The sequence below is a fragment of the Vibrio sp. AIC-3 genome (assembly GCF_013114515.1).
Lineage (GTDB): Bacteria > Pseudomonadota > Gammaproteobacteria > Enterobacterales > Vibrionaceae > Vibrio > Vibrio crassostreae_C.
The window spans coordinates 1-57,671 of sequence record NZ_VTXG01000021.1; the positions used below are offsets into that span (position 1 = coordinate 1).

Sequence of the window (57,671 nt, forward strand, 5' to 3'; positions counted from 1 at the left end):
TCGCAAGCTTTTTGAAGTCAGTGTTATTAAGGCTATCCATGGCTAAATTTCACAATAATTCATCAATCTTAATTAGATCACATTTTTACTTTAATTGGTATTAGTTCGCTAACTGATTAATTAGAAAGCTTAGCCTCGACTTGCCCAAGTGCGCGTTGGTACATAAACCAAGCACATGTACCGGCAAGTACATTACCTACCATGGCTCCCCAGAATAGACCTTCAATGCCAGCAAACTGCGAGCCAACCCATAGGCAAGGTAAGAAGAAAGCGAACAGGCGCAGTGCTGATATCGTTAAGGCAGTATAAGACTTACCAAGCGCATTCGAGATAGAAACCATCAGCATACAGATACCCAACGGCCCTAAACTGATAGGAACGATAAGTAAGTGGTAGTTCAAAATGGTCGAGACTTCGTCTTCGCTGGTCATGAGATTTGCCAACCCGCCAGAGAACACCCAAGTTACCAGTGCGATCACCAATTGGAATCCTAATACAAACATCACGGCAATCTTCACAAGACTACGTATGTTCCCTAGGTTCTTTTCTCCCAACATTCGGCCAATCATAGGTGGCATCGACATAGTCAGAGCAAGCACTGCAACAATCGAAAAGAACTCAAAACGTGAACCTAGCGCCCAAGCTGCAACGGCTGCTGTGCCGTAGCCTGCAAGCAGTTTGGTGGCGAGCATCGAAGAGACTGGTGGCAGTAGCTGACTGATCATCGCAGGCCCCATGATGTTTCCTATAGAACGAATACTCTTGCCGATATCAAGATCGTGCCAGTCGAATGTCATCCAATGCTTCTTAGTTACCTTAGGAGCAACGATAAAGATACCCGCACCGAACGCCAAGATGGTCGCAATCGCGGCTCCGTTGATGCCCATGTCGAGCGTGAATATGAAAATCGGGTCCAATATCAAGTTGATGATGCTGGTCGCGATCATCATCGAACCGGGCAGCATGGTATTACCATTGGCACGACACACACTGTAGAAAAAGTAGAGCAGTGCGCCTGTCCAAGAGCTTACCAGCCAATAGATCCAGTAATAATCAATGATCGGCAGTACCGTCGGTGGTGCATCGAGGAGTTGTAAAATAGGACCACGCAACAGATAGATGATGACCGAGAACAGCGCGACACTCACACTGCCCATCGCAACGACTAATCCGCCGAGCTGTTTGGCATAGCGTATCTCGTTAGCCCCAATAGCTCTCGCGATCACAGCCGTTGTCGCGATGCCTAGTCCGACTTGAATCCCGATAATGATCATTTGAATTGGTAGCGTGAAGCCTTGAACCGCGAGCGGCAGTACGCCTAACTGGCCAATAAAAGCACTGTCTACAAGTTGGAAGCTCATCAGGGAGAGCACCCCAAACAGCATTGGCCATGTCATTGTATAGAGTTGTCGGCCAAGAGAAGGCGAGGGAGTTGCGGTCGTAGAATTCATAACACTCTTATCAGTCTTGAAGGTAGGTTTGTCGTAGTGACAATCCACTCAATGAAGAATTGCGTAAAGGATAACGTAACGTTAGCTCGATACCAATAAATGTCATTAAATCTATCGATATTACCTTTGCACAGTTTCATCGGTATGTGAGCATTGTGCAATGCAACTTTATGCGTTCGCTTATTGAAATTTAAGGTGTCGTATCTTGTTTCTGAGTTTTATATTAGCGGATTGGGTCTAAAGGTTTTCCATTCGACTATTTCTAATGTTTCGCTTTATCCCGATAACTTGGTGGCGTGACTCCAACCCAACCTTTGAATGCACGATTGAAATTACTCAAGTCGCTGTAACCCACTTGCCAACTGATGTCTTGAACAGAAAGGTTGGTCTCTTCAAGTAGCTGTTTTGCTTTAGCTTCCCGAACTTGTTCTTTGGCTTGTTTAAAGAGAATGTTTTTGCTCTTCAGGTTTCTCTGCAGCGTTCGTTTTGTCATGCCGAGCATGGTCGCAAACCACTCAATATTGAACCAAGGTAGAGTCGCATAGGTGTCTATTAATATCTCGACAGCGTGATGCCAATCTTGGGTACTATTTCGTTCTGAAATGGCACGATAATCATCGGGCAGCGGAATCGAGAACGCACCGTATTGCTCTTCAAACTGAATATCAGAATCAAAGAAATGCTTAGGTAATTTACGTGCGCTGTTGTGCTTAGAGACCAACTTGGCGTGTGATGGTTGCCAGCGACTGTCAATGAACTTACGGCATAGGCTAATCACGGTCAGGGCGCGAAACCATTCTGCTTGTTCAAAACCTGAGGTCGATGGGTGATAGCAACTTCGATGACACAGCCACCACAATCCATCGCTTTTTTCCGTCCATATGGTGACGTGATTACTTAAGGTCGATATTTCAGTAATCAAGCAGCGTACCGCTTGCTCGAGAGAAGTGCATTGTTCAATTTTTCGGTCTAGCTCAGGTGACAATTGCTCTAGAGAGGCCTTACGTCCAACCTCAATCCCTATCGAATAGCCAAACTTACGCTCAAGGCCATGAATGAAGCGAATCACGTCTTGTGTAGGAAGCCATTGATTGGATTGTGTCAGTTCAATGGGTAGACCGCACGCAACGGCGACGGTGCGCCAATCCAGTCTATGTTTGTCACAATACTGAATATATGGAGCAATGTTACTGGTCGAAGTGAGCAGTATGCTGGTGGTGTTCGATGATGCTTTCATTGTTTTGTGCCTACCATTAAATGTCATCAAGTGACCTAATTAAGTGTAGCGCATCTCCCTATACTTTTCCTAACCCAAACAGGAGAACAATTATGAAACTTAAACACATTGCCGTTCTAGTATCGTTAGCGACCCCATCATCATTTGCTCTTGCAGCAAACCCAGTTGAAGAAGCTCTGAAAGTTGAAGGTGCTCAAGTTACCTTGACCGTGAAAGAGGCGAGCACAGCATTTACCCCAAGTTTTACTGACTCAGCTCGTGAGTTATTCAATAACTTTCATTGGCAGATGGGCGGCGACCACAGCGTTTACTACAACATGCACATGAGTGAGTTTCTACCAACGGCACTGGCGGCTCCAAACGAAGAGTACAAGCCTTTAGTCAAAAATATCGACCCACGACTCGCTGCACTGAAAGTTGATACTGAAAGCAAAGGTCAGTTGACAATGGATGAGTACTTGGCGGATGAACAGTTCCGTACCCAAGGCTTTATGTTGATTCACAAAGGGGAGATCGTTTACGAAGCTTACCCAGGTATGAAGCCGACAGATACGCACGTTTGGGCATCTACAGCAAAAACGACGGTTGGCACAGTGATCGCAATGTTAGTGGAAGAGGGCAAAGTCGACCCTGAAAAAGAGATCGCTGAGTATGTTTCTGAATTGAAAGGAACGAACTGGGATGGCATCACAGTACACCAAGTTCTGAACATGTCGACCGCGCTAGACAATGAAGAGACATTAGAGTCTATCTTGAACCCAGACTCTGATGTGGTGCGTTTCTTTGCGGCATCGTTTAACTCACCTCGTGCAAAAACGGGTGAAATGGAAACTTGGATGGAAGTGGCTCAAGGTGCACAGAAACTGGAAGGTGAAAAAGCCGGTGACCATTTCCGTTACGCATCTATCAACACCATGGTGCTGACTAAGTTAGTTGAAAACGTTGAGAACAAAACTTGGACTCAAGTATTCGAAGATCGTGTTTGGTCAAAAGTGCACGCACGTCAACCAATGCAATTCAACTTGACGCCAGATGGCATGGCGATCGCGGTTGGCTTGGTTTCATCAACGGTAGAAGACATGGCTCGCTGGGGAACACTATTTACACCTAGCTGGAAAGCGGTGGCTGATGAGCCAGTGGTGTCACAAGCTGTGATTGATCGTATCCGCAACGGCGGTGATCCAAAAGCATTCGTAGGTACTAGCAAAGAGAGCAGTTCACTGCACGCATACAACGAAAAAGCAGACTACAACGCATACCAATTTGATTTCATTTTCAATGACGGTGCAATGTCGAAAAGTGGCAACCTAGGCCAATTTATTTACATCGATCCTGCACGTGACTTTGTGGGTGTGATGTTCTCAACCAACCCATACCACTCAGGTTTTGGTGAGAATAAAGGCCCTGCACTAATGCGTTCGGCAGCAAAACTACTTGCTGACAAGTAATCTATTTATTACCTAACAGGATGTTCCAGGCTTCAAGGAGGAAGCAAACGACTTTCGAGAGATATAATGAAAAAGTTTGCTCTATTAATCCCGTTGAGTTTAGGTCTAGCCCTTCCTGCACATGCCGATTCAGATTCCGAACGTGTTATCGATCCTGCTGATGTCACTAAAGTTTATACTCAAGCTGCATTGATGCTGAATGGTAGTTCAGATATCCAATTTCAAGGGCAAGTTTCTGGCGGTTTAGAAAACGGTCAGCAGTTTGCCCTACTGACCGAAGGGACGTTTGTCGATGAAAGCAACACAGCGCTTCGCGATCCAGACAAATTCGGTACAGAGTACAGCAACTCTAGAATTCAGTACTTCCACGTCTTTGAAACGGGGACGAAAGCTACGCCTAAAGTGGGTCTTTCATTAGATTATATTAATACGCGCAACAGTATTAAAAATGACTTATTGTCGGTTGGCGGTGTTGTTGCGATTAATCCAGCTTATACCGGTGGATTCCTGGTATTTCCAAGAGCAGGACTGATGACTGGTAGTATGGAAATCCCTGGCGTCACTTCATCTAAAGATGATTTAACGGGGTACTCGCTTGGTTTGATTACCGCGAAGCATCTCGGTGACTCTGGCGCTTATGTGTCTTTGGTTCCTGAGTGGCAAGATCTTTCTGGTGATGATATCGACATGCAAAACTTCTCATTTAAAACATCGTTAAATGTGCCGATGAACACTGCAAGAACTTGGTGGTTGAATACGCGCTATGACATTACCAAAGCGGATGTTGATGTGAAAGGTGTGTCAATGCCGAATGGTTGGCAAACCGAAGCTTGGGTTGGTGTGAGATACTACTTCTAGCGCTCTAGCCAGCTAATTTGGAAAGAACCTAAAAAAGCCAGTCAACGCGACTGGCTTTTGTCGTTAAGGTACCGCGTGAAGCGTTACTTATTTACTTATTTACTTATTTACTAGCAACGTTACCTAGCTTCAACCACGTATCGATAACCGTATCTGGGTTTAGTGAAACAGAGCTGATGCCTTGTTCCATTAACCACTCGGCTAGGTCGTCATGGTCAGATGGGCCTTGGCCACAAATACCTACGTACTTACCCGCTTTCGCCGCTGCATCGATAGCCATTTTCAGCATCGCTTTAACTGCAGGATTGCGCTCGTCGAAGAGGTGTGCCACATCGCCTGAATCTCGATCTAGGCCAAGTGTCAGCTGTGTCATGTCGTTAGAACCGATAGAGAAGCCATCGAAGTACTTCAAGAACTCATCAGCCAATATCGCATTCGATGGTAGCTCACACATCATGATGACTTTCAGACCTTGGTCGCCACGACGCAGGTTAAATTTAGCCAGAATGTCGATAACCGATGCCGCTTCGCTTGGAGTACGAACGAATGGGATCATGATTTCAACGTTCTTAAGGCCCATTTCGTTGCGAACGCGTTTGATCGCTTGAGTTTCTAGCTCGAAACAGTCTTCGAATACTGGTGAGATGTAACGAGATGCACCACGGAAGCCAAGCATTGGGTTCTCTTCATGCGGTTCAAACGTTTTACCGCCGACTAGGTTGCTGTACTCGTTCGACTTAAAGTCAGACATACGTACGATCACACGCTTAGGCCAGAATGCAGAAGCGATAGTCGCGATGCCTTCTGTTAATTTGCTTACGTAGAAATCGATAGGATCTTTGTAGCCACGAATACGTTCGTTGATTTCCGCTTTTAGCTCATCCGTTTGTGCATCGAAGTTAAGCAGCGCTTTAGGGTGAATACCGATCATCTTGTTGATGATGAATTCTAGACGAGCAAGGCCAACACCTTCGTTCGGGATTTGTGCAAAGTCGAAGGCACGATCTGGGTTACCCACGTTCATCATTACTTTGGTTGGTAGCATTGGTAGCTCATCAACCTCAGAACGTTTGATTTCAAAATCGAGTTCGCCGTTGTAAACGTAGCCTGTTTCGCCTTCTGAACATGACACTGTCACGGTATCGCCATCGTTTAGGCTGCTTGTTGCTGTACCACAACCAACAATCGCTGGGATACCAAGCTCGCGAGCAATGATCGCAGCGTGACAAGTACGGCCACCACGGTTAGTCACAATCGCAGACGCTTTCTTCATCACAGGTTCCCAGTCTGGGTCTGTCATGTCAGTTACCAGCACGTCGCCTTCTTGAACCAGTGACATTTGGTCTAGAGAATCAACCAAGCGAACAGGGCCAGAGCCGATACGCTGACCGATAGCGCGGCCTTCAACCAAGACATCCGCCTTATTGTTTAGCTCGTAACGCTCGATAACGTTTTGATCGCTTTGAGAACATACGGTTTCTGGGCGAGCCTGAACGATGTAAAGCTTGCCGTCGATGCCATCTTTCGCCCACTCAATGTCCATTGGACGTTGGTAGTGCTTCTCGATGATCATCGCTTGTTTTGCTAGCTCTTTGATCTCTTCATCGTTGAGTGAGAACTCGTTACGCTCTTGAGTGTCGGTGTCGATGATATCGACTTGCTTGCCGATTTCTTGATTGGTCGAGTAGATCATCTTGATCAACTTAGAACCAAACGTCTTTTTAACGATTGGGTAGTGACCCGCTTCTAACATTGGCTTGTGAACGTAGAACTCGTCTGGGTTCACTGCGCCCTGTACAACCATTTCACCCAAGCCCCAAGAAGAGGTGATGAATACCACTTGGTCGAAGCCAGACTCAGTATCAAGCGTGAACATCACACCTGAAGAGGCTTTGTCTGAGCGAACCATGCGCTGGATACCCGCAGACAATGAAATGCCACGGTGGTCAAAGCCTTGGTGTACACGGTAAGAGATAGCGCGGTCGTTAAACAGTGACGCGTAAACGTGCTTGGTTGCTTCGAGTACCGCGTCGATGCCTTTCACGTTAAGGAAGGTTTCTTGCTGGCCTGCGAATGAAGCATCTGGAAGGTCTTCTGCGGTTGCAGATGAACGCACAGCTACAGACAATTCTTCGTTGTCTTCGATTAGCTCGCGGTAGTTATCACGGATGTCTTGCTCTAGTGATTCTGGGAAGGGTGCATCTAGAACCCATTGTCGAATCGTTGCACCTGTCTTACGCAGGGCGTCAACGTCTTCAACATCAAGTTCATCAAGTAGTTGGTGAATGCGCTCATCAAGACCTTTGTAATCAAGAAAGTCGTTAAACGCATAAGAGGTGGTAGCAAAACCATTAGGTACAGAAACACCAGCATTGGACAGGTTAGAAACCATCTCGCCCAGTGAGGCGTTCTTACCGCCGACTTTGTCGACATCTTCCATGGATAGGCCATTGAACCATAGGGTATTATTTTGCATTTATTTCTCCAGAAACATAGCAAGCATTGTAGGGATTTAAAGGCAAACGATTACGTGTCAGTTTAAAAAAATGTAAATTATTTTCTAAAGCTGTGGGGGACGTAATAGTCAGCAGGGTTTTATTATCTATATTATGGTTACCATCCTACTCAAAATAATTTTAAACATTAAATAAAAAATGCAAATTGATATTCAAAGTCGTGATGTATTCTATGTTTCTGATGGAACGGCCATAACATGTGAGACTTTAGGGCATGTTGTTCTAGGTCAATTCCCTTTTAAAGCCAATGAAAAAACCTTTCCGTTTGTGGAAAGTGAGGACAAACTTTCTGATTTATTAAAAGAGATTGAAATTTCGTATCGTGATACCGGATTAGAACCGCTAGTGTTCTTTTCGATTGTGATACCTGATATCAAAACCAAATTGCTAGAAGCGCCCGCGCACTGTTATGACGTGTTAGAGAGCATCGTGCAGAAAGTACAGGATGACATTCAGATGGCGCCTGTTCCTAAGTTGCAGCGCTCACGCAGTGTAAACAAGGACTCGGTGAAGTATTTCGACCGTATTGCTGCGATTGAGTACACGCTCGCGCATGATGATGGCATCACGCTAAAAGGGCTGGAAGAAGCCGACATCATCTTGTTGGGTGTTTCTCGAAGTGGCAAAACACCAACAAGTTTGTATATGGCGATGCAGTTTGGCTTACGCGTAGCAAACTACCCATTTATCCACGATGACTTGGCACGCTTAAAGCTGTTGCCAGAGTTTGAGATTTACCGACATAAGCTGTTTGGTTTGACCATTGATGCAGAAAGGCTCACTGAAATTCGTGAGAACCGCTTAGCAGGCAGCGAATACGCCAGTGACTCACAATGTTTGTATGAATTGCAAACGGTAGAGGCGATGTTCCGTCGAGAAGCGATACCTTACATCAACACCTCTTCACTATCGGTTGAAGAAATTTCGACACGAATCTTGGAGCGAACAGGTTTGAGAAGGCGTCTGCTGTAAGACAAAGCCTTAGAGAAATAGAATGGCCAGATAAAAGAAAATCGAAGCTCGCAGTTTACACCTGAGAGCTTCGATTTTTTGTTTGTGCTCGTTGTAGTCGCTTGCGAGTCAGAGCTTGTTTTCTTAATCGAGATAGCTTTCTAGCGGAGTAAAGACAGCTTTAGCGTTTCACTTTTCTTTTCTAACCAGCGTTCAAGTGCTGGTGGCCATGTGATGTTTGGTTCTACGCAAAAGCCACGAAGCATCGAGAAATACACCGCTTGATCGACTAGAGGCAGTGATGACTCACCATTCTCTAGATCCAGTAAGAGTTCGGCATCTTTCAGTAATGGGTTAATCAGTTGAACGAACTGAGGCGTCTTTTCTAACAGTTCTTCAAAGTTAAAACCTTCGGTCTCTTTACTGGCACGCCAAGCTTCTTTGGCTCCAGCAGAGCGATATTCAGCCAAGTCGAGGTTCCACCAACGTGGGCGTCCAATCTGTTGAGTAAGAGGGAATGCGCGAGTTTGGAACACAGTCACTTGCTCAGATGGCACACGCTGCTCATCGCTTGATTTCAAGTCCATGAAGTACGCGATGATATCTAGGCTCTCTGCCATGATAGAGCCATCGTCTTTTTGTAAGACGGGTACCATCTTTTTACCGATCAGATCGATAAGGGTTTGGGCATCATCATAATCGACAGAAATAAGCTCAATATTCAAGCCTAGCGATTGAGCAATGTAGGAGACTCTTGCACAGAAAGGGCAGTGATCGTAAATGTAAAGCTTCATAGCTTCCCTCATTCGGGTCATTCTTAGTATAAGATGATGCTAATGTACCAGAAACTTTCGCAGACAATAAGCCTTTGTTAACAAGAACTATTCACTGCGATTAAGCGCACGGGAATATCAAGAGAACGATGAGAATAAGCACCTAGTGTAGAAACTCGTTGCCTAATTCTATTGTCAGTTGAGTGCGGTTTTATTGTAACGAGTAAGCTAATGAGAAAGCTAGTGGGTAAATGACGGGCATAAAAAAGGCTCTGGCTGCTTACTCTAATGCAGAAGAGTGAAGTCAGCCAAAGCCTCAATTTTGTTACCTTTAGTAGAGTGACTACTAAAAGGGCAGAGTGGTTAAACTATGCTTTTTTAAGATCTTGCGCTGGGTAAGTAAGCGTCATTGCGCCTTCTACCGTTGTAACGTGAACGTAGCCGCCACCAGCACTTAGGCCTGTTACTACCATTTCACCTAGTTCAACACCTTTTGTTGCTACAACGCGATCATCAACTGAAAACACTTTACACACCTTCAATAAATTAAATAAATACGATAGATATCGAACGCGGATTTAAACAGATGGGACCTCAATCAACTAATCCGGTTATTTGTCGTAAAGATTAAATTCAGTTATGTATAAATAATTATGTATTAAAAATCAGTTTGTTAACTTACGCTGTGACGTTATTTATCCGCTGGATACACTACACCAACTTGTTGGCGCATCTCTGTAATTAACTTCGCAACCGTTAAAGCGCGCAGTTGGGCCTGCGCTTGTGTTGCGTTGTCGCCAGCAATGCAGCTAGCAAAGGCCTGCGCTTCGTAACTCATGGAGTTTTCGCTTTGTGCTTGAGTAAGGTTTTCTACCGTGCCATCGCGGTAGCGGATCTTAACGTCAGTACATTCAGCGATGTGATCGATGATGATCGCCCCTAATTCACCTTGGATCTCGCTTGGCGCATAAGAGTCGCTGACTTTGGAGTGCGCAAGGGTCACATCAAACTCAGGGTATTGGAAGATCGCACAGCCATGAGCATCGACACCTGAATCAAGTAGCTTTGCAGAAGCCTGTGCGTTTTCAGGTTTGCCAAATAGCGCGACTGTCGCGGCAACACAGTAAAAGCCAATATCGACCAATGAGCCGTTAGAAAAAGCTGGGTTGAAGGTATTTGGGTTCTCGCCGTTTAGGTATTTTTGGTAGCGCGATGAATACTGGCAGTAGTTGATGTGTGCTTTATGTACCTTGCCAATCTTTTCTAACCCAAGTTGAACTTGCTTAAAGTTCGGTAGGAATTGAGATTTATACGCCTCAAACAGCACCACACCGTTTTTCTCAGCGACTTCGAACATGCGTGTTGCTTCATCAATATTTGATGCAACCGGCTTTTCACAGATAACATGCTTGCCGTGTTCCATCATGAAGATAGATTGCTCGCAATGCAGTGAGTTAGGGGAAGCGATGTACACGGCTTCTACAGTGTTGTCATTGGCCAATGCGTCGAGTGAGTCATACGTGGTTTCCACGTCAAATTCTTGGGCGAACTGTGCCGCGCTGTCTAGATTTCGAGAGTAAACCGCAGCAAGTTGCATCGATTGAAATTCGTGCGCAGCTTGAACAAACTTTTGTGTAATCCAATTGGTTCCAATTACAGCAAACTTAATCATATAGGTATCCAGTCGTTAGTATATTGATTCTGCAGAGATAGTAGCACTCAACGGCTGGCAATGTGCCTGAGATTTACGGAACAATTTCCCTAAACATAGTGCCTAATATTAATGTTCAGCCTTCACAGAGCGTCTGAGTTGACCAGTGTAACGGTGCACAACTAAGCCATTTTTGCTAAGGTGTTATTGAATTCAAACAAGGTGATGATATGCAAATCCGGACGGCCAAGGTAACCGATATTAACGCGATCTTAGCGCTCTCTGAGCAGATAAACCGTCAACATCATCTTGGTGCGCCTATGGTATTTGCACCAGCGTCACAAGGCTTGGCCGACAGTGAAGAGTATTGGTTAGGTTTGATGCTTGACCCACTTGGCGCTTTCTTGGTTGCAGTAGACGACAAGCAAGTCGTTGGCTTTTTAGCGGGTAAGGTAACGCAGAACAAAGGCGTCAGTTTTATTCAGCCGCACAAGGTGGCAAGGGTCAATACGATTGTGGTGAACGATCAGGTTCAGAGCAAAGGTGCTGGTCGAGCGTTAATGAAGTCTTTTAATCAATGGGCGCAGGCGAGAGGAGCGATAGAACTTAGGTTGGAGGTAATGGAGTTTAACCAACAAGCTCAGGGTTTCTATGAGTCGTTAGGAATGGAAACTCAGTCACGAACCATGTCCATGCGTTTTGAGGAGATCTAAAGGTGCGTCTGTTTCTGCCTTTATCACTGTGTTTACTGTTTGTGGCTTCGAACGCGAATGCTGAGCAAGTCGTGGTCGAGAAAATAGTCTCTGACGCGACCGCTATCGAAACCATCGTATTCGAGTCTGCACCGGCTCATTCTCAACGTGTCTCAACGTCTTCATCTAACTCAACCTCTTCCACGAGCTCAAACTCCGAGCATGTGATTATTGTGGATGATGTTCTTAACAGTAGCCCTGATGAAAAGGTAGCTCAGTTTTCTCAAGGGTCATCGAAACGTCCACCTCAAAGTTCCTCTCGACAGTTTTACAACGTACCGGATAGCGCATCTGAGATAGATTCGCTGTCGCAAGTGGTTACGTTAGTTAAAGTCGATAAATCGAAACGTAGGATGTATCTGCTAAAAGGTGAAGAGGTGATTCAGGAGTTTCGTATTGCGCTAGGCAAACAACCGAAAGGGCATAAACGCTTTGAAGGGGACAACCGAACGCCGGAAGGGGAATACCAGCTCGATTATGTGATGGAAGAGTCGGACTTTTATCGCTCAGTACATATTAACTATCCGCAACCTTCGGATATGCAATGGGCAGAGCAAAATGATGTAGATCCTGGAGGAAACATCAAAATCCATGGCATCAAAAACGGCGAGCGTCGTTCGCCGAGCTTTATTCAAAGTTTTGATTGGACGGATGGCTGTATCGCGTTAACCAATCAAGATATGGATGAGTTTCTCCAACTTGTAAAAATGGGTACCCCTATCCATATCGAATGGTAGTCATTGGTACCCAGTTTTCTTAATCACTTTCCGCAGTCAATTAGCGCAATCAATTAGCGCAATCAATTCGCGAAACCAATTCGCGAAACCAATTCGCGAAACCAATTCGTAAAAGCAACGTCCAAAATTAAACGCTAAAGCCGTTACAGTAAGACTCGACCTGCACTGAATATTGCAATCACAATCAGCAATGCAATGGTGACTGGCTTAAACTTCGCTCCACCAAATCTTTCGAACAGTTTAGAACCCACATAACCGCCAAACATGCTGCTTGGTAGAAGCGCGAGAGTCAGCCAAACTACATCGCGGTCGACTAACCCAGCGATAGATGCCGAAACAAACGCAGTGGAATCAGCCAATACAAAGAAGGCTATCAGGCCTGCTCTGGCAATGTGCGGAGCGACTGGGCTTGCTAATGCATGAGTGCCAATTGGAGGCCCTGACATCGAAGCCGCGCCGTTCATTACACCCGCAAGGCTTCCTAGAATATAGGGAGTAAATCTAGGTTCGCTTTTGTAATGGAAACCTTTGTAGATCATAAGTGCAGACGCAAAAATGAAGGCACTGATGATCAAGATGATCGTGTCTTGGCTAACGGATTTAAGCAGAAGTAAGCCGACTGGTGTGAAGGCAAAACAAGGGATAAATACCTTTAAAACCCAGCGCCAGTTAACATGCTTTCGAACTTTAGGCAGTAATTGAACATTGCCTAGGAGATCGATCAACATGAAGACGGGAACCAGTTCGATAACAGGCTCGAATAACGCACTTAATGGCAATGCCACTAAGGTGAAACCGAAACCTGAGAAGCCACGAACAATAGCGGCGAAAATGAAGATTGCACCCAAAATTGGGAAGGTTGGACTAAAAATGAGATCCATAAATTAAGTAACCAATGAAGCTGTCTGTATAGAGCGAGCTAATGAAACCAAGTGAGTAGCGGAATGTACTCCTACTCACTTGTGTTTGCTACCTAATTTTAAGGTTTCCCGAGAGTTAATTTTAAAGTCTCTCGGGGTTGTTTTTGCGGTATTTGTTTGGTCAATTTATAGAGGTAAATTGATTCGGAAAATCAGTGAATACGGCATCTACTTTTGAGATGAATTTGAAGTGAGACGGATCGTTTACTGTGTAGCACCAAGTTTGAATGTTTGCTTCACTCAGTGTATCAAGATCGCTCTGATTCACATGCTCGTAGTTCATGTGACAACTGAACACTTTAACCTCGTCAATCAACATCAAGTCGGCTTGAGTCAGTTGCTCGGTGATCAGACCTACGCGGTATCTCGGCAGGTGACGAGCCATTTCAGAAACGACTTGATGGCTGAAACTTGAAAGCAGCACTCTGTCGGTGTCTAGATTTGAACGAATCAACTCGGTATGCAGCAAATCAACGACATGAGGCGCTTGATGTCGACTGTCGACTTTGATCTCTAAGTTCACGCTGAGATCATGCTGTTCAGCAAGCGCGAGCAACTCTTCCAACGTCAATATTCTTTCACCAGCGAACTGCTCAGACTTCCAACTGCCAAAATCGAGCTGACGCAGTTCTGCAAGGGTGTGTTCGTCGACACGACCCTTGCCATCGCTGCAGCGCTCAAGGGTGTGGTCGTGACAAACCACAAGTTGATCATCCTGAGTTGGCTGAATATCTACTTCAATCCATTTCAAGCCGAGTTTAGCGGCTTGTTCAATGCTTGCTTTGGTATTTTCTGGGTGAGTACCTGCTACACCCCGATGACCTACGATGATAGACGACATAATTAATCCTTCTTAAAGACGCACCGTAAAAACGCATTAAATATCAGTGTACTCGATTAATCGAGAGCCGTCGTTATGCTTGTCGTCTCTTCGCGTGACTCTTGTGAAGTAAAGTTATTCGGCTGAATACGCTTCCCACGACTGTCAAAAATATGCAGGTTGGATTTATTAATGCTTACTCCGAGCGGCAGTACTTGGCATAGTGTCGTTTCTGGCGTGACGGCGATAAAGGGTTGGTCGTTCACCAGGCCATGAACCAATTGATTCGGCCCCAATGGCTCAACCACACTGATACGCAGTTCGAGAGGCAAGGTGTTCATTTTTAATTCGGCACAAACCTCAGAGTGTTCTGGGCGAATACCAAGTGTGATGGCTGTATTTTTTACGTGGGCGTATTCGGGCAAGTACATTTGTTGGTCGCCAATCTCAAGGTAGCCGTCGTCGAGTGTTGCTGGTAAGAAATTCATCGCTGGGCTGCCAATAAAGCTTGCCACAAAGGTGCTGGCAGGCTGGTGGTAGACTTCTCTTGGTGTGCCGACTTGTTCTATTTGGCCTTTGTTGAGAACCACGATTCTATCTGCCAGTGTCATGGCTTCGACTTGGTCATGAGTCACGTAAACACTGGTTACGCCTAGCTCGCGTTGTAGCTTTTTGATTTCTAACCTCATGTGAGCGCGCAATGAGGCATCTAGGTTAGACAAAGGCTCGTCAAACAGGAACAGTTGAGGGTCGCGTACAATCGCTCGTCCCATAGCAACGCGCTGGCGCTGACCACCCGAAAGCTTGGCTGGCTTGCGATCTAGGTATTCTTCGATCTTTAGTGTCTTGGCGACTTTCTCAATCTTCTCTTCAATTACGTGTTGGCTGACACCTCGGTTCTTTAAACCATAAGCGAGGTTTTTGTATACCGTCATGTGAGGGTAGAGTGCGTAATTTTGAAAGACCATTGCGATATCTCGTTGAGCTGGCTTTTCGTTATCAACACGGCGGCCACTTAAGTGAATCTCTCCGCCAGAGATACTGTCCAGCCCCGCTATTGAACGTAGGATAGAAGACTTGCCGCAACCCGATGGGCCAACCAACACAAGAAATTCACCCTTTTCGATATCAAGCGAGACATCTTTCACTGCACGATGACCGTTCTCATAAGTCTTTACCAAGTTTTTGATGCCTAACATGGTAGGTGCTTTGTGCGTATGGTTGTGAGTGGCTTGGGTGTGCCCTAACGTTTGTTTTAACTTTGGCATCGGGGTGTCCTCTGTATTTTTGTGGATAGCTTGGTGAGAATGCAGGTGAGACATCTTGTACTCAGCGAGTGATTGAATGCGGTTATCGTTCATTTGATTTTTGTCGTTATTATTTTTCACTTTCTACTAGCCCTTTTACAAACCAACGTTGAAATACAACCACCACTAAAACGGGTGGCAACATAGCTAAAATCACCATGGCAAAAACATAGTCGTAGCGCGGTAAACTGGTTTCATTGATGTTGTTGAGTACTTGTTTGATGCCCATCACGATGGTGTTGTAGCCTTCGTCCGTGGTCATCATGATTGGCCACAGATATTGGTTCCAACCCACCACAAACATGATGATGAAGATTGCGGCAATCATGGTTTTAGACAGTGGCAATAAGATGTCGACAAAGAATCGAAATGGACCTGCGTTATCTAGCTGAGCGGCTTCTAACAATTCATCGGGGATGGTTTTGAAGAACTGCCTAAAAAAGAACGTCGCGGTGGCTGAGGCGATCAAAGGCAGAATTAAACCTGTGTAGCTATTAAGAAGCCCAAGCCCAGCGACAACCTCATAGGAAGGGATAATGCGCACTTCTAATGGCAGCAAAAGCGTCACGAAGATCAACCAGAACCAAGCTGTAGCATAAGGCAGTCTGAAGTAGACCAAAGCATACGCAGCCATCATCGAAATGATGATCTTACCGATCGCAAAACCTAGCCCCATGATCATCGAGTTGGCGATCATTTTGCTGGCGGTGACTTCGCCACTGAAGCCCATGCTTTTGTTCCAAGCTTCGCTATAAATGGCCGTAAAGTTATCGCCTGGTACCCATTGCAGGCCTTCGCTGACAATGGTGTTCGGGTTATGCGTCGAGCTGGCGAAGATTAGCCAGATAGGGACCAACATGAACAGCATCCCAGCAATTAGAATTAGGTGGTCATAGACCTTATTACTTTTCATAAATAACTCCTGTCGCGTTAAAACCTAGCTGTGGTGGGCTAGTAGTGAACACGCTTTTCTACAACGCGAAACTGGATAAATGTAAGAGTGAGCACTAATAGCAACAACACAACTGACTGCGCAGAGCTGCCGCCTAAATCTGCGCCAACAAACCCGTCTCGATACACCTTGTACACCAACGACGTTGTGCCGCCACCCGGGCCGCCATTGGTCATGGTGTCGATCACGCCAAAGGTTTCAAAGAACGAGTAGGTGAGGTTGATGACCAGAAGAAAGAAGCCTGTAGGTGCGAGTAGCGGGAAAGTAATGGTCCAGAAACGTTTTGAGTCGCTGACGCAATCGAGCATCGCCGCTTCTTTTACGGCGTAAGAGATCGATTGAAGCCCAGCCAGAAAGTAGATGAAATTCACCGAAACCTGTTTCCAAACCGAAACCAAAATCAGAGCAAACGTGGCATCTAAAGGGTCGGTTTGGAAGCTAAAGTCCCAACCTATAACCGCAAATATCTCGGTAAACACGCCAATGTGTGGGTTAAACAAGAAAGCACCGATTACGCCTGCAATCGCAGGAGCAACCGCGTAAACCCAAGTAAGAGTGACCTTGTAAGCGCCTTGTCCGTGAATGATGTTGTCGGCTTTAACCGCGAGCAGCAGCGCTAAGGCAAGCGATAAGAAAGAGACCACGATTGCGAACATTAATGTGAAGCCAATCGAGTTCAGATACTCGCTCGATTCGAATAGCATCTGATAGTTTTCGAACCACACGAAGATGGAAGAGGTGCCCCAAGGGTCTTCTAGCATGAAGGACAGGTAAACAGCCTTTGCCGCAGGGTAGATAAAGAAAACCGCAATGATGAGTATCTGAGGCGCCAAAAATAGGTAAGGCAGCGGAGAGTGAAAGAATTGCTGACGTCGTTCCACAGGGTAATCCCCAAAAATTAGTGACTGTTATCACTGTTAGTTACGGTGAGCACTAGCGCTATAGCAAAGGAATGCATCCAGTTGAGTTGTAGTTTTTGGAGCAAGAAATGGCGCTAGTGAAGAATCTCCTCACTCCTTGCCATTACGTTTTTAATGACGTAGTGACAAGTGGTGAGGAGCAATGAACGGCTTTGGTTTGTTAAGCCTTTAGCTCAGTAATCTGCTTTGGTTAAAAAGCCAAATTAGTTCATCGTACGAGCGAAGCGTTTCAGCAGTTTGCTGCTCTCATCTTCGACTTTATCTAGGCTATTCTCGACGCTAGAGCGGTCAGCGAAGATATTGTCGAACTCACGATGCATCACTTCACGAATTTGAGGGTAGTAACCTAAGCGGTAGCCCTTAGTCCATTCGCCCGATTTTAGGCTTAGCTGCTTAACGCCCACTTCTGCATCTGGTTGTTCGTTGTAGTAGCCAGACTCTTTCGCTAGCTCATAGGCAGCCGTTGTTACAGGTACATAACCAGTGGTTTTGTGCCAGTAGACTTGAGTTTCAGGCTTAGTCAGGTAATCAAAGAACGCTGCGACACCTTTGTCTTGTTGTTGGTCATGGCCATTGAGTGCAAACAGAGCTGCGCCGCCAATGAAGGTTAAGCCTGCGTCTGGGTTAACCGATTTCCAGTATGGAAGGTATGTGGTGCCGAGTTCGAAAGGTACGCGGTTACGTAAGCCACCGAATGAGCCTGAAGAACCCATCCACATCGCCACTTCTTGGCGCTCGAAAGGGGTTTGGTTTGCATCCCAGTCGCTGCCGTAATACTTGTAGTAACCTAGATCTGACCACTCTTTCATCTTGCTAACGTGCATCATCATGTCTTTGGTGTTGAACATGATCTTAGTGGACAAGCCATCGTAGCCGTTGTTTTGATCTGCGACTGGCAGGTTGTGGCGAGACTTAAAGTTCTCGAACATGATCCACGGCGTCAGAGATTGAGAAAACGCGATGTGTCCTTCAGCCTTCAGTTTCTTAGCGACCACTTCTAGTTCTTCATAAGTTTTAGGCGCGTCTGCACCCACTTCCGCGAGAAGATCTTTGTTGTAGTAAAGAACCGGTGTCGAACTGTTGAAAGGCATACCAACCATCTTGCCTTGGTTGTCGGCATAGAAGTTACGAACGCCCGCTAGGTAGTCGTTTGAATTAAAGTTGTAACCCGACTCAACCAGAATATCCTGTACCGGTTTCGCGACGTCTTTCGCGTTCATGATGGTTGCTGCGCCTGCATCGAAGACTTGCAGAATATTGGGTGCTTCACCTGCTCGGTATGCCGCGATACCGGCTGTTAAGGTCTCTGTGTATGAACCTTTGTAGATTGGCGTGATCTCGTAATCATCTTGTGACGCATTAAAGTCGGTCGCAATTTTGTTTACTGTTTCTCCAAGCTGGCCGCCCATTGCGTGCCACCAAGTGACTTGAGTCGTTGCGAACGCTGGCATTGCCGCTGTCGCAGAAAGAACGCCTGCCAAAATTAGCTTATTCATCTTCTTTTCCTTTTGGATGAAATCGATGTAGAGGTATTGAATTAGAGTATTAACGAGACGGTAGGGGTGTCGTTTGAAGCTATCTTGAACAGGCCATATTTCACTTACGTGGCTAAACCGTTTCAGTGATATGAAAGATTCGTTTCGATTTTATTTAAGAGAAAAGTTATTGATGGTTTTGATGTTGAACATGTTCGGTTTTTAAGGCGTTTTATTGGACAACTGTTGTTCAATAAAAAAGCCTCTCGATGGAGAGGCTTAGAAGAAGGTTCGATGTGGATACAGATTTAGTGCGCGATGTCCAATTGGTTGTCTTTCACACCGTTAATGCGAAACCAACCCGCGATACTGAATCGCTCTGTGTTTGTCGGCAGAACCTCGTGTGGGAATTGTTCAGACAAGAATACCAACAGTCGACCAACCTTTGGTGGAATGGTCGCGATGTGGTTGTCTTTTAGATCGTAAACCACGAGCTCTCCTGCGTCTTCCTTAGACCATTCGTCATTCATGTAGAACACGGTGGTCAGGCGGCGGTTTTCATTGCCTTTGAAGCAGTCTAAGTGCTTCTGGTAAAAATCACCTTTTTCGTATTTCGCAAAGTGCGCTTCGTATTCGAACAGACCTAAAAAGAACGCTTGGTTTGCCTCTAAACGAATTTGTTCCATTTTGTCTAGGAACAGAGATGCTGGTTCGCCCATATCACGGCGTACCCACTGAATTTTGTCACTACGAATCGTTGCTTCTCGTGCTACGTCATCGTTACGGCCGATCCTAGCCTTTTTCCAGTTCTCTGGAATGCAATCCCTCAATGCCACCACTTCTTCGTGAGTTAAGAAGTCATCCCAAACAAAGTAACCTTGGGTAGAAAGAGCATCGATCAATTGGTTCATGTATAGCACTCAGACAATAAATTAGAGGCGCATATATAGTCCGAATAACTTAGGTCACCAAATCACATGTTTTGTCGTTACGATAAATGTCTTTCGTTTGCTCGTAGAAATAGAGAAGGGGTTCTTCAGAAAGGAAAGTGAGCCAGTATAAAAGGCTCACTTTCGTTTGATTATCGGCCGGTCGTTCCTGTCGCCAGTGCTTTGATTTTTACGACTTCGAATGGTCTGATGCCAGTATCTTTGCCGTTATTTAAAGCTGCGGTTCGGTTCAGCTGATTGACAGTTACATAAACATAACCATCAGGACCAAATGACATGCCATCAGGCCAAGTTTGGTTCTCTGACAGCGTCGCAATAATTCGGTACCCTTTTGGTGTGGACACACCAATTGCATTGTTCTCAATATCCGTAACATAAACGTTCTGAGCACTGTCTACAGTAATACCATCTGAATAAGGTTTGTCTGCGTATCTTTTAATATTGTCTGCGACAGTCTTTCCATCGTTATCGAACTCACTCGCTTTCACTCGATAAATAGTGCGTCCGTTGACAGCTCCGAAATAGACCCATTCGTAAGATGGATCGATCGTGATTGGGTTTAACGCAAAACCAGTTTTACTGTCGGCCTTCATAGATGGGTGGTTTTCTGCCACTCGAACCGCTTCTCCCGTCTTTAGGTCGACCGTTACAAAGGCTGGAATGGCTTCACTTTTTAGATCGTTCTGGGTCATATCAGCAATGATAATACGTTGTCTTTTTTGGTCTAGAGCAAAGTCTTGTAGGAAGCTTGTCGGTTTTAGAACAGAGGCGGGTATTTTTATCGTTTTTACTAATGCTTCATTGCGAGTATCCCAGCCCGTTATTGTATGAGTTGCCAGATCGAGAATCCACGCGACTCCGTTATCATCGGTACGAATGGCAATGACAGCCTTAAATTGAGAGTTTTCACCTTGTGCATATTTCATCGTCGGGTATGGCGTTTGATTTCCAGCCACGCTTAACTCGATGACTTTAGTCGTTGGATGATCGAGCGGATGAACGCTTAACAATAAACGCCCATCTGGTGTAACCGAAGGGTTACCTGGGCGTTCAGTCATGGTCGCGACCACGGTAGCTTGTTTTGGAGTGATCTTTGCCTCTGCATGTGCATAAGTAGACAAAATTGCGCTCGCTAGTACGGTGTAGATTATTGATTTTTTCATTTTCTTTCCCTTGATAATTTACGCAAATGTTACCAATGGGTTAACAATCATCAACAGCCTTGTATTTGTCACACTTTCAAAATAAATTTGATAATTAGCTTTAACCTATTCATATCAGTGCGTATTGAAAATCAGTTAAATTGAATTTAGTTCTTAAAAATCATAATGATGAAGGGGTTGTAATATTGTGATTACCTTTTTCGAGTAACAGGTTCATCTTTTTGTTATCAGTGTCAGTAATTTTGAACTCACAAAACCACATTTCGTTGATCTTTGCTATATTCTGGTTAGACCACTTGTTGCTGAACTGTTAATTTGTTCTGAACGGCAGGAATAACGAATAGGAATACGGTTTTGCAACTTCATACCATCAAAGGCTATATCCAAGACATGTATCTCGTAGAGTACCCTGACAGGTTGTTGTTACTTGATGGTGCGTGCCGAGCGGATATTCCCCACCTTAAAGTTTTCATTGAAGATGATCTTGGCCGTGAATTTAGCGACCTACACACAGTGGTTGTGACGCACATGCATCCAGATCACGCAGGAGCAGCACACAAACTCAGAAAGCTCACGAATTGTAATTTGGTTGCAGCAAATCGAGATAAGGATTGGTACCACGGCATCGATGGCATAGTGATGCATTTGACCGATTTGGCATTAGCACGGTGGATGGCGAACCGATTGGGCAAGCCCAAAGCAAACCTATGGTATTCAAGAAAGCTGAAGCCGGACTACAAGCTGTCGGATGGTGATAGCATTCCTGGCTTTGATGATTGGTTGGTTCTTGAAACACCGGGCCATACCGACCGTGATCTCTCGGTCTATTGCCCATCACACAGCGTGGCTTATGTTGCCGATTTAATGGTCGAGGTTAAGAAGAAGCTGATTCCGCCGTTTCCTATCTTTCACCCTAATAAGTATCGAGCGTCTGTATCGCGCATTTATGACATGCAGCTCGATACCTTGCTGGTGGCGCATGGTGGGCAAGTCGATTTCAGTCAGAAGGCTTTTGAACACCTGCTGATGAGTGCCCCAAGAAGGCCTGTTACACATTGGCGAGTGACGAAAATCAAAACCAAGAAATTACTTTTATCGATTGGGCGATTTGGTTTTCAATCTCATGGTAAATCGAAGAAATAGATCAGAAGTCTGAATGCAAAGTCGTGTATTCAGAGCTGAAAGTAGAAATAGAAAAATAGATAGCAATAAGGCCAGTCATGAGACTGGCCTTATATCGTTGTGAGTAGCTTTAGTTATAACCTGTGGAGCGGTTACGATGACTCGGATTAGTGAGTCAGCAGGAATTCACCCGCAGGGTCAACAATCACTTTGTCACTCATGCCTTGACGTCCAAGCAACATCATGTAAGTCATGTCTTGACGGTTGCTTAGCGTGATATCGATCGGCCATTGTTGGCCACCGATTCTTAGCATGGTTTCAATCACGCAACGGTGTTCAACTTCGCCGTTAGATGATTTAATTTTCTTACTTGTTTTCAGTTTCGCCTTGCAGCGCACCGTCTCTTCTAGGTGATAAACGTCTGGGTGAAGATCGAACTCAACGAAGTTTTCACCATCTGTTTTTACACATAGTAGATTGTCTACGTGTAGAGAAGAGGTTTTAGCCCCTGTATCAACACGTGTATGTAGTCCAGTTATCCCTAACTCTGGTAAGCAAAGTGCTTCGGTATTCCCTATGATCATTTTATTGTTCATTTTCTTTCCAATCATGAGTTATCGGTATTCAATCAGCCCTTGCCACGAGTACGGTTAGCGTTTGGTTTTGCATTCTTCTCGATGAATTCGAAAATCATGTCTGCTACATCTTTACCCGTTGCTTTCTCGATGCCTTCTAGGCCTGGAGAAGAGTTTACTTCCATTACCACTGGGCCGTTCTTAGATTGTAGAATATCTACACCACATAGGTTTAGTCCCATGATTTTCGCTGCATTGATTGCTGTTGCGCGCTCTTCTTTGGTTAGTTTAACCAGTTGAGCAGTACCGCCACGGTGCAGGTTAGAGCGGAATTCACCCTCACCAGCTTGGCGTTTCATTGCAGCAATTACTTTGTTGCCAACAACAAAACAACGGATGTCTGCGCCATTTGCTTCTTCAATGAACTCTTGAACCAAGATGTTCGCTTTTAGGCCCATGAACGCTTCGATAACGCTTTCTGCTGCTTTGTTTGTTTCAGCTAAAACTACACCGATACCTTGAGTACCTTCAAGTAGCTTGATCACAAGTGGCGCGCCACCTACGTTTTTGATCAGGTCTTGAATTTTGTCTGGGCGGCTAGCGAAACCTGTTTTTGGTAAGCCAATACCTTTACGAGACAACAGTTGTAGTGAGCGCAGTTTGTCGCGAGAGCGACTGATTGCTACTGACTCATTGATACAAAAAGTGCCCATCATTTCGAATTGGCGAACAACCGCAGTTCCGTAAAAGGTAATGGAAGCGCCAATACGTGGAATAACAGCATCGTATTGAGGTAGCTCTTCACCCATGTAGCGAATCTTCGGATTGTTACTCGCGATATCTATATCACAGTGCAACGTGTCGATAACATCGACCTGATGACCACGTGCTTCTCCAGCCTGCTTTAGACGAGCGGTAGAGTATAGATTTTCGTTGCGAGAAAGAATTGCGATACGCATGGCGTTTCCTTAGTTAATACCTGATTGGTAACTGCAAATAAATTAGTTGTTAGCTGAGCTTTCAGTTTTTTCTGAGGCTCCTTGCTTGCTTCGGGGCGAACCTTAAGGCTTTTCGTTCAACTAAGAAAACGAATTAAATTTGTCGAGTCGACAACGGAAATTTATCGATTGTGTGAGCTATTGGTACAGCAGGCTTGAGAGGGGAATTGGAATGGAAAAGCGAGTTGAGACCTAACTCATATTGGGGGTAGGAGCATATTAGGTTGTACCCAACTCGCGTTTACTCGGTGCTAAAAAGTGTACTAATAACGCCAGTTACATAGATCTAAAAGTGTTCGTAGTGCTTCTCTTTCGAGCTTACTGCAGGTGCTTTTTAGCTTGTTAAGATAGTATTTTCTCATGGTCATTACTCTCTCTGGTTAGGCTTTATTTACAACCTATGGTTTGTTGCTGACCCGTTCATTATGGATAATTAAGAGGAACTAAAAAACAGATGGTATTTTTATTGGTTGTTCCTGTTTTGGTCGCATTACACTACTTTTTGATGAATGTGTTTTATAATGAGCTTAATTAGGAAGAGCTATCTTTAAAAGGTTCACTATTTGTCTGATCTAAACATGATGCGTTACTACACGCGGCTAGAATCGTTCGAGCCAAACATTTCTCATTCAGTCACCCTAGCCGAAGTAGCGGATATGCTGTTTACAAGCTTGCGTCACGCTCGAACTTTACTTGGTAAGATGCATCAAGCTGAATGGGTGGTGTGGGAGCCAAAAGTTGGCAGGAATCAACGCTCTAACTTAACACTGCGTTTTAGCAATTCAGAGTTGGCGCAGCATGTTGCAATTAAACTGATAGAGCAGGGCAAGTACGAAAAAGCACTTTCCATATTGGATAATGACCGCGCTGTGTTTGGTTCTTTACTGCAAGAAACTTCCGGCGCGACCATGCGTGAAGGGCTGCTGCACGTTCAATTAACCTATAAGCGTAAGTTTGAGGATTTGTTTCCGCACCATATACACCGCAGTAGCGAACGATTTTTGATCAGACAGGTGTTTAGCTGCCTAGTGACGTGTAATGGTAAAGGTGAGTTAAAGCCTGAACTAGCTCACCATTGGGAATATGACACTGAGCAACTGGTTTGGACTTTCTATCTGCGCCCCGGTCTGACATTTCATGATGGTCAGCCAGTTGATGCCAAGCAGCTGGTTGCTTTGTTTACTGCTTTACAAGCTCTGCCTTTCTATCAAGCTGAGTTAGATCATGTTTCTTCCATCTACAGTGAACAGCCATTGAGGATCAGCTTTCAACTCACCAAAGCAGACACCGGGTTCGCGGGCTTATTGGCTGGCGTTAAGTATTCGATTCAACCTGCTGCGCAAGTTACACGAGAGCCATCGCCATTAAATTCGGTCTCTCATGCTGTGATTGGAACCGGCCCCTTCAAAGTGGTTGAGACCAATAATGAACGAATCAAGCTTGCCGCATTTGAACACTATTATGGTTGCCGCTCGTTAACCGATGAGGTGACTATCTGGCAGTTTGAGGAATCAATGACGGGCACTGCTCGTTTCGATGACAGCCAAATGCACGTATCGCCTTATGGAAATTCTTCTTGTTTCCATCAATTAGGGAAAAGCGATGCGGAATTTGTTTCAGCAGACACAGACGGCCTTCGTAGCCGAGTCGAGGATGGATGCTTGTTTATCCTGTTCAATCAGAACTCAGCGGCTAGCCCACTAAATAATGAGCAGCGCAAATACCTTTCACAACTGACCAACCCACAAGCGATTTTGTCTCAGCTGGAACACAACAAGGGTTTGTTTAGTGTCTCTTTAGCTCAAAATATACTGCCAAGTTGGCAGAAATTGTATCGAACGCCTTCGAAAGAGGCACAACTGCCGGAAAAGATGAGTATTGCGGTTTACGACTATTATGCGTTGTATCGATGTGCGATTTGCGTATCCGATATACTCAAACGATATGGTGTGGAAGTTGAGGTGAACACCTACAGTTTTCGAGAGTTGGCGCAGCTCTCTCAGAGTGGCGAGTTAAAGGAGGACTTGGTGCTGTGTAACTTGAACCTCGATGACAATGCCCCGTCTTCGCTGTTCTCGTGGATGATGAACGACCCTGTTTTGCACTCTGCTTTAGGAGAGATGAACAGCGATTGGCTCAAGCAGCGCTTGGATAGTCATAAAGCATCCGTGGAACTGCCTAATTACTTGGCAGAGCTAGAACCTATCGCGTCTACTCTGATCTCAGATTATTGGTTAGTGCCTATGTTCCATCACTTACAGACCGTTCGTTTCCAAGGGATTCTTAAAAACGTAGCCATCACCAACTGGGGATGGCCAGATTTCAAGAATGTATGGTCTGCTGATTAACCTTTCTGACTAGCTAAATAACTAAGTTAACTCGTTGCCAAAGTTGGTTTTTCCAAAATCGACTTTGACACGCTTACGTCTAGATAAATTAAAAATTACACTCTGTGGTTTACTTTTTGGTTTTGGTGTGTAAACTGGTCAGTGTAGTTTTTGAGTTGGGTCTTTCCCAACGGTTGAAGAGATACCAATGAAAAAATATCTATTACCGATTTTAGGAGTACTTGCCGTGGTTGCTATCGTAAGCACAGGTTCACAATCAAATGACAATCAAATGACAATCAAATGACAATCAAATGACAATCAAATGACAATCAAATGACAATCTAGATAAGCTTCCAAAGAAGTTTGCTAACAGTGAGTTAGAGTACAAATCGGGCATGTCTGATATTTTTTCAATCTTGAAAGCGTATGTAACCGTGGAAAGAAATGAGCCAGTGCCACGTGCTGCATTGCCTTTGATTCCGATGACAGCCGAGCAATTGATCGAAGAGACAGAAGACGTTGCGTACCGCTTAGGTCACTCAAGTGTGATGATGAAGCTAGATGGCAAGCTAGTGATGACTGACCCTGTGTTCAGTGATCGAGCATCACCAGTGCAATGGATGGGGCCAAAGCGCTTTCACCCAACCCCAATCTCACTGCAAGATCTACCTGACATCGATGTGGTAGTGATCAGCCATGATCACTACGACCATTTAGACAAAGGTGCCGTGAAGGTATTAGCCGACAAAGTAGGGACGTTCTTAGTGCCATTAAGAGTGGGCGCACTGTTGGAAAAGTGGGGCGTGGATAAAGAGAAGATCATCGAATTGAACTGGTGGGAATCGGCAACGGCCTCAGACATTGAGTTCACGTTGACACCGACACAGCATTTCTCTGGTCGTGGCTTGCTTGATCGTGACCAAACACTGTGGGGCAGTTGGGTTATTAACGCTTCAGACAAGAAAGCCTTCTTTAGCGGTGATTCTGGTTACTTCAATGGCTTTAAAGAGATTGGCGACCGTTTTGGGCCGTTTGATTTAACCATGGTTGAAACGGGTGCGTATAACTCACTTTGGGCGGATATTCATATGTTCCCAGAACAGAGTGTTCAGGCACACATTGATCTGCAAGGTAAGGTGATGATGCCAATCCACAACAGTACCTTCGACCTTTCTATGCATGATTGGCAAGACCCAATGGAACAAGCACTGGCGATAAGCAAAGAGCGAGATGTACAAATGGTAAGCCCGGTGATGGGTGAACGTTTGGTGATCTCAGAGCCTGTACCTGTTCAGGCATGGTGGAAACTAGCATCGAATTAGAGCTGTTATCCAAATAGACATAGCTAAACCACTAAGCTGTACAACCCAACTTATACACGAAACGCCACCGATCTTACGATTCGGTGGCGTTTTTTCGTTTTATTTTTAAGATCAGCTTTCTAAGTTCTGCGCCATTTTCTTCGCAATTTTTCTGAATTGTTCTAACTCGTCTTCGGCCATGCCTTTGGTCATTCTCTTCAGCATGTCTCGATCGATATCCGAGACCTTACTCATGATCTCTTGACCCTTATCAGTCAGAACCAATAACTGGCTGCGCTTGTCTTCCGGGTTCGGAGACTTCTTCACAAGTTCCTGATTGATCAAGGCATTAATGAGCCGAGTGACCTGTGCTTTATCACGATCTAGGAAGTGTGCGATATCGATAGCGGTACATGGAGACTTCTTAGTAATGATCTTCATGACACGAATGTTCATAGGTGCGATCTCTGAGTCTAAGCTCTCAATCTGTTCGCTCATTTGACGTTTCAAAGAGTGCACTAGACGAAAGATTGATTCTAGCGATGTGTTATCAGACATAAACTATCCTTAGAAATATAGTTGATATTAGCAACTACTGTATTTATAGTTGACATTATCAACTTAATTGTTCGTAAATTCAAGACAGGAAATAGATATGACGATTCAAGCAACTCTAACGCCAACTCTTCCTGAGCAAAAAGGCACACCGGTTTTATACAAAGTTTTGGTCATGATGAGCTTAATGCTGACGATTGGCGGCAGTTTAACGGCTGTGATGACTTACATGAATGTCGGATTCGGCGAGGAATTTATTGGCAACTGGCTTTCTTCGTTAGCCCTTGTTGTCGTGATCATGATGCCAATGGGCACGGTGATGATGGCTTTAGTCACCAAAGCCGTTGCTAGAGTGTTCACAACTTATAGCGAGAAAGTTCGCAACCTGATCGTAGGACTGATCATGGCATTCATAATGGAGTCCATGATGGCTTTTGTAACAGCGGCAAATAACATTGGATTTTCGGATACATCGGCGTTTACCAGTGGATGGTTTAATGGATTTATTGCCGCACTTCCCATTGGCCTTGCGATCATGGTCGTGATGTCGATGACGGTTAAACCTAAGCTCGAACGATTCATGAAGAGCTAACCAAAACACTTTTTAAGCATTTTAGGAGGTCCACATGAAAGCATTCACAGGCAAACACAATAACTACCGTATCACTATCGAAGAAGTGAACATCAAAGAAGATCGTGAACTTCAAACCATGCAGTTTGAAATTGAAGACAGAGAAGATATGTTCGCGATTGTTGAGAAGATCAAACATGACAGCGGCTTAGACGAGCAATCAGCAGCGCGACTAGGAGTGAGCATTCGCTTGTTAGGCCCATTGATGATGCAAGATAGAAAACACCCTCTGTTTGTTGATTTCATGCCTCACTTCAGAAACTTCATGCAGAATTTGAAGAAGACGTTGAAAGGGCAGTAAAGCCTGAACATCAGTAATACATCGAAAAGTCAGTAATCAAATTACTGGCTTTTTTACATTTAAATCAAAATAGTTTCAGTTGTTTGCGTCTAGAATATGCGAAAATTGATGGCTGAATTTTCGGTGTAGCACCGTTGTTGAATTGTCTATTCAAGCTTTAAGAAATCCGATATTATACTGGTCATAAAACTAAAGGTGGTATTATATGACAAATGTATTTAAACAAGCAGCTGAAGAACTGTTGAGTCGTCGTGTTGCTGGCACCAAAGCACCAAGATTGGACGAACAGTACCGTCCGAATAACTTGGAAGATGCGCTAAAGATCCAATCTTCAATGATCGATTTGAAAAGCGATAAAGTCGGCGGTTGGAAGTGCTTACTTCCTCTGGCTGAAGACAAGTTTGTTGTTGCGCCAATCTTCTCGGGCAGCGTTCAACAAGGCGAAGTTTGTGAACTGTTTGCTGACAACGGCGTAGTACGCGTTGAGCCTGAAATCGCATTTACGCTTGCTAAGAGCCTGCCTGCAAGCCAAGAAGGCTACAGCGAAGAGCAAATCAACGAAGCGATTGGTTCTTGCCACATGGCACTTGAGTTAATGCAGTCTCGTTTTGCGGATGACAGCGGCGCTGAGTTCTATGAAAAGCTGGCCGATGGCCTAGTAAACCAAGGTCTATTTATTGGCTCTGAGATTGATCGCGAAAAAGCGTTCACTTCTGCAGAGATCAGTATTGAAGTGACTCAAGGCGAGCAAGTTCAAGCATTCGACGGTAAGCACCCGAATACACTGCCACCAAGCCCAATTTACTGGCTGATTAACTACATGACACGTCGTGGTGTTGATTTCCAAGCGGGTGAAGCCATTATCACGGGCTCTTACTGCGGTATCGTGGAAATGGAATTCGATAAACCAACGACCTTCCACTACGAAGGCATTGGTGAATACCAAGTAACGTTCAAGCAGAAACGCTAACTTCTAGCGGCGCACTATCTGTTATCGAAAGGCTGTTTACTGATGAGTAAATAGCCTTTTTTATTACGTGATGCTCAATAGGGTTCTTATTACTTTGCATTAAATTAGGCGTTTAGACGTCTAGACGTTGACAAGTTCTAAGTGTGACATTAGTCTGCTCACCTTCCTGTTCTATTGTGTTGTCGTTCCATGTCCAATTCAAAAAATTCTAACGCGGTAATTGCCCCTTCTGCAGTGGCGCTTATCCCTCTGATCGTTTTCCTTGCGCTGTTTATTGGCATGGGTACATACCTGTCGCTACAAGGCGTCGATTTTGCTTTCTATCAACTTCCAGCTCCGATTGCGGCTCTGCCTGCTGTGATGTTAGCGTTGCTATTGAGCAAAGATAAATTGAACCGTGCGATTGAGCAGTTCTTAGGTGGCGTGGGTCACAAAGACATTATCGCAATGTGTATGATCTACCTATTGGCGGGTGCTTTTGCTGCTGTGGCTAAAGCTTCTGGTGGCGTGGACGCGACGGTAAACCTTGGTCTATCGGCTATCCCAACGAGCATGATCCTACCGGGCATCTTCCTTATTTCGGCGTTCATTGCGACAGCAATGGGCACCTCTATGGGTACTATCGCTGCGGTTGCTCCTGTTGCACTAGGCATTGCTGACTCAGCTGGTATGAGTATTCCTCTAACCGCTGGCGTAGTGCTAAGTGGCGCTATGTTTGGTGACAACCTTTCTATCATCTCAGATACCACGATTGCCGCGACTCGCTCGCAAGGCTGTGAGATGAGAGACAAGTTTAAAGAGAACATCCGTATAGCACTTCCTGCTGCACTTATCGCGATTGTTATCTTTGCTTTCAACAGCACAGCAACTCAAGTTCCTGAAACAGGCCCAATTGAATGGCTGAAAGTCCTTCCGTACATCACTATCCTAATCCTTGCGGTATCGGGCATGAATGTGTTCGTTGTGTTGACGATTGGTATCTTGCTAGCGGGTGGAGTGAGCCTAGGTTCTATTGAGAACTACGGTATGACGGATTACGCTCAAGATATCTACGCAGGCTTTGGCAACATGCAAGAGATCTTCTTACTGTCGATGCTGATTGGTGGTTTGAGTGAGCTGATGCGTCGCCAAGGTGGATTAGCATTTCTGACTAACTTAGTGAGCGGTTTGATTCGTGCATTTGGTTCTTCTCACTCTAAGCAAGCGAATGGCCGCGCAAGTGAGCTAGGCATTGCAGGCTTGGTATCAATGGTGAACCTATGTACGGCAAACAACACTGTAGCAATCATTGTTTCTGGTAGTGTGGCTCGCCAATTAGCTGAAGAGAACGATGTATCTCCACGCCGCTCTGCAAGCTTATTGGATATCTTCTCGTGTGTGATTCAAGGCGTACTGCCTTACGGTGCTCAGGTATTGCTATTAGGCTCTGTGTTTAACCTATCGCCGCTAGAGATCGTGTCTAACTCTTACTACTGTTTCGCGCTTGCAATCGTGGCTGTAGTCGCTGTGTTTATTAAACACCCAGCGCGTAAAGTGGCTAACGCTTAGTAGTAATTGACCAAACTGAGTGATCACTGATTTTGATAAGAAGGCTCCGACAGGGGCCTTTTTTGCGCCTGAACGAATTGTTTGGAAGCTAATTCTGATTTGAATATAGACAAAACCGCCATTGTGGACGGTTTTGAGCTTTATTAAAGTTGGCTTTCAAGCTCGCTGGTTGTCGCAACATTACAGTAGCCAAAGCTCAATGCTGCCATGAATGCTGCATGGACATGCGCAGCTGGAACCTTAATACCGTTGAATTCCATGTCTAAGGTTGTGCAAGCATCATGCGCTACGTGACATTCGTAGCCTAAATCGGTTGCTGCACGAGTCACCGCATCAATACACATGTGGCTCATTGCGCCAACGATGATCAGTTTCTCAATACCTTGATCTTTTAGTACCTTGTTCAGTTCCGTATCTCTAAAGCTATTGATTTGATGCTTTACGATAACAGTTTCACCTTCTAGCGGAGTCACGCTGTTGTGGATTTGAGCACCGTCTGAATCTGGCAAGAAGAAGGGTGCTTCGTTGGTCGGAAATTCATGGCGTACATGAACGATTGGTAGTTGCTTCTCTCTGAAAGCCTGTAATAACTGAGCACCTTTTTCAGCTGCCTTTTCTGTTTCAGACAGTGCCCACTTTGCACCTTCGTATGAAGGGAAATAGTCATTTTGAAAGTCGATAAGTAGTAATGCAGTGTTCTTCATAGTCTATACCTTTGTATTTGGTGTGTTGCGGTGTAGGGATATTATGAATACTCTTTAGTTTTTATCGCACGTCAAAAATGACAGATTCTATGGCAATAGTGACAAAATCAGTTGTGGTCGAAATCATCGACTACCCGGGCTCTTTGCAAAGTGCCGTGTTTGGAGTGAAAGAGTTTCTTCAATTGGCGAATAGCATTGAGTCTTCCAATGAGCAGGTTCAGTTTCATGTTGAAATTAAGCCTCATGACGACTTGTCTATGTCGACCAACGGACCACTTGAGAACTCAAAGGCCGACATCATTCTAGTGCCGCCAAACTTAGATGGCAGATACTACCTAGAGCCAGATGAAGGGCTGTTGGACTACCTTGTGCAGTCTCATCTAAGTGGGGCGATCCTGTGTTCAGCTTGCGCGGGCGTGTTTATTTTGGCGGGAACGGGTTTGTTGCAAGGACGAACCGTGACAACGCATTGGAAAGCGCAGCAACAGTTTTCGGAGCAGTATGCTGAGGTCGATGTTGATGTCGACAAAATCTTGATCGATGACGATGACATCATTACTGCTGGTGGTTTGATGTCGTGGATGGATTTGGCTCTGTTTATCCTGACTAAATACACGACGCCAACCAATACGCGTAATTTGGGTAAATATCTGGTGTTGGATACGGGGCTGAGAGAGCAGCGCTACTACCAAAGTTTTGTGCCTAACTACGTTCATGGGAATGACAAGATTGTGTCTGTGCAGCGCTTTATTCAAAAGAATCACCACCTTCCTTTGACACTCGATCAATTGGCAGAAGAAGCCTTCATGACACGAAGAACCTTTATCCGACAATTTACCAAAGCGACCAACTTTACGCCTATCAATTATATCCAACACATACGTATTCAAAGTGCGTGCGAGCTATTGGAAAGCTCCTACAAACCGGTTGAGCAGATCAGCTACCTAGTTGGTTATGAGGACGTAAACAGCTTCCGAAAAGTCTTTATGAAAATCATTGGCTTAACACCCTCAAGGTTTCGCTCTAGATTTCTATCTGAGGATTGATTTTAATTAGTCTCCATTCCTCAGGTTTATCGAATCATACTGTCAGTGATTATCTTGGAAGGGCTTAATTCAGCTTATTAGTCACGAACTCTTTGTTTCTGACCATTAGCCACATCAGGCCGCCTAGCGTACCGATGGATAATTGGATAAAGCCGAGGTTTTCAATCAGCGACTCTGGACGGATTGACACTAATACCATGCCTAGCGAGCCACAAATCATGCTGAAGAACTGAATCAGTGCGACGGCAGAGCCCGTGTCATGATCTTGCTGGTTCAACATCAAGTTGGTGCCCGGTACTCGCATGATGATCGCCATCAGTGTCGCTGGTGCAGCGATGAACATAAAGAACCAAGGGGACAGGTCACCAATGGTTAGGGTGAAGATTCCCGCAAGCGCTAATAAAGCAAAACATCCTGAGATGACCTTTTGAACCGGCATTCGGTAGGACAACTTCATGTAAATTGTTGGACCAAATGAGGCGCACAGTGCATTGAATGCGAACGCGTAACTAAACTGTTGTTCGGTCAATCCAAAGTGATCGATGTAGATATAAGAACCCGCCGCAAGAAAGCCCATCAACGCCATCGGTATGATAGAGAAAATGACCAGCAGCTTGACGAACGAGCGGTTTTTCATGACCACGCCCATTCTTCCCCATGAGCGGAATATAGAACCTTGGTATTTGTTTTCGAGTGTTTCTCGGTAGCAGCAAGCTAATACTGACGCAAATGCACCAAAAATGGCGAGCGTGACAAACATCATTCGCCAAGAAGCAATTTTCAGTAGAAAGGCACCAAATACAGGCGCAACCATTGGCGCGATGATCACCAGTGACATGATAGTCGCCATGATCTTTTCACGTTCTCGGCCGTCATAAAGATCTTTGACAATGGCGGTAGTGATAACGGTGATAGCACTGCCAGCAAAGGCTTGGAATACACGAGCGCCAATTAACTGTTCGATGCTATTGGTCATCGCACACAATATGCTCGCGACCATATAACCCGCTAATCCAATTAATAGGATCGGCTTACGACCAAATTTTTCGCTGAGTGGCCCCCAGAACAAAAGACCGATGGCGTAAGTAACGAAGTAGCTGCTCAGGGTTAGGTTGACCATTGATCGGTCAGTATTAAACACCTCGACCATCTGCGGGAGTGCAGGTAAGTAAAGGTCGATGGTCAATGGAGGGAAAGCACTTATTATGACGAGAAAAAATAGCATACCGGTCTTTCCCAGTACTGGTTGTGGTCTCTTCAAGGTGGCTCTCCGTTGTCCAAAATAGGTTTTTAATTGGTGTGATATTGCTATACAGAAGGCTAAGGCACGTCAGACAAGAAGGATAGAGTCGTTCAAGAATATGGTGAAAGTAACGATGAACTTATCTCTAATGAGTTCGAATCTACGAAGTCGGTCTGTGCACTGAATTGTATTACAAAACATTATTGCTTTTATAGCTAACGAGTTCAATCAGTTAGTAGCAGTGTAGCTTGTAATCGCCAGCGACACATTGTAATGATTATCGACTTGGCTTGTTATCTTTTCTTTGGGCGTTTTTCGACTAAACCGTTACGCTCTAAACCACGTCGAACGCTGCTGCATAGTTTACCAAAGCGGCGCAGTTCTTCGAAGTTAGGGCCTTGGCCAATGGAAATACTGTGCTCCCAATACATTAACTCGCTGTCGACCATCTCAAGTAGTTTCTTAGAGCAACCCGAGCAATTTCCTTTTGGACCACAGATAAACGTCTCTGACTCGTAAAGTGGGAGTTCGTTTTTAACTTCTTCAATTAAGTTAAGCATTGCCGAGTTTAAGTCTGGCTTTTTGGATGTAAGTGGCTTCAAGCTTGGTGCTTGAGTTGCAATTAATGGGGAAGTCAGTTTGTTAGGTTGTAAATTCAAAGCAGCTGATGACATATCAAAGGCCTCAAGGAGAGAAGAAGGTGGGCATGCTACTCTTCACAACAAAGTGAATCTTGATGTAGTGCAATAAGCGTGGAGATATACCCAAAAGAGGTAGGAGCCACAAGCGGTTGTGACTCCTTATCAAAGCTCGCTACTAATGAGAGATTTTAGAATTCAGCGTCGAACTGGAATTCCATCCACTCTTTGGTGACTGGGTGGTGCAGCGCAAGTCTTTCTGCGTGTAAGTGCAATCGGTCGGCTTTATTGCCATACAAGCCGTCACCGACGATAGGCATGTTAAGGCCTTCTTGGTGTGAGCAGTGAACACGCAACTGGTGTGTACGCCCTGTTTTAGGATGCAGGTAAACCTTAGTGGTTTGCCCGTTTCGCTCAATCACTTCCCATTTGGTTTCTGCTGGCTTGCCGTGTTCGAAGCAGACAATTTGACGAGGGCGGTCATACAAATCACCACGCAATGGCAGTCGAACATAGCCTTCATTTTCTGTTAGAACGCCTTCAATCATTGCCACGTAACGCTTTTCGACTTCACGAGTAATGAACTGCTTCTGTAAGCTCTTGTTCGCACGTCGTGTGAGAGCGAAGATTAGAATGCCAGAGGTCGCCATGTCTAAGCGATGAATCACAAATGGGCCTTCAACATCGGGATGCATTTCTTGAACACGTGTGTAGGCGGAATCTTTGATGGTTTTACCCGGCACGGATAGAAAACCTGCTGGCTTGTGTACTACCACGATGTGCTCATCTTGGAACAGAATATCCAGCTCTTTGCCTTCTGCTGGGTTCTCTAGCAATGGGTTTGGTTCGACTTCTAGGCCTTTCATCATATGGCCTAAAATCGGCACACATTTACTCTGACAAGAAGCGTAGTATTTCTTGTGCTTGCGGATTTCCGACTTTGGAGAGCGGCCCCACCAAAATTCAGCCAATGCCAGTGGCGTGTAACCATGTAAGTACGCGTATTGCAGCAATTTAGGCGCAGCGCATTCACCAGAGCCAGCTGGTGGTATCTTGTTTGGCGTGTTTTCAAAGATTTGGTTAAGGTCTTCAACGTTTCCTTCCGCATTTTGGAAAGCGTATTGTGAAAACAACTTGTGTTGAAGCTGATGAGAAATGTGTGCTCTTTGCTCTTTTAGCTCAGCCAGTTGAGTGTTGAACACATCAACTTTAGCTTGCAACACTTGCAGGGTCTGTTCCCAGTTAAGTTTTAGGTACTTCTGCTGGTTCTTGTCGGCAACACTGGCTTTGTTTAGCTCATTATTTAGCTGTTCGAAAGCTTGCTCATCAAGGTTTTCTTTACCTTGTTCACGTTGTTCTTTACGCGTTTTTCGGCCTTCAATAATCAATAGACGTTGAGCTTCAATCTCTTGCTCGGCTTGCGCTTTTTGCTGTGCCAGTTGCTCGCACAATTCAAGGTATTCAGTATTTGCTTGCAGCGCTTTAAACTCAGCGTTGACAGCCATCATGTCGGCTGTGTCTTGATGGAAAAAGCTGTCGCTGCTGAGCATGTCGAACACGGGCGGTACAAAGTGAGGCAGTAGGTTTTGGTCGGCGATTTTCCCTGAAAAAGCAGAGAAGTACCCCAATTCACCTTCAGGGCTTTTCACCAATAACACACCAAACATTTTTCCGCGACCAGCGTCAGAATCTAGCCCGAAGTCATGCTGCCAGTCGGTTTGAGTTTCTAGATATTGTTGAAGCTGATGAGAAGCGATTTCACACAGTGCGTGTGGTTCATAATAGAACGGGAAGGTGAAACGCTCAGGCAACGAATATGACTCGATCGGCTGTAGAAAGCGAGTGAAGCAATGCTCAGGTGTGTGGCTGTTTTCTGAGTCGTGCGTTGGTTTGGATGAGTGCATATTGTCGTCTTACTACTTATATCGTGGTGATAAATGGTTGTGAGTCTACTGTGTATGTTTAAAGGCTTTAAACACAGTACGAGGCGGCGATTCTACTCTTTATCGAAATACGCCTCAAATAAGAAATGGTTCTATTACAGGATAGCTAAGCGAGATGGTTAACACTGAACCCATGAGTTATGGCTTGAACTTCATGAATTGATGAGTGACTTCTCGTTTCTAATCAGAGAAGGTAACTTAACAAGTGAAGGGTGGTAGCCTTGCCGCCCTCTTATTCAACCTAAGGTAACGTTATGATTCCACTCAATACTTCGATTGTTTCCGGTGTCGCTATTTCAGAGAGCGACGGACAAATGAAAATGCTATTAATGAAGCGTGTTAAAGGTGAGTTTTGGTGTCACGTCGCAGGCTCGATTGAAGCGGGTGAAACAGGCTGGCAGGCTATCGTGCGCGAGTTTGAAGAAGAGACGCAAATTAAAGTGGAAGCTTTGTATAACGCGCAGTTTCTGGAGCAGTTTTACGAGGCGCACGTTAATGTAATTCAGCTAATCCCTGTGTTTGCGGTGCTATGCCCACCCAACCAAGCGATTGAACTGAATGACGAACATACAGAGTACTGCTGGTGCGATTTAGAGGAAGCGAAAGCACTTGCGCCGTTCCCCAACCAACATGCCGTCTATGATCATATCTGGTCGTATTTTGTCGATAAGCCAGTCAATCCGCTTTACCGAGTGAAATTGAACTAATACTGGCTGTTTAAGATCTAGGACTTACCAAGGTAAGGGGTTAAAAAGGCGCTCACTTGCGCTTGGCATAACCCCACATCCACCTTCACGCCGTGCGATTCAAGGATGGCAACTCCACGACCATTATTACGAGGGTCTGGGTCTAGCATCGCCACGACTACGTGTTTTACACCTGCTTTAACCAATGTATTGGCGCAAGCGGGTGTTCTGCCGACAAACGAACATGGCTCTAAAGTTACGTAAGCGGTAACCCCTTCCATTGTTCCGTCCGTTTTGTCGTTATAGTTATTGAGTGCTTCAACCTCGGCGTGGTTTCCGCCGACTTTTTGCGTGTATCCAACAGACACCACCTTATCGTCTTTCACCAAAACACACCCTACTGGCGGGTTTGGTTGGCAATCAGGTAAGGCTTGGCGCGAAGCTTCGAGTGCTTGCAGCATGTATTGTTGGTTCATGGTCGTTACTCAGTATGACGAGAGAGCGTAGCAGCTAGTCGCCACGCGTGGTTGATGAGTTGGTTAATTACTAACTTAATAAGCTAATAAGTGGGGCATGTTCGATCTGATTGGACTTTTAGTCAATGGTTTTAGCGTTTGAATTCGACTGCTAGTTAACTGTGACTCATCGTTAACTTGGGCCACTGGGTTAGCCAACCTTTGGATTGCACTCTTTGATCAAAGATATCTCGGCTACGCTTTGGATTGGGTGTGATTTGCAAATCAAACAAACTCTCTAAGCCAAAGGCAGAAATACACTCGATGTTTCCATGGAGGCTTTGTTTCACGGCGACGGCGGTTTCTTTCTCTGGCCAATAACTCATCGCATCCAATGAGCCTTGATAAGGTTCATCCCCATTTCTAGTGTGCATGTAGGCTTGATTGCGAACTTGCCAATTCAGTTCGGGTAACCGTTGTTTAAGCTGAGCCTCGTATCTAAGATCCGATTCGTAAGAGGTATCAATGGGATCAAAGTAGATCACATCAATATCATTGAATGGAGTCGGGGAGGCATAACCATGCTGGTGATCCCAAACGAGGTTTCTCACAAAGCCCGCAGCGACATAACACTGCGGCAAATCCAACTGAGCGACACAGTCTAAAACCTTCATTCGTAAGGGATCTTGTTTGATCAACGTGACGATGCGTTTGGCTAGCGGATGTATCATTATGATGTCGGAACATCAGTGACTTGGTAATTACGTGTCACGTTCTGGGAGATTTCACCCCATTCAGAGGCTTTTACTCGCTGTTGGTGCATTTCGAATGCTTCTCGGCTAGTGAATTCTTCATACACTTCAAAGCGATTAGGTTGAAGCGTGCTTTGACTGACTCGAAACACAATACAACCAGGTTCTCCCAGTGTCAGTTCTTTGTGCACAACCAAGGCTTGTGTTACGGCTTCGAGGTCGTTGCCTGGCACTAGAATATGCCCTTGCAGAATTACTTTACTCATAATTACGTCCATTTAATTACGTCTATTTAATTTTGTCCACTACGGCTTTTTTCTATCAAAAGCTCTATCCGTTACAAACATAATCCCATTTTGATGTTGTGACGTATAGGCTAATGTGACGATTATTTGCTCACATCGAATGCATTTATAGTTACGCCGTAACTTTAAGGGCGATGTAATCAATAAATGATAAGATACTGGAACTAAATCAGCGTTGGTCCGGTCTATTAAATTAGTATCATTGAACTGTATTGATACTGAAATGAATTTGTCATCTGAGAGAACTAACCTTAATTTTGAACAGCGGCTCATAGGATTGAATTGAGCCATAGTTGATGTCTAGGTCATACTTTGATGTAAATGGTACTCAAAACTCTATATATTTTGTGATTTGTATCATTGATCTGGGCATCAAACACCGTTAGATTCGAATGGTTGGCAATAAAAATAGCTCATGAAGAGCAGTTAAAGAAAAGGAAATATCCCTTATGAAAAAAATGAGAAGAGCACAGCTTCATCGCGTTCGCATCCAATACTGGAAAGACACAGCGAAAGAAGCTTCAAAGAAATAAGCTTTAAATCGTAAAGCTTTAAGATAAAAAAGCTGAAAAGCTTAATCAAATGTAAAACGCAACAAATCGATTTCATTAGCACTCTCAAGGACCTTCATCTGGTCGGCGACTAACGAAATCATCCCCAAAGAGCTGGCAGGCATTAACAACAATGCAATTCAATGTCAGCTCATTAATACCTCCTTTAAGTTTACCTTCGTTTGTTAAACCTGTTCTCCTAAACTAAAACTGTTTGTTCCTTGTTCCTTGTTCCTTGGTTTCGCACCCCTGTATTCGTTAAAGTCCTGATAATAAAAAAGCTCCCGATTTCTCAGAAGCTTTGATTTAGATTTTGAAATCCGATGTGACTGCCCGATAAAGGCTCGTGCTTAGGATAGACTCTAGCGTTGGAACAACGTCTTTAAGCTCACATCGTCCGTTCTATTTAGCTTTAGGCTCAGCAGATAACCGCCAACGCCAATCAGTACGTAAATACTTAACGATAAAACTGGCGCTTCAGCAATCGCGCTGAATGGGTTGTTTGCTGTCAGTACCTTCATTGGCAGTGATGCGATGAGAGATAGGAAATCGTTGATGCCATAGAACCCAAATACAGCGACAGAGAGGAACTTAATCGCATAGCTTGAGATAAAAATGACAAGCAATGGAGAGTTCACCAGTTGCGAAATCGCTAGGGTCACAGTTGCCAGTGGTAGTAAAACCAGTGCAACTAACAACATTCTCCCAAAGAATACGAGCCAGTTGCTCAGCACGTAGAGTAGGGATTGCTGCTCAACCAGTAGCGCCAGTTGTTGCTCGCTAGACACGTTCAATATCCAGAATAGGAAATCGGCGAACAGCACGAGCAACGCACAGATTGCTGGAATCACCACTAAACCGAAGCCGAGTTTCACGCCGTGAGTCATAGCGTTAGATACTGGCATACTTCTCCAAAACATCGAACTGCCTTCTTGGCGCTCTTTACGCAGCGTTTTAGGGATGTAAAGCGTCGACAGGATCAGTGAAATAAGGCCCGCGCCAAAGTAGATCACTGAGTTGAGGTCTTGTGCGAACTCTCTGTGGATGTCGCTCACGTCACCGTTCACTTGCATTTCGAAGAAAAACTCATGCTGCGCTGCGCCATTGAAGAACAGACTAACGAACAGTAAGAAACCACATAACGCGACAAACAGAGGCAATCGAGTGTTAATTTTGTGCTCGATGAGTTCTTTTTCTAGCATGTAAAAACTTGGATGCATTATGCCTTCTCCGTCTGTGTTGCAAGGAATAGATCTGCGAGACCAACGTTATAGATGTTGCCCAGTGATTCAACCTGCGCTTTGTATTGACCTTCCAACAACCACTTAGTGGTGCCCAGGCCTGATTGCGAGGTTAGTGGGTTGAGTTTCTGTATCTCGCTTGAATGGTTGTTTGCGACTTCGATAATGAAATAGTCGTTTTCGATGTCTTCCATGCTCTTTTGCAGCACACAATGGCCCTGCTTCAAAATCAGCACATCCGTCAATAGGTGTTCAATCTCTGAAACCTCATGGCTTGCAATGATCATGGCGCGTTCACCGTCGTGGAACCACTCGAGTAGATGGCGATAAAAAGTATCGCGGTACAGCAAATCTAGGCCAAGTGTAGGCTCATCTAAGATCAACACTTGAGTGTCAGTCGCGATGATGATCGCAAGGTGAAGTTGTACCTTCATTCCCTTAGAAAGCTGCTTGATAGTAGAAGACAACTTAATATTGGTGCTGCTTAACGTCTGTTCTGCTTTTTGCTTGTTGAAGCTAGGGTGCACACCTTGTGTGTATCGAAGCAGTTGTTTAACCGTCATCCACTCTGGTAACACGTTAACATCTGAGATGTACGACAAGTGCTGCATGAGCTCTGCGTGCTGGTGGATAGGGTGGTAGCCGTTTACTTCAATCTCACCTTGATAGTTGTGTCCACCAAGCAGTGATTTGATCAGAGTCGATTTACCCGCGCCATTGTGGCCCAGCAGACCAAGTACTTGCCCTGGCTTTAACTCAAAGCTGATGTTTTCGACACCCACTTGATTTGAATAGGTTTTGGTTACGTTTTTCACGGAAAGTAAAGTACTCATGACTTGTCCTTTATATGTTGTGCTAGCTGTTTCACGAGTTCTTCGACACTCATATCAATGATGCCTAGCGTCTCAGCGATGGCTGGGATCTGTGTGTTGATGAATGATTGGTGTGCAGACTCTTTCAATTTTTGAAGTGCCCCTTCGGCCACATACATGCCTTGGCCGCGTTTTTTTTCTACCAAGTCTTCATCCACCAGTAACTGATAGCTTTTCATGACAGTAAGGTGGTTGATCTTGAGATCGGCAGCAACCGCACGCACAGAGGGTAATGCTTGTTGCTCTAACCAAACACCTTGAAGAATTTGGTCACTGATCTTTGCGGCAAGTTGCCTAAAGATCGGTTGGTCGTCTTTCCATTCGGTCATAATTAAAACTGCATGGTGATATACATGTGTATAACACTAACCTTTTTATTCGAATTGGCAAGGGTTTTATGAAAATGGATCGGATATTTTTATATTTGGATAAAGCATGTTTGGCGGGGAGGGTACTTGAAGCCTACGTCCTTGTGGGCTCTCAAGCAGCTGTATGAGCGATGATTATTTGAATAGGAAATGGTTGCTGATCAAGATTTCTATTAGGCTGGGCCTATTGCTCCTTTGAGTCATTAGGCCGGCTATATAGGTAACCTTGATGTAAGTTGTAGCCTAACTGACACAAGATATATTGCTGCCTACGCGTCTCGACACCTTCATAAATCATTGTGATATTTGATAGGCGTCCAATCTCCGAGATATTGAGCAATACACCCTGATGATGCTCTCCTGACTCGATATCCTTAACAAAGCAACGATCCAGTTTTAGATAGGCCGGAGAGATAACATTGATGATTTCGATGTTGTTATTGCCCGTACCAAAGTCATCCAGAGCGATAGTGATACCAAGCTTTTTGATATCCTTAATGTTATCGATAACCTCACACCCATAGCCAATGTTCGAATATTCAGTAATCTCTACGACAAACTCATTCGCTTCCATCGCGGCTAAATGCTCTCTGAGCCTTGCGAAGTTCGACCCTACCAAAGCACTCGGACACACGTTGACACCATAGATCTCATGGCTGTTGTTTAACTTCGCTTTTCTGACTGTCTCGATGAGTAAAATAGTATGAAAGGTGAGTAAATTGGTGCGTCTCATGGTGTTGATGAAGCTTAAAACGCCAACGTTACGCACACGAGATAACAACTCGTAGTAGAGAACGCAGTTGTCTTCGGTGTTGATGATCGGCTCTTCTTCAAAGGAGATGTGTTTCCAACGAAACAGGTAGATCACGAAACCCAGAATATAGGAGCGATAAAGCAGGGTGGCGAGTATCAGAGAAAGCGCAATCCATAGTGCAACAATGTCGTCACTGTAGAAGGTGATGGTTGCACCCGTTGGTAGGGAGGTTTGATAGATAGATTTACTCTCTTCGCCAAGGTTTAAGATGTGGTAACCATTCTTCTGGATGGAAATCGAATCGACTAATAGAGGCAATAGCGAGTTGTTGTATCGAGCTTCGATAGAGCGCTTAGATATTCGAGCAACCATCTCAATGTCGTGCTCGGTATCTATGAAGCGGGAATAGGCAAAGTCAGCACTATCGTAGAAGTCGTCTACTTGATTGAGCTCTATCATCTTAGAACGTGTTTTCGAGATATAGCAGGAGCCATAAGGTGTGGTCATGACGACAGAGTCAAGGTTGAGCGAGTGCCTTAGCGAGTGCACAGCCCCGTGGCTATCGCAACCGTAGTCCATGACTTCTGCTGCAATGTGTTTGGTGTTCTCACTGTATTCATTCGCAATCTTCGTCGTATAAAGGATTTGGAAAAAGTAGACAACGAATAGGAAAAAGGAAGAGATGGTGAACACGGCTATCAGAGCCTTGATCAGTTCTCGATGATAGGTGTTGAACATCAGTTTCAACATCTCGAACTGGCTGGGCTTGAACTGGTTGATGTCATACTTTGGTGCGATACGGTTGGTTGAGCTTTTATCGAGATCGATAAAGTAACCTACCTTATAAAGGTTAGAGATAAGTTCGCTATTATTATCTACCTTCGCTTTTTTACATAAGCTTCGATATTTCTTTCTTATAGAAGCAATAATGTTTTTTAACGCGTATAAGCTAAACTCTTCGTCAAAGTGTAATTTAAAAGATTCTTCAACATCTCGTGCAGATTGAGGGTTTGATATTGACGAGTGTTCAATAAGGTATTTGAAAACAAAACTCTCTTTACTATTAAGAGTTTCCTCTGATATCTTATTACTGTCTCTTTTAATGTATATTTTTTCTTCATTGTAGATCAGTTGCAAGCTCTCATTATTGTTATTTATATTGAAAGAACAGTGCATAGCTCAACTCCTAAGCGATAGTTATTATATTTGTGTGATGGATATGTGATGGCTGGGATTTTCATTCAACACAAGAGTTCGATCTAAATAATATAACCAAAATGTCACCATTTTATCTCAAGATGTTGATACTAATCGCAGAATTTGGGCTTTAATGAAAGGTTATGGAGATGTTCACCCAAAAGTTGAATTTATAAATGAAAGCCAATGATTTACAAGGGGTAAGGGGGATTTATCCATTTGTTTTGGTATTTATCCATTTCACAGCTTCTACGCGGTAGGTTTAGCGACTGGATTTAGAGGTTTCTAATGTAGCTTCTGATGGTATTCATTCGGCTTATCGATGCGTGAGATTTATCAGAATTTTTCATGATAAAATTAAATTATGTCATTTTATGTGATATTAATATAATTTATGTGGCGTATTGTTTTGGTGATTTAATTAAAGTAATCAATGATAGAATTAATTATATTTGTTGAATGATTGACTTTAATTTATTCTGTTACGAAATTTAAATAATTAAACTTTAAGGTGGGATATTTAAAATAGGGAAAGGATGATTTTTATCATGATGTGTTGATTAAAGAATTTTAATGGAATTATTATTGACATATGTATCAAATATGTGTCTATGTAAATATTAATCGGCTAGTGATGAAAATAAGATATGAATGAGGTTGGTGTTATACCATGAGCACTGCCTAAAAGTATAAGCAGCAACAAGTTAGATCAATTAGTGTTATTTTTGAGCAAATGTTAGCGTAACCACATGATATTCAAAGATCTGTTGCGGTGGCTTTGTGTTAACTATGGAAGCGTGCAATCGTTGAGTATTTAACATGCACCATCAAGCACCACGATCTGTGGTTCTTTTTCTGGCTGATAAAGCACCTGACAAAAGTCTCCTTCTGGCGAATAGGTGTAGTTTTCGGTGTCGAAAGAGATGGCGGCCACTCTTTCTGCATTGCTGCCAGAGTCTACTTCTTTGTTGATGACATGAAGCTCTGTTGCGTCGATATTGAGCAGTCTTCTTAGTGAGTCAACATAGGCGATTGGGTAACCATGACAAACGTAGTAGGTCTCAATCTCCGTCTTTTCAACATAGTTGCACTCATCCTCAACGCCAGCAATCGCTGACTTCGCGTAGATCATATCGATACCCGTGCGAAGGTTACCAGCCACATCATGTATTTTACTCGCCCGAGCACTTCCTTGAACGTCTAAGAACTTGACCATAGCTGTCGCCGAAACGATCGCTAAAATTAATACAGAGATGATGAGTTCTAAAAGAGTGAAGCCGTTTTGTCTGTTCATGGTTACCGATTATTTGCTCTGCTAAAGGGACGGAATGAGGGTAATCTAAATACCAAAGTCATTACAGTTAGTGGGTATAATGGTTTGGTGTTTTATTGTGTGAATTTCTAAGTAATTTTCTTTATAAACAATAGCTTAATTATTTCCTCTTACTGTTAAACGCTATGTAAGCATACGTAAGCGTACACACCCACAGCAGCCGATTGTTTAGGAAGCATTCAAACGACTTAATTTATTGATAAATAAGTCTTTAATTGTAGGATTGTCGACCATTCAAAAACTGACTTTCGACTTCATTTGAGGGAATTGGTTTACTAAATAAAAATCCCTGAAGATACTGGTATCCACAATCGATTAAGAACGCTTTTTGCGTTTCGGTTTCGACACCTTCAGCAACCACTTTTAGCCCCAATTTTTCACAGATAGCATGGGTGGCTTGGACAATCGCTTTGCTCCCTTTGTGTGAACCGTGTACGAAGCTTTTATCGAGTTTCACGGTGCTAATCGGTAAGTCATGCAACATCGACAGTGACGAGTAGCCTGTGCCAAAGTCATCAAGGTGAAGCTCTACGCCCAATTTAGAAATATCGCTTAACGCTTGCCTGACTTCACCATGCTTGAAGATCATGGAAGATTCGGTGATCTCAAGGGCGATGCTTTGAGGTTGGATATTGTAGAAGTTCAACATTGCTAATAGCTGCTCGGCAAAGGTCGCGTGCATCTGAATACTCGAAATATTGATACTCATCATCAACTCACTATCAAACTCACGTTGCCATATCGATAGCTGTTTGAGTGCAGAGTTCAGAACCCATTTCCCGAGCGGTACAATCTGCCCCGTCTCCTCCCCTAAGCTAATAAACTCATCAGGGCCTATGTTACCTAGCTCTTTGTCTGACCATCGAAGCAAGGCTTCAAACCCTTTCACCTTGTCGCTGTTGGTGTTCATGATCGGTTGGTAGTGAAGGTTGAGATCGTCGTTTTCTATGGCGCGTGCCAGTCGATGGCGGATCTCTACTTTGCGATGCAGGGTTTGTGCTAAGTCTGGGGTAAACGTTTGGAAGCGGTTTCGACCATTCGCTTTTGCAAGATGCATCGCCATACCCGCTTGCTTTAGCAATGTTTCTTGGTCAACCGCGTTATCAGGGAAATGCGCGGTACCTATGCTGCAACCGACAGATAAACTGCCGATGCCTCTGATATGGAAACTTCGGTTTAAGGCATCAATGATGCGAGAGCAAAGTAGTGGGATATTTTGATTTCGGCAGGTGTGGGCAATCACAATGAATTCGTCGCCACCAAATCGCCCTATCATGCATTTCTCATCAACCAACTGTTTAAGGCGTTCACCAACCCGTTTGAGTAGTTGGTCTCCGACAGTGTGCCCATAAGTGTCATTAACTAATTTGAAGCCATCAAGGTCGACAAACATCAATTCAAACGGTGAGCGATAGGCAATGCTGGTTTCTAGAAGGTTGCTGATCCCACGGCGATTATAAAGCTCCGTTAAACAGTCGTGTTCTGCGTTGTATCTGGCTTTTATCAGCTTCTCTTTTTGCTTTGTTGTACAGGTTAGGTTTAGCAGCAGTTCGCTTTTATCAAAGAGCCACTTTCCTTGCACATCAAAATGGTGTGCTCTGAAGGAGGAAACCTTGATAAACCAAGGCGCACCGGTTGTTGGTTCTCTATTCTGTAAACGTGTATGTACAAAAGTGATTACTATGTTTTGCGTACGGTAAATGTAGGGCTCTGATTCCAACATTGATGATCTATAACCAGTATATATACTGCCTTCGCTTTTAATAAATACTGGTGATAGGAATGTCGAAAACCAAAGTGCTCATTGTTGAAGATGACCAAGAGATAGCTCGTCTAACGACGCTTTACCTCGAAGCTGAAGGTTACAATGTTAGCGTTGTTCATGAAGGGAACTTGGCACTTGAAGCGATCCGTAGTATTGAACCTGATTTAGTGCTGTTGGACTTGATGCTTCCAGGGATGAGCGGCGCGCAAATTTGCCGTCAAGCCCGTGAGTTTTACAATGGAATGATTTTAGTGCTAACGGCTTCCGCCGATGAAATGAGCGAGGTCAGCTTGTTTAAATTTGGTGCGGACGATTACGTTGCCAAACCGATTCGTGGCCATGCCTTGTTAGCGCGAATTGAAGCGTTATTGCGTCGAGCGACTCCCGTAAAAACTGCGCAAGAAACTACGGCTGAAAAACAGTGCGATATTGTAATCAACAGCTCTGCTCAAAGTGACACGCTCTACGGCCAAAACCTCAAGCTTACTTCTGCTGAATTTGAAATCTTAAACCTTCTCGTTAATAACATCTGTCAGGTCGTGACTCGAGACCAGTGCTGTCAGTTATTTAGAGGGATAGATTACGCGTTCAACGACCGCTCGATTGATATGCGCGTGTCTGGGTTACGCCGAAAGCTGCGCATTCACGCAAAAGACAAACAGTTGATTCGTACGGTTCGCAACAAGGGGTACATGCTGGTTGCGTAAGTTCATTGCTACGAAGCTTCGCTCGGTTTCGATGTTTGCTCGCTTATACCTTGGGATTGTGACTGGGATGTCGGCAACGATATTTTTGTTCTTGAACCTTGGTGAGGGGTACATGCGACGCACCGAGATCGAAACCTTCCTCAATGATGGCATCTACTTTGCGGAGCAGTATGTTCGTCAACACAATCAAGAAAACTCACTCTATAAAGAGCTCGATAGAATAGGCTACCAACAATTTTATATCTTCAATTTACGCCTGTTGGAGAATTGGTCGGGCGAGGGGCCTTGCCAACAATGTGAGTTATACACAACCTTAAACGGTGTGCCGATATATCTAAGTGATGACAACCTCTATTCGACCGTGTTTCAGCTACCAAACTCTAAATTCAGTTTTGGGTTCAGTGAGGTAGGGGACTTTTTCTCTCCTGACATTGAATGGTACGAAGACTCAGAACGACACTTTTTGTTAGGGCTGTTGTTGGCTGTGATTGTGGCGATTGGAGCAAGTGTTTACTTACCTGTGAGGCGTTTTCAAGAAAGAATAGAGTTGCTCGTCGAGAAGCAGAAACAGTTTGGTAAGGGCAAGCTTAGTACTCGATCTGACATGGACGACATCCATCCTGTTTCTGATTTGGCCAGCAGTTTTAACTTCATGGCTGAAGAGATCGAAAGCAAAGTAAAACAAAGTCATATTTTCGCTCAAGCTATCCCACACGAAGTACGAACTCCGCTAAGTCGTATTCAACTGGCGACCGATATCCTAAGAAGGGGAGCCCCCGATAATCATCAGGTTCTTTTCGATGACATTGATACCTACATTGAGGATATCAACGAGCTCACGTCAGAAATCATCATGCTGTCGAAGTTGAATGTCATGGATAACTCTTTCTTTGAGCTCGTTAAAGTGACCTCCGATCTTCGTGAGTATTGCCTAGACCGAATTCGTTACTCGAAACTAGACAATGCCACCTTTGAATCTAAGGTACAGCTAGAGTGCAAGATTAAGTGTGATTGCTCAATGGCACGCTTGGTGTTCGATAACGTTCTCAAGAATGCGGGTAATTACACACAAGACAAAGTGTGGATGACGCTGGATGAGAACTCAGAAAACTGGCTGGTGGTGATTGAAGACAATGGTTCTGGAATACCAGAGAATAGGCGTGATGAGGTATTCCTTCCGTTCTCTCGACTAGACTCAAGCAGAACGTCGACCAACGGTGGATTGGGGTTGGGCCTCGCGATTGCTCTATCGGCGGCTAAAAAACTTTCTTGGGATATCAAAATCGACGACAGCAACTATGGTGGCGCCAAGTTCAGTATCGTGATTCCTAAGATCGCATAAGCTGCAGCTTCAAGAGCTCTTCAGGCTCGTCAAATAACAAAGCCACCGACTAATACCGTGGCTTTGTTATATTCCGATTTACAAGCGAGTGACTTCTTAGTTACTACTGCCTAGAGCCTAGAGCCTAGAGCCTAGAGCCTAGAGCTTAGAGCGATGAAGTCCATAAATAGCGTGGTCTACGATGCGGCCATTCAAGTTCTCGTTACGAGTTATAATACCTTCTAACGTGAAATGTAAGCGCTCACAAACCTTGCGGCTGCTTTGGTTACCGGTTGCGGCTGATATCTCTACCTTTTCCATATCTAACTCATTGAAAGCAACATCAATCAGCTTCTGGACAACGCGCGTCACAATCCCCTTTCCTTGGTATGTCTCAGATAACCAATAACCTATCGTCACCTTTTGCTTATCATGATCAATAGTATTGAAACTGCAGTTACCGACGACCTTGTCTTGATACACGATCGCACAGGTCATGCTTTTCCCTTCCGCATAATCGTGTAGCGAGCGTTGGATGAAGATCCTAAAGTCTTGCTCGGTTTTACAATGTGGCGGCCACACGAGCCATTGACTTAGGTACTCATTCTGGCTTTGTGAGATTTCCGCGTAGTGAGAAGCGAAGCTCTCTTCAACCAATGCGATGGAGAGTTCGTTGTCGATAACCGTTTTAAACATGTCTTTCCTTTTCTTATGGCTGCTTATTTAAGCGAATCTTAGTCGGCAGGCTATAATGTCGCATGATTTTTAATATGCAACCATTTGTAGCACGGATTTTTCGTGATACGTTGGTTCTATCACGAAACTCATTAAACCTTACAATAGTTGTGTATATAATCATTAGCTATGCATTAGTATTAGCGGCCTAAATATATAAAAAATATAAAAATGCTAGGCTTAAATAATGAATCAACATTGCCAGGACGTGACCGTGGACTTAAGGAAGGCTCTATTCGGTATTGCTAAGGCGCTTGATAACGTCGGTTTCGAAAGTAAAAATCATGGACAGAGAGTGGGCTATATCGCGTATCGATGTGCTCTGAGTGTGGGGTGGGAAGAAGAGCAAGCGCAGCTCGCGTTTTCGTTAGGCTTGATTCACGACTGTGGTGTCTCGCAAATTGATGAACAGCTCAGTTTAACGTCTGGGTTTGTACCTGACTCAAGCTATCACCATTGTCAAAAGGGCTACCAAATCTTAAAAGAGTGCCCAGTTCTTTCTATATTTGCTAAGCCGGTTCTTTATCACCATACTCCGTGGTCTGAGCTAAGGGCTATTCATATCAGCGAGTTAGAAAGAGAACTAGCTGCCATCGTGATGCTTGCCGATAGAGTCGATTATCTATACGGCATAACCTCTTCTGATCGTTATGGAAACCTAACACCAGATGGCAAAGCGAGCATCATTGAACGTTTGACTGAACAAGCGGATGAGATGTTCGAAACCAACCTTGTGCAACACATGTGCGAGTTGGTTGATTTGGATGACTTCTGGTTTTCTATGGAGATTCCATACATCGAGAACATGAGGGATAACTTTGAACCTGTGCCATTTTTCTCCCAGCAAATGTCGCTGGATGAGACGGTGGCCTTTGCCGAGTTTATCGCCAATGTTGTTGATACCAAAAGTTCGTTTACCTTTAAGCACTCTTTAAAGGTTGGGCAGCTTTCAGAATACCTCGCCAAACAGCTGGGTTATTCCTACACCACTCAGCGCAAACTCTATCTGGCTGGGTTAGTCCATGATATCGGTAAACTGCAAACCCCTAATGACATTCTGCATAAGCCGGATTTACTCACTGAAGAAGAGTATTGCTGTATTAAACGCCATGCAACGGACACTCGATTCGCATTGCAGGAGTTGTTCAGTTCACCTCAGGTTTGTCAGTGGGCATCTAATCACCATGAAAGGTTAGATGGTTCGGGTTACCCAATGGGAAAAACGGCGGAAGAGTTGGATCAACCCAGTCGAATTGTTGCTGTGGTGGATGTGTTTCAAGCGCTAACTCAGTCTCGACCTTATCGTGGAGGCATGACGTTAGAAGAGACTCTCGATATTTTGAGGGACCACGTTGATAACTTTAAGTTGGATCGAGAAGTGTTTGAGTGCCTTAATAAACACGCGCAATATTGCTTTGAATTATCGACAGACAAACGAATGTACGCGTTTTAACGCCACTGAATGCTTTCGAGGTGTGACGCCTAAACTCATACTCGGTCGAAATGACTAAACACCAGAAACAGAAAAGCGATAGCCGAGGCTATCGCTTTTTTTAATGGGGGCTTATCAGGATTTTTAGATCGAGATTAGTATCGCTTTAAGATCTCGATGATCGCTTGCTCAGTTTCCGCTGCGATGATGGCATCAATGTCATTATCATTTTGGAACAACTCTGATAGCGCCATAATCGTGTGGATGTGGCTGTCTGAGTCCATTGCCGCCAGAGTAATTGAAAGATAAACGTCACCGTTGTCTTCCGACTCTAAATCAACACCCTTCTTGAATACTGTCACTTGCAGTGATGCTTCGTTCACACCATCCTCAGGACGAGCATGAGGCATCGCAATTTTTGGTGCTAGAACATAGTACGCGCCGATGTCCTTGTGCTTTTGCTTGATAGCTTGAACATAATCTGTTCATTTCATAACGTTCCGTTACAAATCCTTGTTATTGATTGATGACTCAATAAATTTAACCCGATGTGTGAGCGAATTTATATAAATAACAATTATGTAAAATATTGATTTTATGAATGTTTACTCATTAAGTCGATTTTTGTTAGAACAGCCTATTCAAAACAATAAGATAGGTAAATCTATGAAAAAACTCGTCAGTTTACTGCTCGCTGCAGTATCGTTAGGGCTTTCTGGTTGTGCAACGGTATTAACAGCAGAACAAAGTGCGCCTCAACTCAATGAAGTTCCACAGGAAAAAGCGTTGACCGTCGCTGTAATCGATAAGAGACCATACGTTCTCGATCATGATAAAGAGCCAAAATTTGAGGGAATTATTCGCAGTTCGTTAGGTATTCCTTATACCTACAACACGGCGACACAGCAGCCAATGTCTCAATTTTTGACTGACAGATTGGTCGCAGGCTTGAAAAAACAGCAAGTAGCTGTTGAGTCGGTTGAGACGACGCCTGAAGAGGATATCACCAAGGTTGCTGAGCAGATGAAAGCATTCGACAACAAATCGATGATGTTTGTCTTGAATGAGTGGAAGTATGACTTCCACGCATTTACGGATAACTCTTGGTACAACGTTAATGTGATTATCTATGATGAAGCTGGTAATAAGCTACTCAGCAAAAATTTCCAAGGCGAGAATGATGTACCTGATGGTGGTGCAATCATCAATGAGATGCAACTGATCTACAAACAGCGTTTTGAAGAGATATTCCGAGATGCTGAAGTGAAAAGTGCCCTGCTAAACTAGTTATTCCCACTTTGATCTCATATTTTGAAAAAGCCACACTCTGTGGCTTTTTGTTTTAATGATGGTTTTTTTTGCATTATTTCTTGCTGGGAAAATGAATTATTGCGAGAAGTAGTTCGATTTGTACGCTTTATGACCGCGCGATCGTTTGCGTTAAAAAATGTGATGAAAGTCTCACTTAACTGTTTATACTTCTCTTCCGGTTTTAAGCCGGTGCTTAGCCAATACAAGCCGTCACATGGATATGTGAATGACCCCACGGACCGGACCAGCTACGTTCCACTGCTTGTATAAGGTGATTTTTTACATGAACAACTCGTTGTTACATTCGCTAACCCTGTTAGCTCCTTCATCGCGTAGCGTTTTGCTTGCGGTTCTTTGTCCTGTTCCTTTGATGTCATTTGCTTGGCTCATGTTCACTCTTTAAGGATTACTAGGACACATTATGAATATTCTATTTGGTTTTGTCGGTGTTCTTGCACTGATTGCTTGCGCGTACCTGTTATCTGAAAGTCGTTCTTCAATTAACTGGAAAACGGTCTCTCGTGCACTATTACTTCAAATCGGTTTTGCAGCCTTAGTATTGTATTTCCCTTGGGGGCAACTGGCGTTAACAAGCCTAAGCAATGGCGTTTCGAGTTTGCTTGGTTTTGCAGACGTTGGTATCGCTTTCCTATTTGGTGATCTGGCTACTGAAGGTTTCATTTTCGCGATTCGCGTACTTCCAATCATTATCTTCTTCAGTGCTTTGATCTCTGCGCTCTATTATTTAGGCGTTATGCAGAAAGTGATTCAAATCTTGGGCGGAGCGGTGCAAAAACTGCTGGGTACAAGTAAAGCTGAATCTCTGGTTGCTACAGGTAATATCTTCCTTTCTCAGGGTGAGTCTCCTCTTCTTATTCGTCCCTTTTTAAAGTCTATGACTCGTTCGGAACTGTTTGCTGTAATGGCAGGTGGTATGGCGTCGGTAGCGGGTAGTGTACTTGGTGGTTATGCTGGCCTTGGTGTTGAGCTTAAATACCTTATCGCTGCAAGCTTTATGTCGGCTCCGGGCAGTCTGTTAATGGCGAAGATCATTGTTCCTGAGCGCAGCACACCAAGTGATTACGACCATATCGAACTAGATAAAGCTGACCAAAGCAACGTGATTGATGCATTGGCAAGCGGCGCGATGAACGGTATGAAGGTTGCGGTAGCGGTTGGTACTATGTTGGTTGCCTTCGTGAGTGTGATTGCGATGGTCAACACTGGCCTAGAAAGCCTAGGTGAAACGTTCGGTTTTGCGGGTATTACGCTACAAGCTATCTTTGGTTACCTGTTCTCGCCTCTTGCATGGCTGATCGGTATCCCAAGTGACGAAGTATTGATGGCGGGTTCTTACATCGGTCAGAAGATCGTTATGAACGAGTTTGTTGCTTTCATCGACTTCGTTGAGAACAAAGCTCTGTTATCTGAACACAGCCAAGTGATCGTGACTTTTGCTCTATGTGGCTTTGCTAACATTGGTTCTATCGCGATTCAGTTAGGTTCAATCGGTGTTATGGCACCAGAGCGCCGTGCTGAAGTTGCAAACTTAGGTTTGAAAGCTGTAGCTGCTGGTACGCTAGCAAACCTAATGAGTGCATGCTTAGCGGGTATTTTCATCCTGCTTTAAGCTATATTCAGTTAAAGCGGACACTTTACTTACAGAGTTAACGTAAGGAGGGTGTCCGCTTTTTTGTGCCTGTTAATCAGGCGAAATCAGGTTTTGGCCGTCGACTGTGATTTGTCTATCGTGAGTAAAAGCTCACTCGGAAGAGTAATAGAGCCAGTTCCTTTTATCCGATATACTTGAATATCATCAGGTTGCGATTAATAACATTCGGCTTCGATTAAGAACATTCGATTTCGATTGAGAATATTCGGTTCCGACTAAGCATATCCGCTTTCGATTAGGAACAATGGCAACCAAGCTAAATTAATCAAGGGTCTCTCCATGAACATTCGCGTTCTCATCGGTCTTATTGTTACCTTCATTGGCTTGTTTGCGACGGTTTACCTAATTGCCGGCGGCGCTCAGTTTCCTATCTACCAGTGGCCAAAAGAGGCTTATCTCGGTTTGGTGTTCAGTGTCGTGTGGGGGGCTGGTGTCGCAGCGTCTGTAGCGTATTTCTTCTCGGCATTGGTGTTTGTCACTGTCGCCGTGGTTTGCTATGCGATCGGTTATAAAATCGGTGGGCTCTTTTCTTCAAGTTCTAAAGCTTAATCTTATCAAGGTGTGCTGATGTTCATTGAAGTAGGGCTGATTTGAATGCACTGGCTCGATCGTTGGAAGGTGTATCGCTATCATCGAAAACAGACTAACCGCTCGAATGGCGACAAGGCTAAAGCTTTAGGTTGGACTAGTGAAGAGAGTCAATTGTGTCGCTTTGAAGTGATCGCTCGTGCGGCGGACTTCGAAAAGAAGCGTGTTTTAGATTTGGGTTGTGGCTATGGCGAGTTGTTTGAACTACTCGACAGCATCTATCGTATTCAATCTTACACCGGCGTTGACCAATATGCAGGCTTTCTAAAAAAGGCTAGGCAGAACTACACAGAAGATCGTTGTCAGTTTTTGTCGGGTGACATGAGTAAAATGAGCCTTGAGGTGCACGACATTGTTATCGCTAGTGGTTCACTGAACTACATCTCTCGTGATCCTGACTATCTGACAAACATGATTACTCGTATGTTTGAGTTGGCGAATCAGACGGTGATTTTTAATCTTCTCAATTCAAGCCAATATCCTTCACGTAATACCTTGATGAGTTATCACCCTCAAGGTGTCTATCGTTTCTGTAAAACGCTCTGCGATGATGTCTCTTTAATAGAGGGCTACGCAGAAGGGGATTTCACGATAGTGATGAACAAAGTCTGCCCCTGAACTTAAACCTAAGACTAAGCTTGAGTGAAGTGATTGTTTGGTAAGAGTTAAAAAGCCGCAGACCTTGAAAGGTATGCGGCTTTTTGGGTTCTATGACCAACCTAGGCTAGGTATGCTGCTAGTTCTTCGGTGGTTGGTTTTTAATAAGTCCGTAAGGGATGTTAGTAAATACCTTAGGGTTGCCTTCATAGGTCGGCGCTTCATTCACTTGCTGCCAATCGAGTAGCATGATTGCTAGCACATTGCGGTGTTCACCGTACTCAAGATCAAAATCACCAGTGATAGAAGGGATCATGCCTTGTTTCTCATCGATAGAAGCTTGAATCGCGAGTCGAGTTTTCTCTAGAACTGGGTCATCTTCTAAACCTGCCAGCAAGAAGGTCAATCCAACCTCAGCAATCACATCTTCTTTCGCACGCAACAGAATCGTATCGATGTTTTCTCTGAAGTAATCGTAGATCCATTGATGATCTTGCTCGCTCACTTGATGCTGATAGTACTCGGAATCGCCAAAGATGACGTGTGTCATGCCGTAGAGTTTGTTGCCAAATTGCTGACTTGAAAGCTTCTTATCTTCATCGTCTGGGTACGCTTTTTTGAAGGTTTCGACAAACTCATCAACGACATCTTGTTCACCCAGTTGGCGCAGCCAGTAGACTTGATTGGCGAGTTGAGCCGCCCACGCTTTCACCATGTCTTCATTGGTCACGTATCGTGAGAAGTCATAGCGACGAATGATTTCGCGCAGCTTGGCATCGTTCTTGTGTTCTAAACCGTATTCATTAGCACGAGCCATAGAGCCTAGAAGGTCAACACCAAGGTAAAGGTATTCAGGCATGTGTTTGGTGATGTTGTAGCGTCGAACACTGCGCTCATCATTATCACCAATGTAAGATGCAACGCGCTTCTCTGAGTAGAGTACGATTTGTTCCATGGTTTGAACGTCATTCGACAGGGTGCTGAGCTTGCTTGCCACTCGTGCCATGTCACTCCACACCGCAGCCGAATACTTATCGTCTAATGTTTGGCGATACATGCGCAGCCCGTAGTGACCTTCTTTGAATGCAGGCAGAGTGTAAAGCTGGCTTTCGTAGGTGGTGCGAATGAGGTCTGCAGATTGTTTGAAAGATTGTTCATGAGAGTTGAGAGAATCTGCTTGGGTTTGAATACTCGGTACATTTGTCGCCAGAGCGTTCTCTTGTGCGTGAACAGCGACCGTAACTGAGGCCGATAGTAATGTGCACAGTGTAATCGTTTTTAGCTTCATGTCGTGAGGTACCAAGCTGATTAATAGTCTATGTAAAATAACATCGATGAATCCTTTAATGTAAGGTTTGAGTCAATACAATGTAAGCTTTATAAGGTTCACTAACCCTTTTTGATTAAACCATTCGTTTGGTAAAGAATTTTGAAGTGATGGATCACTCAATATTTGATAGATAGTCGACGTTAGTATGGATTTTTAATGACTTAGCGGCATACTGGAGCAATAAGCCAGAAATGAGCCGTTATAAGGCAGTATATAGAACAATAGTGTTAGAGGTTCGTAAATGCCAAGTGGTTCTAGCAAGCAGTGGTCTGCCAGAGTAGTAGCTTTTCTTTTTTTCCTTGCGATAGTAAGCGCAATTGAGTTCTTTCATGCCAAGCAATTAACTTTTCTTAAAAACGAATCGTATTCCGAGGCAAAAAAGCAACTATCCATTATTCGTTCTCGGATTGAAGCCGCGATCGTGTCAGATATGTATATCCTCAATAATTTCTCGACCTTAGTGACCATGAACCCCGATGGTGAGGTGAAAAATTGGGATAAGATTGCTGAGAATATCATTCAAGATGGCTTCCATATTCGACTTATCGGACTCGCCAAAGACGACATTCTAAATTTTGTTTACCCGATGGAAGGTAATGAGCAGATTCTCGGTATTAATTATCGTGATCACCCAAATCAATGGGAGTCTGTTGAGATAGCCCGTAATTTTGGCAACACCTTTATTGCTGGTCCTTTTGAGCTGTTTCAAGGTGGGCAAGCCCTTATTACACGTACTCCGATCTTCCGAGATCCGCCTTTTAATCAAGATTATTGGGGTGTCTCCAGTGCTGTTATCGGTTTAGATGAGCTGTTTGAAGATGTTGGAATCGGCAAGATAGAGAACAAGTATGAATTAGCAATTCGTGGTGCAAACAGTTCAGGGAAAGATGGCGCTGTCTTTTATGGTACTCAG

53 protein-coding genes and 2 pseudogenes (1 of these 55 running past the window's edge) are annotated in these 57,671 nt (G+C 44.4%); 22 read left to right on the top strand and 33 right to left on the bottom strand.

What is annotated here, in order from left to right; translation table 11 throughout:
• Positions 1-116 precede the first annotated feature (116 nt).
• Positions 117-1,451, bottom strand: a complete 1,335-nt coding sequence (locus F0229_RS14620; RefSeq protein ID WP_029235266.1) for an MATE family efflux transporter — start codon at positions 1,449-1,451, stop codon at positions 117-119.
• A gap of 262 nt (positions 1,452-1,713) precedes the next feature.
• Entirely contained in the window at positions 1,714-2,688 is a 975-nt protein-coding gene (locus tag F0229_RS14625; RefSeq protein WP_017064911.1) for an AraC family transcriptional regulator, read from the bottom strand.
• Positions 2,689-2,780: 92 nt separating this feature from the next.
• Between F0229_RS14625 and F0229_RS14630 the strand changes: the two genes are divergently transcribed.
• Together F0229_RS14630 and F0229_RS14635 are read left to right on the top strand one after the other, a co-directional pair.
• Positions 2,781-4,136: a serine hydrolase gene (locus F0229_RS14630; RefSeq protein ID WP_017060556.1), complete on the top strand. Its 1,356-nt coding sequence runs from the start codon at positions 2,781-2,783 to the stop codon at positions 4,134-4,136.
• 66 nt (positions 4,137-4,202) lie between these two features.
• On the top strand, positions 4,203-4,994 hold the full coding sequence (locus tag F0229_RS14635; RefSeq protein ID WP_171733126.1) for a hypothetical protein: 792 nt from the start codon (positions 4,203-4,205) through the stop codon (positions 4,992-4,994).
• 103 nt (positions 4,995-5,097) lie between these two features.
• On the opposite strand, the gene ppsA is transcribed toward F0229_RS14635, so the two are convergent.
• Positions 5,098-7,470, bottom strand: coding sequence for a phosphoenolpyruvate synthase (gene ppsA, locus F0229_RS14640; RefSeq protein WP_171733127.1), 2,373 nt, complete (start codon positions 7,468-7,470; stop codon positions 5,098-5,100).
• A gap of 178 nt (positions 7,471-7,648) precedes the next feature.
• On the opposite strand from ppsA, the gene F0229_RS14645 reads away from it, so the two are divergent.
• A complete protein-coding gene (locus F0229_RS14645) occupies positions 7,649-8,482 on the top strand; it encodes a pyruvate, water dikinase regulatory protein (RefSeq protein WP_017060559.1) in 834 nt (277 codons plus the stop codon).
• A gap of 140 nt (positions 8,483-8,622) precedes the next feature.
• Here F0229_RS14645 and grxB read toward each other — a convergent pair whose 3' ends face one another.
• From grxB to F0229_RS14660, 3 genes are all read right to left on the bottom strand, one after another.
• Positions 8,623-9,255 (bottom strand): glutaredoxin 2, encoded by a 633-nt coding sequence (grxB, locus tag F0229_RS14650; protein WP_171733128.1) that lies wholly within the window; start codon positions 9,253-9,255, stop codon positions 8,623-8,625.
• Positions 9,256-9,602: 347 nt separating this feature from the next.
• On the bottom strand, positions 9,603-9,761 hold the full coding sequence (locus F0229_RS14655; RefSeq protein ID WP_004733064.1) for a hypothetical protein: 159 nt from the start codon (positions 9,759-9,761) through the stop codon (positions 9,603-9,605).
• A gap of 164 nt (positions 9,762-9,925) precedes the next feature.
• The gene (locus F0229_RS14660) at positions 9,926-10,906 is read right to left on the bottom strand and encodes a Gfo/Idh/MocA family protein (RefSeq protein WP_171733129.1); all 981 of its coding nucleotides are present in this window, start codon (positions 10,904-10,906) and stop codon (positions 9,926-9,928) included.
• Between the two features lie 209 nt (positions 10,907-11,115).
• Here F0229_RS14660 and F0229_RS14665 point away from each other — a divergent pair, with 209 nt between their 5' ends.
• Entirely contained in the window at positions 11,116-11,598 is a 483-nt protein-coding gene (locus F0229_RS14665) for a GNAT family N-acetyltransferase (protein WP_017064907.1), read from the top strand.
• Between the two features lie 2 nt (positions 11,599-11,600).
• Entirely contained in the window at positions 11,601-12,374 is a 774-nt protein-coding gene (locus tag F0229_RS14670) for a murein L,D-transpeptidase family protein (protein WP_017064906.1), read from the top strand.
• 143 nt (positions 12,375-12,517) lie between these two features.
• Here F0229_RS14670 and F0229_RS14675 read toward each other — a convergent pair whose 3' ends face one another.
• The 8 genes from F0229_RS14675 to F0229_RS14710 all read right to left on the bottom strand — a co-directional run bounded on the left by F0229_RS14675 (position 12,518) and on the right by F0229_RS14710 (position 20,881).
• The gene (locus F0229_RS14675; RefSeq protein WP_171733130.1) at positions 12,518-13,255 is read right to left on the bottom strand and encodes a sulfite exporter TauE/SafE family protein; all 738 of its coding nucleotides are present in this window, start codon (positions 13,253-13,255) and stop codon (positions 12,518-12,520) included.
• Positions 13,256-13,415: 160 nt separating this feature from the next.
• Complete coding sequence (locus F0229_RS14680; RefSeq protein ID WP_102398602.1) at positions 13,416-14,135, bottom strand: glycerophosphodiester phosphodiesterase family protein; 720 nt, start codon at positions 14,133-14,135, stop codon at positions 13,416-13,418.
• A 56-nt stretch (positions 14,136-14,191) separates the two neighbouring features.
• On the bottom strand, positions 14,192-15,502 hold the full coding sequence (gene ugpC / locus F0229_RS14685) for a sn-glycerol-3-phosphate ABC transporter ATP-binding protein UgpC (RefSeq protein WP_171733131.1): 1,311 nt from the start codon (positions 15,500-15,502) through the stop codon (positions 14,192-14,194).
• Entirely contained in the window at positions 15,492-16,334 is an 843-nt protein-coding gene (gene ugpE, locus F0229_RS14690) for a sn-glycerol-3-phosphate ABC transporter permease UgpE (protein WP_017071585.1), read from the bottom strand. Before ugpE ends, ugpC begins: the two co-directional genes overlap by 11 nt.
• Before the next feature lie 38 nt (positions 16,335-16,372).
• Positions 16,373-17,254, bottom strand: a complete 882-nt coding sequence (locus F0229_RS14695) for an ABC transporter permease subunit (RefSeq protein ID WP_017071586.1) — start codon at positions 17,252-17,254, stop codon at positions 16,373-16,375.
• 242 nt (positions 17,255-17,496) lie between these two features.
• The gene (locus F0229_RS14700) at positions 17,497-18,789 is read right to left on the bottom strand and encodes an extracellular solute-binding protein (protein ID WP_017064900.1); all 1,293 of its coding nucleotides are present in this window, start codon (positions 18,787-18,789) and stop codon (positions 17,497-17,499) included.
• 287 nt (positions 18,790-19,076) lie between these two features.
• Positions 19,077-19,679: a 2OG-Fe(II) oxygenase gene (locus tag F0229_RS14705; RefSeq protein ID WP_171733132.1), complete on the bottom strand. Its 603-nt coding sequence runs from the start codon at positions 19,677-19,679 to the stop codon at positions 19,077-19,079.
• Positions 19,680-19,849: 170 nt separating this feature from the next.
• Positions 19,850-20,881 carry an L-dopachrome tautomerase-related protein gene (locus F0229_RS14710; protein WP_065606221.1) on the bottom strand — a complete coding sequence of 344 codons (1,032 nt, stop codon included), beginning with the start codon at positions 20,879-20,881 and terminating at the stop codon, positions 19,850-19,852.
• Positions 20,882-21,235: 354 nt separating this feature from the next.
• On the opposite strand from F0229_RS14710, the gene F0229_RS14715 reads away from it, so the two are divergent.
• Positions 21,236-22,024 (top strand): MBL fold metallo-hydrolase, encoded by a 789-nt coding sequence (locus F0229_RS14715; RefSeq protein ID WP_171733133.1) that lies wholly within the window; start codon positions 21,236-21,238, stop codon positions 22,022-22,024.
• Positions 22,025-22,170: 146 nt separating this feature from the next.
• Here the strand turns inward: F0229_RS14715 and F0229_RS14720 are convergent, their stop codons facing one another.
• Positions 22,171-22,599, bottom strand: coding sequence for a RimK/LysX family protein (locus tag F0229_RS14720; protein ID WP_008224746.1), 429 nt, complete (start codon positions 22,597-22,599; stop codon positions 22,171-22,173).
• A gap of 32 nt (positions 22,600-22,631) precedes the next feature.
• Complete coding sequence (gene rimK / locus F0229_RS14725) at positions 22,632-23,537, bottom strand: 30S ribosomal protein S6--L-glutamate ligase (RefSeq protein WP_004740040.1); 906 nt, start codon at positions 23,535-23,537, stop codon at positions 22,632-22,634.
• A 602-nt stretch (positions 23,538-24,139) separates the two neighbouring features.
• Here rimK and F0229_RS14730 point away from each other — a divergent pair.
• Both F0229_RS14730 and F0229_RS14735 read left to right on the top strand, forming a co-directional pair.
• Positions 24,140-25,924 (top strand): SgrR family transcriptional regulator, encoded by a 1,785-nt coding sequence (locus F0229_RS14730; protein WP_171733134.1) that lies wholly within the window; start codon positions 24,140-24,142, stop codon positions 25,922-25,924.
• A 187-nt stretch (positions 25,925-26,111) separates the two neighbouring features.
• A pseudogene (locus F0229_RS14735) lies at positions 26,112-27,228 on the top strand (MBL fold metallo-hydrolase).
• A 111-nt stretch (positions 27,229-27,339) separates the two neighbouring features.
• Here F0229_RS14735 and F0229_RS14740 read toward each other — a convergent pair.
• Positions 27,340-27,765, bottom strand: a complete 426-nt coding sequence (locus tag F0229_RS14740) for a MarR family winged helix-turn-helix transcriptional regulator (protein ID WP_017060573.1) — start codon at positions 27,763-27,765, stop codon at positions 27,340-27,342.
• 97 nt (positions 27,766-27,862) lie between these two features.
• Between F0229_RS14740 and F0229_RS14745 the strand changes: the two genes are divergently transcribed.
• The 4 genes from F0229_RS14745 to F0229_RS14760 all read left to right on the top strand — a co-directional run bounded on the left by F0229_RS14745 (position 27,863) and on the right by F0229_RS14760 (position 31,212).
• Positions 27,863-28,354, top strand: coding sequence for a DUF2798 domain-containing protein (locus tag F0229_RS14745; protein WP_017081271.1), 492 nt, complete (start codon positions 27,863-27,865; stop codon positions 28,352-28,354).
• Between the two features lie 34 nt (positions 28,355-28,388).
• Entirely contained in the window at positions 28,389-28,694 is a 306-nt protein-coding gene (locus tag F0229_RS14750) for a DUF3861 domain-containing protein (RefSeq protein WP_017060575.1), read from the top strand.
• Positions 28,695-28,899: 205 nt separating this feature from the next.
• A complete protein-coding gene (locus F0229_RS14755) occupies positions 28,900-29,664 on the top strand; it encodes a hydratase (protein ID WP_017060576.1) in 765 nt (254 codons plus the stop codon).
• A gap of 189 nt (positions 29,665-29,853) precedes the next feature.
• The gene (locus tag F0229_RS14760; RefSeq protein ID WP_171733135.1) at positions 29,854-31,212 is read left to right on the top strand and encodes a Na+/H+ antiporter NhaC family protein; all 1,359 of its coding nucleotides are present in this window, start codon (positions 29,854-29,856) and stop codon (positions 31,210-31,212) included.
• Between the two features lie 143 nt (positions 31,213-31,355).
• Here the strand turns inward: F0229_RS14760 and F0229_RS14765 are convergent, their stop codons facing one another.
• On the bottom strand, positions 31,356-31,916 hold the full coding sequence (locus F0229_RS14765) for a cysteine hydrolase family protein (protein ID WP_171733136.1): 561 nt from the start codon (positions 31,914-31,916) through the stop codon (positions 31,356-31,358).
• A gap of 89 nt (positions 31,917-32,005) precedes the next feature.
• On the opposite strand from F0229_RS14765, the gene F0229_RS14770 reads away from it, so the two are divergent.
• Complete coding sequence (locus F0229_RS14770; RefSeq protein WP_171733137.1) at positions 32,006-32,962, top strand: GlxA family transcriptional regulator; 957 nt, start codon at positions 32,006-32,008, stop codon at positions 32,960-32,962.
• A 64-nt stretch (positions 32,963-33,026) separates the two neighbouring features.
• Here F0229_RS14770 and F0229_RS14775 read toward each other — a convergent pair whose 3' ends face one another.
• The 3 genes from F0229_RS14775 to F0229_RS14785 all read right to left on the bottom strand — a co-directional run bounded on the left by F0229_RS14775 (position 33,027) and on the right by F0229_RS14785 (position 36,747).
• Positions 33,027-34,187: a multidrug effflux MFS transporter gene (locus tag F0229_RS14775; protein ID WP_171733151.1), complete on the bottom strand. Its 1,161-nt coding sequence runs from the start codon at positions 34,185-34,187 to the stop codon at positions 33,027-33,029.
• 311 nt (positions 34,188-34,498) lie between these two features.
• On the bottom strand, positions 34,499-34,879 hold the full coding sequence (locus F0229_RS14780) for a hypothetical protein (protein ID WP_017064884.1): 381 nt from the start codon (positions 34,877-34,879) through the stop codon (positions 34,499-34,501).
• A 155-nt stretch (positions 34,880-35,034) separates the two neighbouring features.
• On the bottom strand, positions 35,035-36,747 hold the full coding sequence (locus F0229_RS14785) for an RluA family pseudouridine synthase (RefSeq protein ID WP_171733138.1): 1,713 nt from the start codon (positions 36,745-36,747) through the stop codon (positions 35,035-35,037).
• A gap of 293 nt (positions 36,748-37,040) precedes the next feature.
• Between F0229_RS14785 and F0229_RS14790 the strand changes: the two genes are divergently transcribed.
• Positions 37,041-37,493 carry an NUDIX pyrophosphatase gene (locus F0229_RS14790; RefSeq protein WP_171733139.1) on the top strand — a complete coding sequence of 151 codons (453 nt, stop codon included), beginning with the start codon at positions 37,041-37,043 and terminating at the stop codon, positions 37,491-37,493.
• Between the two features lie 17 nt (positions 37,494-37,510).
• Here the strand turns inward: F0229_RS14790 and F0229_RS14795 are convergent, their stop codons facing one another.
• From F0229_RS14795 to F0229_RS14835, 9 genes are all read right to left on the bottom strand, one after another.
• A complete protein-coding gene (locus tag F0229_RS14795; protein ID WP_102428769.1) occupies positions 37,511-37,948 on the bottom strand; it encodes a bifunctional diaminohydroxyphosphoribosylaminopyrimidine deaminase/5-amino-6-(5-phosphoribosylamino)uracil reductase RibD in 438 nt (145 codons plus the stop codon).
• 155 nt (positions 37,949-38,103) lie between these two features.
• Positions 38,104-38,658, bottom strand: coding sequence for a nucleotidyltransferase family protein (locus F0229_RS14800; protein WP_108207690.1), 555 nt, complete (start codon positions 38,656-38,658; stop codon positions 38,104-38,106).
• Entirely contained in the window at positions 38,658-38,945 is a 288-nt protein-coding gene (locus F0229_RS14805; protein WP_171733140.1) for a putative quinol monooxygenase, read from the bottom strand. The genes F0229_RS14800 and F0229_RS14805 overlap by 1 nt, the downstream gene beginning before the upstream one ends.
• Positions 38,946-39,897: 952 nt before the next feature.
• On the bottom strand, positions 39,898-40,755 hold the full coding sequence (locus F0229_RS14810; RefSeq protein ID WP_050621757.1) for a hypothetical protein: 858 nt from the start codon (positions 40,753-40,755) through the stop codon (positions 39,898-39,900).
• The gene (locus tag F0229_RS14815) at positions 40,755-41,609 is read right to left on the bottom strand and encodes an ABC transporter ATP-binding protein (RefSeq protein ID WP_102321049.1); all 855 of its coding nucleotides are present in this window, start codon (positions 41,607-41,609) and stop codon (positions 40,755-40,757) included. The genes F0229_RS14810 and F0229_RS14815 overlap by 1 nt, the downstream gene beginning before the upstream one ends.
• Positions 41,606-41,977 carry a GntR family transcriptional regulator gene (locus F0229_RS14820; RefSeq protein WP_004729948.1) on the bottom strand — a complete coding sequence of 124 codons (372 nt, stop codon included), beginning with the start codon at positions 41,975-41,977 and terminating at the stop codon, positions 41,606-41,608. The genes F0229_RS14815 and F0229_RS14820 overlap by 4 nt, the downstream gene beginning before the upstream one ends.
• Before the next feature lie 223 nt (positions 41,978-42,200).
• Positions 42,201-43,946: an EAL domain-containing protein gene (locus F0229_RS14825; RefSeq protein WP_171733141.1), complete on the bottom strand. Its 1,746-nt coding sequence runs from the start codon at positions 43,944-43,946 to the stop codon at positions 42,201-42,203.
• 835 nt (positions 43,947-44,781) lie between these two features.
• Entirely contained in the window at positions 44,782-45,261 is a 480-nt protein-coding gene (locus tag F0229_RS14830) for a type II secretion system protein (protein WP_017060589.1), read from the bottom strand.
• A 250-nt stretch (positions 45,262-45,511) separates the two neighbouring features.
• Positions 45,512-47,023, bottom strand: coding sequence for a putative bifunctional diguanylate cyclase/phosphodiesterase (locus F0229_RS14835; protein WP_367613546.1), 1,512 nt, complete (start codon positions 47,021-47,023; stop codon positions 45,512-45,514).
• 59 nt (positions 47,024-47,082) lie between these two features.
• Between F0229_RS14835 and F0229_RS14840 the strand changes: the two genes are divergently transcribed.
• Both F0229_RS14840 and F0229_RS14845 read left to right on the top strand, forming a co-directional pair.
• Complete coding sequence (locus F0229_RS14840) at positions 47,083-47,772, top strand: response regulator transcription factor (RefSeq protein ID WP_171733142.1); 690 nt, start codon at positions 47,083-47,085, stop codon at positions 47,770-47,772.
• Positions 47,765-49,114 carry a sensor histidine kinase KdpD gene (locus F0229_RS14845; protein ID WP_171733143.1) on the top strand — a complete coding sequence of 450 codons (1,350 nt, stop codon included), beginning with the start codon at positions 47,765-47,767 and terminating at the stop codon, positions 49,112-49,114. Before F0229_RS14840 ends, F0229_RS14845 begins: the two co-directional genes overlap by 8 nt.
• A 138-nt stretch (positions 49,115-49,252) precedes the next feature.
• Here the strand turns inward: F0229_RS14845 and F0229_RS14850 are convergent, their stop codons facing one another.
• Positions 49,253-49,789 carry a GNAT family N-acetyltransferase gene (locus tag F0229_RS14850; RefSeq protein ID WP_017069226.1) on the bottom strand — a complete coding sequence of 179 codons (537 nt, stop codon included), beginning with the start codon at positions 49,787-49,789 and terminating at the stop codon, positions 49,253-49,255.
• A 226-nt stretch (positions 49,790-50,015) separates the two neighbouring features.
• Between F0229_RS14850 and F0229_RS14855 the strand changes: the two genes are divergently transcribed.
• Complete coding sequence (locus F0229_RS14855) at positions 50,016-51,281, top strand: HD-GYP domain-containing protein (protein ID WP_171733144.1); 1,266 nt, start codon at positions 50,016-50,018, stop codon at positions 51,279-51,281.
• Between the two features lie 134 nt (positions 51,282-51,415).
• Here the strand turns inward: F0229_RS14855 and F0229_RS14860 are convergent.
• Positions 51,416-51,739 (bottom strand): annotated as a pseudogene (locus F0229_RS14860) (PTS sugar transporter subunit IIA); the annotation flags it as partial.
• A gap of 187 nt (positions 51,740-51,926) precedes the next feature.
• On the opposite strand from F0229_RS14860, the gene F0229_RS14865 reads away from it, so the two are divergent.
• The 4 genes from F0229_RS14865 to F0229_RS14880 all read left to right on the top strand — a co-directional run bounded on the left by F0229_RS14865 (position 51,927) and on the right by F0229_RS14880 (position 55,449).
• The gene (locus tag F0229_RS14865) at positions 51,927-52,547 is read left to right on the top strand and encodes a hypothetical protein (RefSeq protein WP_017060596.1); all 621 of its coding nucleotides are present in this window, start codon (positions 51,927-51,929) and stop codon (positions 52,545-52,547) included.
• Between the two features lie 445 nt (positions 52,548-52,992).
• Positions 52,993-54,201 carry a NupC/NupG family nucleoside CNT transporter gene (locus F0229_RS14870; protein ID WP_171733145.1) on the top strand — a complete coding sequence of 403 codons (1,209 nt, stop codon included), beginning with the start codon at positions 52,993-52,995 and terminating at the stop codon, positions 54,199-54,201.
• Between the two features lie 321 nt (positions 54,202-54,522).
• A complete protein-coding gene (locus F0229_RS14875; RefSeq protein WP_065675828.1) occupies positions 54,523-54,792 on the top strand; it encodes a hypothetical protein in 270 nt (89 codons plus the stop codon).
• Positions 54,793-54,837: 45 nt separating this feature from the next.
• A complete protein-coding gene (locus F0229_RS14880; protein WP_171733146.1) occupies positions 54,838-55,449 on the top strand; it encodes a class I SAM-dependent methyltransferase in 612 nt (203 codons plus the stop codon).
• A 118-nt stretch (positions 55,450-55,567) separates the two neighbouring features.
• On the opposite strand, the gene F0229_RS14885 is transcribed toward F0229_RS14880, so the two are convergent.
• A complete protein-coding gene (locus F0229_RS14885; protein ID WP_065675830.1) occupies positions 55,568-56,716 on the bottom strand; it encodes a DUF3541 domain-containing protein in 1,149 nt (382 codons plus the stop codon).
• Positions 56,717-56,999: 283 nt separating this feature from the next.
• Here F0229_RS14885 and F0229_RS14890 point away from each other — a divergent pair, with 283 nt between their 5' ends.
• Positions 57,000-57,671 carry the 5' portion of a diguanylate cyclase gene (locus F0229_RS14890; protein ID WP_171733147.1) on the top strand. 684 nt of this gene lie beyond the right edge of the window, so the window shows 672 of its 1,356 coding nt (coding positions 1-672); the start codon lies at positions 57,000-57,002; its stop codon lies off the right edge, out of view.

Excerpts from the sequence above, each read along its gene's own strand:
- F0229_RS14620 (WP_029235266.1), bottom strand. The coding sequence starts at position 1,451 with ATGAATTCTACGACCGCAACTCCCTCGCCTTCTCTTGGCCGACAACTC.
- F0229_RS14625 (WP_017064911.1), bottom strand. The coding sequence starts at position 2,688 with ATGAAAGCATCATCGAACACCACCAGCATACTGCTCACTTCGACCAGT.
- F0229_RS14630 (WP_017060556.1), top strand. The coding sequence starts at position 2,781 with ATGAAACTTAAACACATTGCCGTTCTAGTATCGTTAGCGACCCCATCA.
- F0229_RS14635 (WP_171733126.1), top strand. The coding sequence starts at position 4,203 with ATGAAAAAGTTTGCTCTATTAATCCCGTTGAGTTTAGGTCTAGCCCTT.
- ppsA (WP_171733127.1), bottom strand. The coding sequence starts at position 7,470 with ATGCAAAATAATACCCTATGGTTCAATGGCCTATCCATGGAAGATGTC.
- F0229_RS14645 (WP_017060559.1), top strand. The coding sequence starts at position 7,649 with ATGCAAATTGATATTCAAAGTCGTGATGTATTCTATGTTTCTGATGGA.
- grxB (WP_171733128.1), bottom strand. The coding sequence starts at position 9,255 with ATGAAGCTTTACATTTACGATCACTGCCCTTTCTGTGCAAGAGTCTCC.
- F0229_RS14660 (WP_171733129.1), bottom strand. The coding sequence starts at position 10,906 with ATGATTAAGTTTGCTGTAATTGGAACCAATTGGATTACACAAAAGTTT.
- F0229_RS14665 (WP_017064907.1), top strand. The coding sequence starts at position 11,116 with ATGCAAATCCGGACGGCCAAGGTAACCGATATTAACGCGATCTTAGCG.
- F0229_RS14675 (WP_171733130.1), bottom strand. The coding sequence starts at position 13,255 with ATGGATCTCATTTTTAGTCCAACCTTCCCAATTTTGGGTGCAATCTTC.
- F0229_RS14680 (WP_102398602.1), bottom strand. The coding sequence starts at position 14,135 with ATGTCGTCTATCATCGTAGGTCATCGGGGTGTAGCAGGTACTCACCCA.
- ugpE (WP_017071585.1), bottom strand. The coding sequence starts at position 16,334 with ATGAAAAGTAATAAGGTCTATGACCACCTAATTCTAATTGCTGGGATG.
- F0229_RS14700 (WP_017064900.1), bottom strand. The coding sequence starts at position 18,789 with ATGAATAAGCTAATTTTGGCAGGCGTTCTTTCTGCGACAGCGGCAATG.
- F0229_RS14705 (WP_171733132.1), bottom strand. The coding sequence starts at position 19,679 with ATGAACCAATTGATCGATGCTCTTTCTACCCAAGGTTACTTTGTTTGG.
- F0229_RS14710 (WP_065606221.1), bottom strand. The coding sequence starts at position 20,881 with ATGAAAAAATCAATAATCTACACCGTACTAGCGAGCGCAATTTTGTCT.
- F0229_RS14720 (WP_008224746.1), bottom strand. The coding sequence starts at position 22,599 with ATGAACAATAAAATGATCATAGGGAATACCGAAGCACTTTGCTTACCA.
- rimK (WP_004740040.1), bottom strand. The coding sequence starts at position 23,537 with ATGCGTATCGCAATTCTTTCTCGCAACGAAAATCTATACTCTACCGCT.
- F0229_RS14740 (WP_017060573.1), bottom strand. The coding sequence starts at position 27,765 with ATGTCTGATAACACATCGCTAGAATCAATCTTTCGTCTAGTGCACTCT.
- F0229_RS14745 (WP_017081271.1), top strand. The coding sequence starts at position 27,863 with ATGACGATTCAAGCAACTCTAACGCCAACTCTTCCTGAGCAAAAAGGC.
- F0229_RS14750 (WP_017060575.1), top strand. The coding sequence starts at position 28,389 with ATGAAAGCATTCACAGGCAAACACAATAACTACCGTATCACTATCGAA.
- F0229_RS14755 (WP_017060576.1), top strand. The coding sequence starts at position 28,900 with ATGACAAATGTATTTAAACAAGCAGCTGAAGAACTGTTGAGTCGTCGT.
- F0229_RS14760 (WP_171733135.1), top strand. The coding sequence starts at position 29,854 with ATGTCCAATTCAAAAAATTCTAACGCGGTAATTGCCCCTTCTGCAGTG.
- F0229_RS14765 (WP_171733136.1), bottom strand. The coding sequence starts at position 31,916 with ATGAAGAACACTGCATTACTACTTATCGACTTTCAAAATGACTATTTC.
- F0229_RS14770 (WP_171733137.1), top strand. The coding sequence starts at position 32,006 with ATGGCAATAGTGACAAAATCAGTTGTGGTCGAAATCATCGACTACCCG.
- F0229_RS14775 (WP_171733151.1), bottom strand. The coding sequence starts at position 34,187 with ATGCTATTTTTTCTCGTCATAATAAGTGCTTTCCCTCCATTGACCATC.
- F0229_RS14780 (WP_017064884.1), bottom strand. The coding sequence starts at position 34,879 with ATGTCATCAGCTGCTTTGAATTTACAACCTAACAAACTGACTTCCCCA.
- F0229_RS14785 (WP_171733138.1), bottom strand. The coding sequence starts at position 36,747 with ATGCACTCATCCAAACCAACGCACGACTCAGAAAACAGCCACACACCT.
- F0229_RS14790 (WP_171733139.1), top strand. The coding sequence starts at position 37,041 with ATGATTCCACTCAATACTTCGATTGTTTCCGGTGTCGCTATTTCAGAG.
- F0229_RS14795 (WP_102428769.1), bottom strand. The coding sequence starts at position 37,948 with ATGAACCAACAATACATGCTGCAAGCACTCGAAGCTTCGCGCCAAGCC.
- F0229_RS14800 (WP_108207690.1), bottom strand. The coding sequence starts at position 38,658 with ATGATACATCCGCTAGCCAAACGCATCGTCACGTTGATCAAACAAGAT.
- F0229_RS14805 (WP_171733140.1), bottom strand. The coding sequence starts at position 38,945 with ATGAGTAAAGTAATTCTGCAAGGGCATATTCTAGTGCCAGGCAACGAC.
- F0229_RS14810 (WP_050621757.1), bottom strand. The coding sequence starts at position 40,755 with ATGCATCCAAGTTTTTACATGCTAGAAAAAGAACTCATCGAGCACAAA.
- F0229_RS14815 (WP_102321049.1), bottom strand. The coding sequence starts at position 41,609 with ATGAGTACTTTACTTTCCGTGAAAAACGTAACCAAAACCTATTCAAAT.
- F0229_RS14820 (WP_004729948.1), bottom strand. The coding sequence starts at position 41,977 with ATGACCGAATGGAAAGACGACCAACCGATCTTTAGGCAACTTGCCGCA.
- F0229_RS14825 (WP_171733141.1), bottom strand. The coding sequence starts at position 43,946 with ATGCACTGTTCTTTCAATATAAATAACAATAATGAGAGCTTGCAACTG.
- F0229_RS14830 (WP_017060589.1), bottom strand. The coding sequence starts at position 45,261 with ATGAACAGACAAAACGGCTTCACTCTTTTAGAACTCATCATCTCTGTA.
- F0229_RS14835 (WP_367613546.1), bottom strand. The coding sequence starts at position 47,023 with ATGTTGGAATCAGAGCCCTACATTTACCGTACGCAAAACATAGTAATC.
- F0229_RS14840 (WP_171733142.1), top strand. The coding sequence starts at position 47,083 with ATGTCGAAAACCAAAGTGCTCATTGTTGAAGATGACCAAGAGATAGCT.
- F0229_RS14850 (WP_017069226.1), bottom strand. The coding sequence starts at position 49,789 with ATGTTTAAAACGGTTATCGACAACGAACTCTCCATCGCATTGGTTGAA.
- F0229_RS14855 (WP_171733144.1), top strand. The coding sequence starts at position 50,016 with ATGAATCAACATTGCCAGGACGTGACCGTGGACTTAAGGAAGGCTCTA.
- F0229_RS14865 (WP_017060596.1), top strand. The coding sequence starts at position 51,927 with ATGAAAAAACTCGTCAGTTTACTGCTCGCTGCAGTATCGTTAGGGCTT.
- F0229_RS14870 (WP_171733145.1), top strand. The coding sequence starts at position 52,993 with ATGAATATTCTATTTGGTTTTGTCGGTGTTCTTGCACTGATTGCTTGC.
- F0229_RS14875 (WP_065675828.1), top strand. The coding sequence starts at position 54,523 with ATGAACATTCGCGTTCTCATCGGTCTTATTGTTACCTTCATTGGCTTG.
- F0229_RS14880 (WP_171733146.1), top strand. The coding sequence starts at position 54,838 with ATGCACTGGCTCGATCGTTGGAAGGTGTATCGCTATCATCGAAAACAG.
- F0229_RS14885 (WP_065675830.1), bottom strand. The coding sequence starts at position 56,716 with ATGAAGCTAAAAACGATTACACTGTGCACATTACTATCGGCCTCAGTT.